This window comes from Micromonospora thermarum (assembly GCF_012034245.1).
Lineage (GTDB): Bacteria > Actinomycetota > Actinomycetes > Mycobacteriales > Micromonosporaceae > Micromonospora > Micromonospora thermarum.
Genome location: NZ_JAATEO010000032.1, coordinates 1 through 57,671 on the forward strand (window position 1 = coordinate 1; position 57,671 = coordinate 57,671).

General features: G+C 73.1%; 49 protein-coding genes (1 of these 49 running past the window's edge). 30 read left to right on the forward strand and 19 right to left on the reverse strand.

Features of this window, described 5'->3' with window-relative positions; genetic code table 11:
- Positions 1–109: 109 nt before the first annotated feature.
- The gene (locus HCJ94_RS24080) at positions 110–1,138 is read right to left on the reverse strand and encodes a phosphatidylinositol-specific phospholipase C domain-containing protein (protein ID WP_168003323.1); all 1,029 of its coding nucleotides are present in this window, start codon (positions 1,136–1,138) and stop codon (positions 110–112) included.
- Positions 1,139–1,256: 118 nt separating this feature from the next.
- Between HCJ94_RS24080 and HCJ94_RS24085 the strand changes: the two genes are divergently transcribed.
- From HCJ94_RS24085 to purE, 3 genes are all read left to right on the forward strand, one after another.
- Positions 1,257–3,302: a thioredoxin domain-containing protein gene (locus tag HCJ94_RS24085; RefSeq protein WP_168003324.1), complete on the forward strand. Its 2,046-nt coding sequence runs from the start codon at positions 1,257–1,259 to the stop codon at positions 3,300–3,302.
- Positions 3,303–3,424: 122 nt separating this feature from the next.
- Positions 3,425–4,606 carry a 5-(carboxyamino)imidazole ribonucleotide synthase gene (locus HCJ94_RS24090; RefSeq protein ID WP_168003325.1) on the forward strand — a complete coding sequence of 394 codons (1,182 nt, stop codon included), beginning with the start codon at positions 3,425–3,427 and terminating at the stop codon, positions 4,604–4,606.
- Entirely contained in the window at positions 4,603–5,094 is a 492-nt protein-coding gene (gene purE / locus HCJ94_RS24095; RefSeq protein ID WP_168003326.1) for a 5-(carboxyamino)imidazole ribonucleotide mutase, read from the forward strand. The genes HCJ94_RS24090 and purE overlap by 4 nt, the downstream gene beginning before the upstream one ends.
- A 167-nt stretch (positions 5,095–5,261) precedes the next feature.
- Here purE and HCJ94_RS24100 read toward each other — a convergent pair whose 3' ends face one another.
- Complete coding sequence (locus HCJ94_RS24100; RefSeq protein WP_168003327.1) at positions 5,262–10,199, reverse strand: SCO7613 C-terminal domain-containing membrane protein; 4,938 nt, start codon at positions 10,197–10,199, stop codon at positions 5,262–5,264.
- Positions 10,200–10,368: 169 nt separating this feature from the next.
- The gene (locus HCJ94_RS24105; protein WP_168003328.1) at positions 10,369–11,796 is read right to left on the reverse strand and encodes a UDP-glucose dehydrogenase family protein; all 1,428 of its coding nucleotides are present in this window, start codon (positions 11,794–11,796) and stop codon (positions 10,369–10,371) included.
- A gap of 254 nt (positions 11,797–12,050) precedes the next feature.
- On the opposite strand from HCJ94_RS24105, the gene HCJ94_RS24110 reads away from it, so the two are divergent.
- Entirely contained in the window at positions 12,051–13,214 is a 1,164-nt protein-coding gene (locus HCJ94_RS24110; protein WP_168003329.1) for an acyl-CoA dehydrogenase family protein, read from the forward strand.
- A 38-nt stretch (positions 13,215–13,252) separates the two neighbouring features.
- Here the strand turns inward: HCJ94_RS24110 and HCJ94_RS24115 are convergent, their stop codons facing one another.
- A complete protein-coding gene (locus HCJ94_RS24115) occupies positions 13,253–13,903 on the reverse strand; it encodes a hypothetical protein (RefSeq protein WP_168003330.1) in 651 nt (216 codons plus the stop codon).
- A 23-nt stretch (positions 13,904–13,926) separates the two neighbouring features.
- Between HCJ94_RS24115 and HCJ94_RS24120 the strand changes: the two genes are divergently transcribed.
- Positions 13,927–14,445, forward strand: a complete 519-nt coding sequence (locus HCJ94_RS24120; protein WP_168003331.1) for an acyl-CoA thioesterase — start codon at positions 13,927–13,929, stop codon at positions 14,443–14,445.
- 162 nt (positions 14,446–14,607) lie between these two features.
- On the forward strand, positions 14,608–16,656 hold the full coding sequence (locus HCJ94_RS24125) for an acetoacetate--CoA ligase (RefSeq protein ID WP_168003332.1): 2,049 nt from the start codon (positions 14,608–14,610) through the stop codon (positions 16,654–16,656).
- Between the two features lie 108 nt (positions 16,657–16,764).
- On the opposite strand, the gene HCJ94_RS24130 is transcribed toward HCJ94_RS24125, so the two are convergent.
- Complete coding sequence (locus tag HCJ94_RS24130; protein WP_168003333.1) at positions 16,765–17,454, reverse strand: TIGR03089 family protein; 690 nt, start codon at positions 17,452–17,454, stop codon at positions 16,765–16,767.
- A 200-nt stretch (positions 17,455–17,654) separates the two neighbouring features.
- Between HCJ94_RS24130 and HCJ94_RS24135 the strand changes: the two genes are divergently transcribed.
- Positions 17,655–18,800 (forward strand): glycosyltransferase family 4 protein, encoded by a 1,146-nt coding sequence (locus HCJ94_RS24135; RefSeq protein WP_168003334.1) that lies wholly within the window; start codon positions 17,655–17,657, stop codon positions 18,798–18,800.
- A gap of 61 nt (positions 18,801–18,861) precedes the next feature.
- Complete coding sequence (locus tag HCJ94_RS24140; RefSeq protein ID WP_168003335.1) at positions 18,862–19,953, forward strand: mannose-1-phosphate guanylyltransferase; 1,092 nt, start codon at positions 18,862–18,864, stop codon at positions 19,951–19,953.
- On the opposite strand, the gene HCJ94_RS24145 is transcribed toward HCJ94_RS24140, so the two are convergent.
- A complete protein-coding gene (locus HCJ94_RS24145) occupies positions 19,922–20,521 on the reverse strand; it encodes an NUDIX hydrolase (protein ID WP_168003336.1) in 600 nt (199 codons plus the stop codon). The genes HCJ94_RS24140 and HCJ94_RS24145 overlap by 32 nt on opposite strands.
- Positions 20,522–20,587: 66 nt before the next feature.
- Here HCJ94_RS24145 and HCJ94_RS24150 point away from each other — a divergent pair, with 66 nt between their 5' ends.
- Together HCJ94_RS24150 and HCJ94_RS30970 are read left to right on the forward strand one after the other, a co-directional pair.
- Positions 20,588–21,622, forward strand: coding sequence for a DUF4185 domain-containing protein (locus HCJ94_RS24150; protein ID WP_168003337.1), 1,035 nt, complete (start codon positions 20,588–20,590; stop codon positions 21,620–21,622).
- Positions 21,623–21,903: 281 nt separating this feature from the next.
- A complete protein-coding gene (locus HCJ94_RS30970; RefSeq protein ID WP_168003338.1) occupies positions 21,904–22,899 on the forward strand; it encodes an ArsR/SmtB family transcription factor in 996 nt (331 codons plus the stop codon).
- Between the two features lie 175 nt (positions 22,900–23,074).
- Here HCJ94_RS30970 and HCJ94_RS24160 read toward each other — a convergent pair whose 3' ends face one another.
- Both HCJ94_RS24160 and cofD read right to left on the reverse strand, forming a co-directional pair.
- Positions 23,075–24,163 carry a coenzyme F420-0:L-glutamate ligase gene (locus tag HCJ94_RS24160; RefSeq protein ID WP_168003339.1) on the reverse strand — a complete coding sequence of 363 codons (1,089 nt, stop codon included), beginning with the start codon at positions 24,161–24,163 and terminating at the stop codon, positions 23,075–23,077.
- Positions 24,160–25,107: a 2-phospho-L-lactate transferase gene (cofD, locus tag HCJ94_RS24165; protein WP_168003340.1), complete on the reverse strand. Its 948-nt coding sequence runs from the start codon at positions 25,105–25,107 to the stop codon at positions 24,160–24,162. Before cofD ends, HCJ94_RS24160 begins: the two co-directional genes overlap by 4 nt.
- 100 nt (positions 25,108–25,207) lie before the next feature.
- Here cofD and HCJ94_RS24170 point away from each other — a divergent pair, with 100 nt between their 5' ends.
- The 6 genes from HCJ94_RS24170 to HCJ94_RS24195 all read left to right on the forward strand — a co-directional run bounded on the left by HCJ94_RS24170 (position 25,208) and on the right by HCJ94_RS24195 (position 31,836).
- Positions 25,208–26,122, forward strand: coding sequence for a hypothetical protein (locus HCJ94_RS24170; RefSeq protein ID WP_168003341.1), 915 nt, complete (start codon positions 25,208–25,210; stop codon positions 26,120–26,122).
- Positions 26,123–26,303: 181 nt separating this feature from the next.
- A complete protein-coding gene (locus HCJ94_RS24175) occupies positions 26,304–28,814 on the forward strand; it encodes a bifunctional FO biosynthesis protein CofGH (RefSeq protein ID WP_168003342.1) in 2,511 nt (836 codons plus the stop codon).
- A gap of 159 nt (positions 28,815–28,973) precedes the next feature.
- Entirely contained in the window at positions 28,974–29,261 is a 288-nt protein-coding gene (locus HCJ94_RS24180; RefSeq protein WP_168003343.1) for a hypothetical protein, read from the forward strand.
- A gap of 118 nt (positions 29,262–29,379) precedes the next feature.
- Entirely contained in the window at positions 29,380–30,780 is a 1,401-nt protein-coding gene (locus HCJ94_RS24185; protein ID WP_168003344.1) for a DUF4331 domain-containing protein, read from the forward strand.
- Between the two features lie 17 nt (positions 30,781–30,797).
- Entirely contained in the window at positions 30,798–31,133 is a 336-nt protein-coding gene (locus HCJ94_RS24190) for a phospholipase (protein WP_168003345.1), read from the forward strand.
- Positions 31,134–31,578: 445 nt separating this feature from the next.
- A complete protein-coding gene (locus HCJ94_RS24195) occupies positions 31,579–31,836 on the forward strand; it encodes a WhiB family transcriptional regulator (RefSeq protein ID WP_013731688.1) in 258 nt (85 codons plus the stop codon).
- A 61-nt stretch (positions 31,837–31,897) separates the two neighbouring features.
- On the opposite strand, the gene HCJ94_RS24200 is transcribed toward HCJ94_RS24195, so the two are convergent.
- Positions 31,898–32,347: a metallopeptidase family protein gene (locus HCJ94_RS24200; RefSeq protein ID WP_168003346.1), complete on the reverse strand. Its 450-nt coding sequence runs from the start codon at positions 32,345–32,347 to the stop codon at positions 31,898–31,900.
- A 153-nt stretch (positions 32,348–32,500) separates the two neighbouring features.
- Here HCJ94_RS24200 and HCJ94_RS24205 point away from each other — a divergent pair, with 153 nt between their 5' ends.
- A complete protein-coding gene (locus HCJ94_RS24205; protein ID WP_168003347.1) occupies positions 32,501–32,872 on the forward strand; it encodes a DUF3499 domain-containing protein in 372 nt (123 codons plus the stop codon).
- 148 nt (positions 32,873–33,020) lie between these two features.
- Here the strand turns inward: HCJ94_RS24205 and HCJ94_RS24210 are convergent, their stop codons facing one another.
- From HCJ94_RS24210 to HCJ94_RS24225, 4 genes are all read right to left on the reverse strand, one after another.
- The gene (locus HCJ94_RS24210) at positions 33,021–34,397 is read right to left on the reverse strand and encodes an NAD(P)/FAD-dependent oxidoreductase (RefSeq protein ID WP_168003348.1); all 1,377 of its coding nucleotides are present in this window, start codon (positions 34,395–34,397) and stop codon (positions 33,021–33,023) included.
- Complete coding sequence (locus HCJ94_RS24215) at positions 34,397–35,059, reverse strand: pyridoxamine 5'-phosphate oxidase family protein (RefSeq protein ID WP_168003349.1); 663 nt, start codon at positions 35,057–35,059, stop codon at positions 34,397–34,399. Before HCJ94_RS24215 ends, HCJ94_RS24210 begins: the two co-directional genes overlap by 1 nt.
- Entirely contained in the window at positions 35,044–36,390 is a 1,347-nt protein-coding gene (locus HCJ94_RS24220; protein ID WP_168003350.1) for an aspartate aminotransferase family protein, read from the reverse strand. Before HCJ94_RS24220 ends, HCJ94_RS24215 begins: the two co-directional genes overlap by 16 nt.
- A gap of 376 nt (positions 36,391–36,766) precedes the next feature.
- Positions 36,767–37,279: an Lrp/AsnC family transcriptional regulator gene (locus tag HCJ94_RS24225; protein ID WP_168003351.1), complete on the reverse strand. Its 513-nt coding sequence runs from the start codon at positions 37,277–37,279 to the stop codon at positions 36,767–36,769.
- A 260-nt stretch (positions 37,280–37,539) separates the two neighbouring features.
- Between HCJ94_RS24225 and HCJ94_RS24230 the strand changes: the two genes are divergently transcribed.
- The 8 genes from HCJ94_RS24230 (at position 37,540) to HCJ94_RS24265 (ending at position 46,509) form a co-directional block, all read left to right on the forward strand.
- Positions 37,540–38,724: a polyamine ABC transporter substrate-binding protein gene (locus HCJ94_RS24230; RefSeq protein WP_168003352.1), complete on the forward strand. Its 1,185-nt coding sequence runs from the start codon at positions 37,540–37,542 to the stop codon at positions 38,722–38,724.
- A 5-nt stretch (positions 38,725–38,729) separates the two neighbouring features.
- Positions 38,730–39,881, forward strand: a complete 1,152-nt coding sequence (locus tag HCJ94_RS24235; protein WP_168003353.1) for an ABC transporter ATP-binding protein — start codon at positions 38,730–38,732, stop codon at positions 39,879–39,881.
- Positions 39,878–40,792 carry an ABC transporter permease gene (locus HCJ94_RS24240; protein WP_168003354.1) on the forward strand — a complete coding sequence of 305 codons (915 nt, stop codon included), beginning with the start codon at positions 39,878–39,880 and terminating at the stop codon, positions 40,790–40,792. Before HCJ94_RS24235 ends, HCJ94_RS24240 begins: the two co-directional genes overlap by 4 nt.
- Positions 40,793–40,901: 109 nt before the next feature.
- Positions 40,902–41,741 carry an ABC transporter permease gene (locus tag HCJ94_RS24245; RefSeq protein ID WP_168003355.1) on the forward strand — a complete coding sequence of 280 codons (840 nt, stop codon included), beginning with the start codon at positions 40,902–40,904 and terminating at the stop codon, positions 41,739–41,741.
- Positions 41,738–43,198 carry an NAD(P)/FAD-dependent oxidoreductase gene (locus HCJ94_RS24250; protein ID WP_168003356.1) on the forward strand — a complete coding sequence of 487 codons (1,461 nt, stop codon included), beginning with the start codon at positions 41,738–41,740 and terminating at the stop codon, positions 43,196–43,198. The genes HCJ94_RS24245 and HCJ94_RS24250 overlap by 4 nt, the downstream gene beginning before the upstream one ends.
- Positions 43,198–44,400: a saccharopine dehydrogenase family protein gene (locus HCJ94_RS24255; RefSeq protein ID WP_168003357.1), complete on the forward strand. Its 1,203-nt coding sequence runs from the start codon at positions 43,198–43,200 to the stop codon at positions 44,398–44,400. Before HCJ94_RS24250 ends, HCJ94_RS24255 begins: the two co-directional genes overlap by 1 nt.
- The gene (speB, locus tag HCJ94_RS24260) at positions 44,397–45,410 is read left to right on the forward strand and encodes an agmatinase (protein ID WP_168003358.1); all 1,014 of its coding nucleotides are present in this window, start codon (positions 44,397–44,399) and stop codon (positions 45,408–45,410) included. The genes HCJ94_RS24255 and speB overlap by 4 nt, the downstream gene beginning before the upstream one ends.
- A gap of 259 nt (positions 45,411–45,669) precedes the next feature.
- Positions 45,670–46,509: a type IV toxin-antitoxin system AbiEi family antitoxin gene (locus HCJ94_RS24265; RefSeq protein WP_168003359.1), complete on the forward strand. Its 840-nt coding sequence runs from the start codon at positions 45,670–45,672 to the stop codon at positions 46,507–46,509.
- A 223-nt stretch (positions 46,510–46,732) separates the two neighbouring features.
- On the opposite strand, the gene HCJ94_RS24270 is transcribed toward HCJ94_RS24265, so the two are convergent.
- From HCJ94_RS24270 to HCJ94_RS24280, 3 genes are read right to left on the reverse strand one after another with little or no spacing between them, the layout of a single operon-like run.
- On the reverse strand, positions 46,733–47,077 hold the full coding sequence (locus HCJ94_RS24270) for a DUF779 domain-containing protein (RefSeq protein ID WP_168003360.1): 345 nt from the start codon (positions 47,075–47,077) through the stop codon (positions 46,733–46,735).
- On the reverse strand, positions 47,077–48,582 hold the full coding sequence (gene adh / locus HCJ94_RS24275; RefSeq protein WP_168003361.1) for an aldehyde dehydrogenase: 1,506 nt from the start codon (positions 48,580–48,582) through the stop codon (positions 47,077–47,079). The genes HCJ94_RS24270 and adh overlap by 1 nt, the downstream gene beginning before the upstream one ends.
- Positions 48,583–48,622: 40 nt before the next feature.
- Positions 48,623–49,906, reverse strand: coding sequence for a GAF domain-containing protein (locus tag HCJ94_RS24280; RefSeq protein ID WP_168003362.1), 1,284 nt, complete (start codon positions 49,904–49,906; stop codon positions 48,623–48,625).
- A gap of 171 nt (positions 49,907–50,077) precedes the next feature.
- Here HCJ94_RS24280 and HCJ94_RS24285 point away from each other — a divergent pair, with 171 nt between their 5' ends.
- Positions 50,078–50,764 (forward strand): RlpA-like double-psi beta-barrel domain-containing protein, encoded by a 687-nt coding sequence (locus tag HCJ94_RS24285; protein WP_168003363.1) that lies wholly within the window; start codon positions 50,078–50,080, stop codon positions 50,762–50,764.
- Between the two features lie 61 nt (positions 50,765–50,825).
- Here the strand turns inward: HCJ94_RS24285 and gabT are convergent, their stop codons facing one another.
- Entirely contained in the window at positions 50,826–52,097 is a 1,272-nt protein-coding gene (gene gabT, locus HCJ94_RS24290; RefSeq protein WP_168003364.1) for a 4-aminobutyrate--2-oxoglutarate transaminase, read from the reverse strand.
- Between the two features lie 5 nt (positions 52,098–52,102).
- Positions 52,103–53,539 (reverse strand): gamma-aminobutyraldehyde dehydrogenase, encoded by a 1,437-nt coding sequence (locus tag HCJ94_RS24295; protein WP_168003365.1) that lies wholly within the window; start codon positions 53,537–53,539, stop codon positions 52,103–52,105.
- 134 nt (positions 53,540–53,673) lie between these two features.
- Between HCJ94_RS24295 and HCJ94_RS24300 the strand changes: the two genes are divergently transcribed.
- Positions 53,674–55,113, forward strand: a complete 1,440-nt coding sequence (locus HCJ94_RS24300) for an aldehyde dehydrogenase family protein (RefSeq protein ID WP_168003366.1) — start codon at positions 53,674–53,676, stop codon at positions 55,111–55,113.
- Positions 55,114–55,130: 17 nt separating this feature from the next.
- On the opposite strand, the gene HCJ94_RS24305 is transcribed toward HCJ94_RS24300, so the two are convergent.
- Positions 55,131–56,363, reverse strand: a complete 1,233-nt coding sequence (locus HCJ94_RS24305; RefSeq protein ID WP_168003367.1) for an SUKH-3 domain-containing protein — start codon at positions 56,361–56,363, stop codon at positions 55,131–55,133.
- A gap of 75 nt (positions 56,364–56,438) precedes the next feature.
- Between HCJ94_RS24305 and HCJ94_RS24310 the strand changes: the two genes are divergently transcribed.
- The 3 genes from HCJ94_RS24310 to HCJ94_RS24320 all read left to right on the forward strand — a co-directional run.
- Positions 56,439–56,858 carry a YbaB/EbfC family nucleoid-associated protein gene (locus tag HCJ94_RS24310; protein ID WP_309227410.1) on the forward strand — a complete coding sequence of 140 codons (420 nt, stop codon included), beginning with the start codon at positions 56,439–56,441 and terminating at the stop codon, positions 56,856–56,858.
- Positions 56,858–57,187 (forward strand): hypothetical protein, encoded by a 330-nt coding sequence (locus HCJ94_RS24315; RefSeq protein WP_205801825.1) that lies wholly within the window; start codon positions 56,858–56,860, stop codon positions 57,185–57,187. Before HCJ94_RS24310 ends, HCJ94_RS24315 begins: the two co-directional genes overlap by 1 nt.
- 17 nt (positions 57,188–57,204) lie before the next feature.
- Positions 57,205–57,671, forward strand: part of the annotated coding region (locus HCJ94_RS24320) for a toxin glutamine deamidase domain-containing protein (protein ID WP_168003370.1) (this coding region is incomplete at its 3' end). The annotated region continues 3,550 nt past the right edge of the window; 467 of its 4,017 annotated nt are in view.

Consider the following 57,671-nt stretch of genomic DNA (forward strand, 5'->3'; position numbering starts at 1 on the left):
CCCCCCCCGCCCCTCCCGCCCGGCGAGCAGCCGGTTGATCATGAAGCTAGCGGGCGGTAGGGAGATCAAACCGCCCGCCAACTCCATGATCGACAGGGTTGGCGGCGGGTCAGGCGCGGGGGAGGACCAGGGGGATCACCGTGGGGAGCCCGGCCCAGTCGGCGCTGGCGATGCTGGCGTGGCGGGCGGCCAGGTCGGCCACCCGGGCGCGGGCGACGTCGGGGTCCGCGCCCACCGCCGGGGGGACGTTCTGGGCGTCGGTCATGATCAGCAGGTAGTTGTTGGTCGAGTACCAGGCGGTGTCGATGCCGCCCGTGACGTACGCCGTCGCGTCCCCGTCGAAGACCACGAACCAGGGGCGCAGCGTGGTGTCGGCGTACCGGCTGCGGGGGTCGCCGGCCTGCGCCCGGTGCACGGCCGGGAAGGCCTGGGCCCGGGCCAGGGTGCCGGCGCTGGCGAGAGCGGCCAGGTGGCGGGCGTACTCGACGTCGGTCCAGAGCACGTCGGTCGGGTTGCCCTCCTCGACCGTGCCGGGGATCAGCTCGACGATCACCTTCCCGGCGAGCTGCGCCCGGGTCGGCCAGGCGTCGGCGCGGGCGGCGGCGTCCAGGGACGGGTACGTCCCGCGCAGCTGGGCGGGGGTGAACACGCGGTCGCCGAGCCGGGCGGCGAGGACCGCGTCGAGCTGGGCCGGACCCTGCCCGGTGCGGCTGCTGAAGCCGGTCTTCAACTCCAGCTTGAGGATCAGCGGCCCGGCGTCCGGGTGGGCGGCCAGCCAGAGCCGGATGTTGTCCAGGCAGTGCTCCAGGTTCCGGTTCCGGTTCCCGGTGTAGAGCTGGGCGGCGCTGGTCGCGGCCACGCAGTTGTTGTCGTTGCCGAGCGGGTTGGAGTGGCTGACCCGCCAATGCCGGGTGAGGATGTCCGGCCAGACGTCCAGCTCGATCATCCCTGGGCGGGCGTCGAGCGCCTGCGCGAGGTAGGTGTACGTCGCCTTCTCGTACGCGTTGTGGGTGCCGACGGCGGTGGCCGCCGAAACGCGCGTGGCCGGGTCGACCGCCGCCTGGGCGGTTGTGGGGGTGAGCAGGGCCGCGGTGAGTGTGGCGGCGGCGAGGGCGGACAGGAGCGGGAGTCTGCGCATCGGCGGTGTCTCCTCGGGTCGGGGATGCCTGCACAGATCCAAATAGATAAATGTGAACGGCGGAAGGCGTGCCGCCGACGGCGGAGCGGGCAGCGCCGGGGCTGGTTATGGTCGTCGGGTGAACCGACTCGCTGACGCCACCAGTCCGTACCTGCTCCAGCACAAGGACAACCCGGTCGACTGGTGGCCGTGGTGCGACGAGGCGTTCGCCGAGGCGAAGCGGCGTGACGTCCCGGTCGTCATCTCGGTCGGCTACGCGGCCTGCCACTGGTGCCACGTCATGGCCCACGAGTCGTTCGAGAACGAGCAGGTCGGCGCCCTGATGAACGAGAACTTCGTGTCCATCAAGGTGGACCGCGAGGAGCGCCCGGACGTCGACGCCGTCTACATGACCGCCACGCAGGCCATGACCGGGCAGGGCGGCTGGCCCATGACGGTCTTCGCCACCCCGGACGGCACCCCGTTCTTCTGCGGCACCTACTTCCCGCGGCCCAACTTCCTCCGCCTGCTCCAGTCGGTCACCACGGCCTGGCGGGAGCAGCGGGACGCCGTACTCCGGCAGGGAGCCGCGGTGGTCGAGGCGATCGGCGGCGCCCAGGCCGTCGGGGGTCCGTCCACCCCACTCACCGCCGGCCTGCTCGACTCCGCCGCCGACCAGCTCGCCAAGGAGTACGACGAGACGCACGGCGGCTTCGGCGGGGCGCCGAAGTTCCCGCCGCACATGAACCTGCTCTTCCTGCTGCGGCACCACCAGCGCACCGGCTCCGACCGGAGCCTGGAGCTGGTCCGGCACACCTGCGAGGCGATGGCCCGCGGCGGCATCCACGACCAGCTCGCCGGGGGCTTCGCCCGCTACTCGGTGGACGCGCACTGGACCGTGCCGCACTTCGAGAAGATGCTCTACGACAACGCGCTGCTGCTGCGTGTCTACACGCACCTGTGGCGGCTCACCGGCGACCCGATGGCCCGGCGGGTCGCCCGGGACACGGCCCGCTTCCTCGCCGACGAGCTGCACCGGCCGGGCGAGGGCTTCGCGTCCGCGCTGGACGCCGACACCGAGGGCGTCGAGGGCCTCACGTACGTCTGGACGCCCGCCCAGTTGGTCGAGGTGCTCGGGGAGGAGGACGGCCGCTGGGCGGCCGACCTGTTCGACGTCACCGAGTCCGGCAACTTCGAGCACGGCACGAGCGTGCTGCGGCTGGCCCGGGACGTCGACGACGCCGCGCCGGAGATCCGGCAGCGCTGGCAGGACGTCCTGAGCCGACTGCTGGTCGCCCGTGACGCGCGCCCGCAACCGGCGCGCGACGACAAGGTGGTGGCCGCGTGGAACGGCCTCGCGATCACCGCCATCGCCGAGTTCCAGCAGGTCGCCGCCGGGTACGCGCAGGACGCCCCGGGCGACGACGCCAACCTGATGGAGGGCGTCACGATCGTCGCCGACGGGGCGATGCGGGACGCGGCCGAGCACCTGGCGCGCGTACACCTCGTGGACGGGCGGCTCCGGCGTACCTCACGGGACGGCCGGGTCGGCGATTCCGCCGGGGTCCTGGAGGACTACGGCTGCGTCGCCGAGGCGTTCTGCGCGATGCACCAGCTCACCGGGGAGGGGCGGTGGCTCACCCTGGCCGGCCAGCTCCTCGACGTGGCGCTGGAGCGGTTCGCCGCGCCCGACGGCGGGTTCTACGACACCGCCGACGACGCGGAGCGCCTCGTCGCCCGGCCGGCCGACCCGACCGACAACGCCACCCCGTCCGGCCGGTCGGCGATCGTCGCGGCGCTGGTCGCGTACACGGCGCTGACCGGGGAGAGCCGGTACCGGGAGGCGGCGGAGGCGGCACTCGCCACCGTGGCGCCGATCGTCGCCCGGCACGCCCGCTTCACCGGGTACGCGGCGACCGTCGGCGAGGCGCTGCTCTCCGGGCCGTACGAGGTGGCCGTGGTCACCGAGGACCCGGCCGGCGACCCGCTGGTCCTGGCGGCGCACCGGCACGCGCCGCCCGGCGCCGTGATCGTGGCGGGCCGGCCGGACCAGCCCGGGGTGCCGCTGCTCGCCGACCGGCCGATGGTCGACGGGCGGCCCACCGCGTACGCCTGCCGGGGTTTCGTCTGCGAACGGCCGGTGACCGAGGTCGGCGACCTGGTGACGCAGCTCACCGGCCGGTAGTCCGTGCCGCGACGGCCGGCCCGCCCGGCGGAGGGGAACCGGGGCCGGGATCCCTCCCGACGGGTGGTCGGGGGCCGGGCGGCGGCGAGGCGGAACCGCAGCCCGGATAGGCTGGCGCCGCTATGGATTCCCGTACCGGTCTGCCCGTTGTCGGCATGGTGGGCGGCGGCCAGCTCGCCCGGATGACCCACCAGGCCGCGATCGCCCTCGGCCAGTCCCTGCGTGTGCTCGCGCTCGCCCCCGACGACGGCGCCGCCCTGGTGGCCGCCGACGTGCAGTACGGCGACCACACCGACCTCGCGGCGCTGCGCACCTTCGCCAAGGGCTGCGAGGTGGTCACCTTCGACCACGAGCACGTGCCCACCGAGCACATCGCCACCCTGGCGGGCGAGGGCGTGAAGCTCTTCCCGCCGGCCGAGGCGTTGGTGCACGCGCAGGACAAGCAGGTCATGCGGGAGCGCCTGGGCTCGCTCGGGGCGCCGAACCCGGCCTGGCGGCCGGTGGCGGCCCCCGCCGACCTGGTGGCCTTCGGAGACGAGGTCGGCTGGCCGGTGGTGCTCAAGGCGGCCCGGGGCGGGTACGACGGGCGCGGCGTGTGGATGGTGGACGACGCGGCGCAGGCCGCCGAGCTGGCCGCCACGCTGCTCGCCGGCGGGACGCGGCTCATCGTCGAGGAGCGGGTGGCGCTGCGCCGCGAACTGGCCGTGCAGGTGGCCCGGTCGCCGTTCGGGCAGGTCGCCGCGTACCCGGTGGTCGAGACCGTCCAGCGGGACGGGATCTGCGTCGAGGTGCTGGCCCCCGCGCCGGACCTGCCGGAGGAGCTGGCGGTCGGCGCGCAGCAGCTCGCCATCGACCTCGCCACGGCGCTCGGCGTGGTGGGCCTGCTGGCGGTGGAGCTGTTCGAGGTGGCCGACGCCGCCGCGCCCACCGGCAGCCGCATCGTCGTCAACGAGCTGGCGATGCGTCCCCACAACTCCGGGCACTGGACGATCGAGGGGGCCCGGACGTCGCAGTTCGAGCAGCACCTGCGTGCGGTGCTCGACTACCCGATGGGCGACACCTCGCTGACCGCGCCGGTCGTGGTGATGGCGAACGTGCTCGGGGGCGAGCCGGGCGGCATGTCGATCGACGAGCGGCTGCACCACCTGTTCGCGGCCGAGCCGGGCGCCAAGGTGCACCTGTACGGCAAGCAGGTACGTCCCGGCCGCAAGATCGGGCACGTGACGGTGCTCGGCGACGACCTGCACGACGTACGGACGCGGGCCGCGCGCGCCGTCCGCTGGCTGCGGGAGGGGCGTTCGTGAGCACGGTCGGTCTGATCATGGGCAGCGACTCGGACTGGCCGACGATGAAGGCCGCCGCCGAGGCGCTGGACGAGTTCGAGGTGCCGTACGAGGTCGGCGTCGTCTCCGCCCACCGCACCCCGGTCAAGATGATCGAGTACGCGCGGACCGCCGCCGACCGGGGCCTCAAGGTGATCATCGCCGGGGCCGGCGGTGCCGCCCACCTTCCCGGCATGGTGGCCTCGGTGACGCCGCTGCCGGTGATCGGCGTCCCGGTGCCGTTGAAGTACCTCGACGGGATGGACTCGCTGCTCTCCATCGTGCAGATGCCGGCCGGCGTGCCGGTGGCCACGGTGTCGATCGGCAACGCCCGCAACGCCGGGCTGCTCGCCGTTCGCATCCTCGCCGCCGCCGACCGCGCGTTGCTCGACCGCATGTCGGCCTACCAGGCCGACCTGGAGCAGCTCGTCGCCGAAAAGGACGCCGCCCTCCGCGCCTCCCTGACCTGACCGGCCCCGCCACCCCGCGTCGATCTTGCACTTTCGGCCCTTGATATGTGACTTATGTGCCATTCGTCGGGGCAGAAACTGCAAGATCGGCGCAGCGATGGGGCGGTCCGGCGCGAGGTGAGGCGGGGTCGGCACGATCTGCTCGCCCACGGCGAGAGCCCTCCGGTTCATCGCATGCCGCGGAGGGCGGTCTGGAGGCGTTCCTGGGCGCGACGGCGGCGTTCGTTGCTGGCGCCGAGGACCAGCAGCAGGATCCCGACCGGGATCAGCGCGAGCCACGGGCCGAGGCTGAACAGCGCGTGGATGGCCGTGATCGCGGTGACCGTCGCGCCCACGATCACCGGCGCCTGCTGCTGGCTCATCGAGCCGAAGATCAGCACGGCCACCGCGCCGAGCAGCAGGAGCACCTGCCGAAGCGTGCTGGTGTCGGTGGCCAGCACGATCGCCAGCGTGGGGACGAAGGCCGCCACCAGCGCCGGCCCGTACGCCACCCAGCTGCTGATCTCGGCGTGCTGGCGCAGCTCCAACACCCCGACGAGCAGGGCCAACGCGGCGAACGGCAGCGTGTACGCCTCGGGCAGCGCGACCTCGGCCACCCGCATGAGGATCCACCAGGCGGTGATCTCGCAGACCACGACCGCCCAGAACAGGATCCGGCGTTCCACCGGCCGGCGGCCGGGCCGGGCCGCCGCCACCCCGAGGACGGCGCCCCAGGCGGCGAGCAGCGCGGCGATGTGCCGGGGTGAGTCGTACGCGAGAGCCAGGGCGATCAGTGCGGCGGCGTGGCCGCTCCACTCCACGGTGGCTGCCTCGCGCTGTGCCTCGGGGCGACGCAGGCGGGGCAGGGTCGCCGCGAACACCTGGAGGGCCGCGCCGACGGCCAGGACGCCGAACGCGGACCACACCGCCGCGAGGCCGGCGACCAGCCCGGCGGTGAGCACGAAGAGCTGCGCCATCAGGGAGGCGAACAGCCAGCCGAGGATGCGGGCCCGCTGGGTGGTGCCGAAGAGCGCCGCCACCGTGCCGACACCCACGGCACCGCCCAGCGTGAAGAGGGTCAGCTCCCGGGTGGCGAGGCTCCCGGCGAGCCCGGCCCCGCCGGCGGCCAGGCCGATCACGAAGACGAGCACGCGGGCCAGGCGGAGCGAGCGGGCCCGCTCGACCAGGGCCGGCGGGGGCGTGAGGGCCAGCCCCAGCATCGAGATGGTGAAGACCGCCAGCCCGGCGAGGGTGGTCGCCCGCCAGCCGATGCCCAGGGCCACGGGCGTGATGAGCAGGGTCACCGCGGCACCCGGCAGCACCACCGGCACCGCCCGGCTCCGCCGGCCGCCGCTGAAGCCGATGGCGGCCAGAGCGGCGGTCACGGTCAGCAGCAGCGCGGTGAGCACGTGCGTCGGGTCCACCGCGTCCGGGGGCGGGGTGAGCAGCTCCGGCGGCGGCCCCTGCCAGATCCGGCTGAGGGTGCGCTGCGGCTCGACCAGGGCCACGTAGAGGGAGGGCGCCAGCGAGACCAGGGCCAGAACCGTCGGCAGCGCGGCCGCGGCGAGGGCTCCGGCGGCCGGGTTGACCCGCCAGCGCCGGGTACCGGTCTCGGGGAAGCGGCGGAGAGCGCCGTCGAGGAGCAACGCCCACCGGCGGACCGGCGCCGCCGCGCCGACGGGCGGCTCGGTGGCGCCGCGAACCAGCTCGGCGAGCACACCGAGCAGGGCCGCGGCGGCGGCGTACACGCCGACCGGCAGACCGGTGGGGACGGCGGCGAGGGCGCTGACCGTCGCGCCGCCGACCACCGCGACGCTCGCCCAGGGCAGATACTGCGGCACCTGCCGGCGAACGGCGGCCACGGCCGCCAGACCGAGACTGGACGCGGCCAGCGCGGCGGTCAGCACCACCTGCGGCGAGCGGCCGAACTCGGCGGCCAGGGCGGCCACCGCGCCGGGCAGCGCGAGGAGGGCGGCACCCATCGCGGCGCCGCCGATCTGGGCCAGGTGCGACGGCATCCCCTCGGTGTCGATGTCGTCCACCTGAGGCGTCGCCAGGGCGCGGGCCAGCGCCGCCACCACGACGCCGATCAGCACGATGCTGCCGAGCGCCAGCGCGGTCGTCCACGGCCGTACCAGACCGGCGCCCGCCGCGTGCAGCGCCACCACACCGGCCACGACCGCGCGGGAGACGGCGGCGCGCGGGTCGACGGAGGCCACGGCCGCCATGCCGTACACGGTGGCGACCGTCGCACCGACCAGCACCGGCGACCACCACGGCAGCGCGAACGCGGCCGGAGCGCCGATGGTGGCCAGGACGACGGCGGCGCCGGAGACGTCGTACCGCCATGGCGGCGGCAGCAGGACCGCCGCGGCGACGGCCAGCAGCACCAGCGCGACCGGTGCCTGCCAGGTGGAGCCACCCGTCGGGGCGGCCGGCCAACCCGTCAGGTCACCGGCCCAGATCGGTCCGGGAGTGGCGAGGACGCCGAGCCCGCCGCGCAGGGCCGACCAGCCGGCCAGCAGCCCGATGAGCACGCCGCCGACGGCGAGACCGAGGGTGGGCCCGCGCCGCCACTCCTCGGGCAGGGCGCGGGCGGCCATGGCGACGACCAGCACCAGCGCGGCCGCCACCGCCAGTTGCCCGCCCGGGGCGATGACGGCGGCGATCCGGAGCAGGGTGGCGATCAGCGCGGCGGTCACCGCCGCGGCGGCCAGGTCGGATCCGTCCAGGGTGAGGTCGGAGCGCCGGCCGGCGTCGATGGACGGCGCGAGGAACAGCAGCACGGCAGCGACCAGCAGCAGCGCGCCGACCCACGCGTCGGCGGCGGTGGTGCCGGGTGCCCCGAAGGCGGCGGCCGCCACCGCCAGGGCACCCAGACCCGTGCCCACCGCCAACGGGACGGGGAGGTGCCGCTGCGACACCTGCACGATGGCGGCGTACCCGAGCGTGACGCAGACGGCGAGGAAACTCGCGGCCAGCACCGGCACGGTCACCTCGCGCATATCGGCCGGCGTGAGGGTCGGGCCGGCCGGCGCGGTGGCGGCGACGAAGGCGGCCACGGCACCCGGCAGCGCGAACGCCGCGCCGCCCGCCGCCCACGCCGACACGGTGTCCGCCGGGGCCGGGGCGAGGCGGACCCGGGGCGCCGCGGCGACCAGCACTCCCGCCGCGAACAGCGTGAGTAGGACGGCGGCGGTCAGCGGGGGCCGGGCCAGCCCGGCCCCCGCGCCGAAGAGCCCCACCCCGGCGGCGGTGGCGGCGTGCGCCAGCGCGGCCCGCTCCGTCCGCGCCGAGAGGCCGAGCACCCCGATGACGATCGCGGCGAGCACCATCGGCCAGGGGGCCGCCGCCCACCCGAGCCCGAACGACGCCGGCACGGCGAGGGCGGTCAGCGCCGCGCCCACCACCGCGAACTCCCGACGGATCTCGGACGGCAGGGCCACCACGGCGGCGACGGTCAACAGCAGGGCGCTCGCGGCGAGTTGTCCGGTGACCGGGCCGGCCGCGGCGGCCAGCTCGGCCGCGTACCGGTCGAGGTCGGCCGCCCACGCCGGTTGCGCGGCGCGGACCGGGGCCACCCCGGCGCGCAGGGCGCCGCCGGCCACCACCACGCCGCTGACCGTCAGCGCGATGGCGGAGGCGAACTGCGGCCCGCGCCGGGCCGCCTCCGGAACCGCGCGTACGGCCACGCCGGTGATCGCGATGACGGCGGAGATCAGCAGCAACGACCGGCCGGGAAACGCCACCGAGACGACCCGGCCCACCGCGCCGATCACGGCGAGGGTGAAGATGCCGGCCCCGACGTCGGGCAGCGGGGGCCTGCCCAGCCCCAGCGTCCCGACGAGGCAGACCGCCGCGGCGAACAGCAGCGCGGCACCCGCGCCGGTCGCGGCCGGCACGGTCGTCGCGCGCAGCAGCGCGGTGACGGCGTACGCGAGGGCGACCGCGACCGCGACGGCGTGCAGCCCCCAGGCCACCTCCCGCAGCCACGGCACGGGGCGCGTGGCCGGGGCGTCGGCGGCACCCGCCACGGGCCCGCCGAGCACCTCGTCCGCCTCCTCGGGGGCGCCCTCGGGCCGCCCGGTGCCCTGCCGCTGCCGGGGCGCGACGGGCGTCGCGTCCGGCCGCCCGGTCGCGGCCTCCGGTGCGGCGGCCGCGGGCGCCTCGGGCAGGTCCCGGCGGACCGGTCGTTCCACGGTGACCGGTGAGCGGGCGAGCCAGAGGTCGAGGATGGAGACCAGGGTGAGCAGCACCGCCCAGCCCGTGGGCCCGGTGACCCGGTCGTAGGCGAGCAGCGGCAGCACGGGTTGGGCGGCCAGCACGGTGGCGAACCGGGGGGCGCGCAGCCCGGTCCAGCCGGCGTACGCGAACGACACCCCGGCGGTCACCGCGAAGATCACTCCCGCGAAGACCGCGCCGGAGGCGCCGCCGTTGCCGATGCGGTCCACGGCCCACAGCGCGTACCCGGCGAGCGGCACCAAAAGCAGCCCCACGGCGGAGATCGTCTCGGCGGTGGAGGTCAGCCCGCGCCGGGCCAGCACCGGTGGGGTGAGCAGCATCAGCACCGTCGCGAGGAGCAGCACGCCCAGCCGGGCGAGCGCGTCCATCGAGCTGGTCGCCACGGCGGCGAAGACCACCGCGGCGACCCCGAGCAGCAGCGCGCCGAGGCCGAGCGGGATGTTCTGCACCTCGCGGCTGGACGCCTCCGGCGGGTGCTCCGGGTCGTCCGCGTCGAGCCAGGTGGCCGGGGGAGGCGGTGGGGGCGCGTCGTCCGACCCCGGGGGTGTGCCCTGGCGGGGCACCCGCGGCGGCGCGCCGGTGGCGGCGGTCGGCGGGCGACGGCCGGGCCGGCGGCGCAGCACCCGGCGTGGCCGCGTGGCCTGCTTGATCCGTTCCTCACCGGCGTGGGCGAGGATGTCCCGCTGGAACAGGGCGGCCTGCATCTTGGCGGCGATCTGCCGCTGCTCGCGGGCGATCTCGGCGTCGCGCGCCTTCATCTCCGCGATGGACCGCTCGATCTCCGCCAGGTGTTCGAGCCACTGTGGCTGCTCCGCGCCGCAGTGGGGGCAGCTGACGGCCGGCTTGATCTCCCGGCCGCACGAGGAGCACTGAAAGCTCGCCACGACACCCCTCCACCCGCACTGTGGACCTCCACTGTCGCAGCATGCCCAAAGCTGGCGCGGATTTCGACAGTTGTCGGCGGGTCCGGGGTGACGACGGTCGGCGTACGCGATGACGGCCGGCCGCGGCGCAGGCCGCGCGACCGGCCGTCAGGCTGAGGTCAGGAGGGCGTCAGGGCCGACCCATCCCGCGGTACTCCCAGCCGGCCTGCGTCCACAGTGTCGGGTCGAGGCAGTTGCGGCCGTCCACCACCTTGCGGCCGGCGACCAGCTCACCGAGGGCGACCGGGTCGGCGTTGCGGAAGTCGGCCCACTCGGTCAGGACGCAGACCAGGTCGGAGCCGGTCACCGCCTCGTTGATGCCCGGCTCGTAGGTCAGCTCGGGCGCCACCGCGCGGGCGCGTTCCATGCCCTGCGGGTCGTACACGTGCACGTCGGCCCCGGCCTTGCGGAGCAGCGACGCCACCGCGAGGGCCGGCGCGTCGCGGACGTCGTCGGTGTTGGGCTTGAAGGTCGCACCGAGCACCGCGATCCTCGTGCCGGACAGGTCGGGGCCGGCGGGGCCGGAGCGGCGGCCGAGCAGGTCGGCGGCGAGCTGGACCACCCGGGTACGGCGGCGCAGGTTGATCAGGTCGACCTCGTGCAGGAAGCGGAGGGCCTCCCCGGCGCCCAGCTCCTGCGCCCGGGCCTGGAAGGCCCGGATGTCCTTGGGCAGGCAGGCGCCGCCGAAGCCGAGCCCGGCCTGGAGGAACCGGTTGCCGATCCGGGGGTCGAAGCCGATCGCCCGGGCGAGGTGGGTCACGTCGCCGCCGGACGCCTCGCAGACCTCGGCCATCGCGTTGATGAAGGAGATCTTGGTGGCGAGGAAGGCGTTAGCGGCGACCTTCACCAGTTCGGCGGTGGCGAAGTCGGTGACGACCAACGGCACCTCGCGGTCCTCGGTCGCGGCCAGGTCGAAGACGCCCTTGTGGGCGGCGTAGAGCATGCCGTTGGCCCACTCGCTCTTGACGCCCACCACGATCCGGTTCGGCCGCAGCACGTCGTCGACGGCGAAGCCCTCCTGGAGGAACTCGGGGCTCCACGCCACCTCGACGCCGAGGTCGGTCGGTGTGTGTTTGCTCACGAGCTGCTCGACCCACTCGGCCGTGCCGACCGGCACGGTCGACTTGCCGACGATCAGCGCCTTGCGGGTGAGGTGCTGGGCCAGGCTGGTGACGGCGGCCTCGACGTACGACAGGTCGGCGCCCATGCCGTCGGCGCGCTGGGGGGTGCCCACGCAGATGAAGTGCACGTCGCCGAAGTCGGCGGTCTCGGCCATGTCGGTGCTGAACCGCAGCCGCCCGGCCGCGAGGTTGCGCTTGAGCAGCTCGTCGAGGCCCGGCTCGTGGATCGGCACCTCGCCCGCGTTGAGCATGGCGATCTTGTCGGCGTCGACGTCGAAGCCGAGGACCTCGTACCCCAGTTCCGCGTAACAGATGGCGTACGTCGCGCCGAGGTAGCCGGTGCCGAGGAAGGTCACCCGGGGACGGGCGGCGCCCGACGGGGGCGTCACCGCGCCGATCGGAGGCATCGGCTGGCTGTTCGGGTACGGGATTGTCACGCCTGTCTTCTCCGCTCGCACTGGCGTCGCTCGTAGCGTCGCATCCTGCTGCGGCGCCTGCCAGGGCACCGGAGGTGGTTAGGGTATTCGTCCTGTCTTGTCATGGTCGCCGGCAGGTCGGAGGTGTGGAAGACCCCAGAACCTACGCGGCGGTAACATCGCCCGAACCGTGGTCGCTATCCTTCAGTCTGCGCTGTCCGCGGCCGTGTGACGCTACAGACTGCGCATGATAGCCGTGAAGGGGAGGGGCCGACATGGCCGCAGAGCAATCGTTCGACGTCTACCGGCTTACCGACGAGCACCAGGCGGTCCGGGAAGCCGTCCGTGACGTCTGTGCGGCCAAGGTGGCTCCGCACGCCGCCGAGGCCGACGAGACAGGCGAGTTCCCGAAGGCGTCGTACGACGCGCTGCGGGCGGCCGACTTCCACGCACCGCACATCCCGGTCGAGTACGGCGGCGCCGGAGCGGACGCCCTGGCGACGGCCATCGTGATCGAGGAGGTGGCCCGCGCCTGCGGCTCGTCCTCGCTCATCCCGGCGGTCAACAAGCTCGGCACCATGCCGCTGATCCTGGCCGGGTCCGAGGAGCTCAAGCGGAAGTACCTGACCCAGGTCGCGTCCGGCGACGCGATGTTCTCGTACTGCCTGTCCGAGCCGGAGGCCGGCAGCGACGCCGCCTCGATGACCACCCGGGCGGTCCGCGACGGCGACCACTGGGTGCTCAACGGCGTGAAGCGGTGGATCACCAACGCCGGGGTGTCCGAGTTCTACACGGTCTTCGCCGTCACCGACCCGTCCGCCCGGTCCCGGGGCATCTCGGCCTTCGTCGTCGAGAAGTCGGACTCCGGTGTCAGCTTCGGCGCGCCCGAGAAGAAGCTCGGCATCAAGGGCTCGCCGACCCGCGAGGTCTACCTGGACAACGTCCGCATCCCGGCCGACCGCATGATCGGCGCGGAGGGCACCGGCTTCGCCACCGCCATGAAGACCCTGGACCACACCCGGGTCACCATCGCCGCCCAGGCCGTCGGCATCGCCCAGGGCGCGCTCGACTACGCCCTGGGGTACGTCAAGGAGCGCAAGCAGTTCGGCAAGCCGGTCGCCGACTTCCAGGGCATCCAGTTCATGATCGCCGACATGGGCATGAAGCTGGAGGCGGCGCGGCAGCTGACGTACACCGCGGCCGGCAAGTCCGAGCGCGGCGACGCCGACCTGACCTACTTCGGCGCGGCGGCCAAGTGCTTCGCCTCCGACGCCGCCATGGAGATCACCACCGACGCCGTCCAGCTGCTGGGCGGGTACGGCTACACCCGGGACTACCCGGTCGAGCGGATGATGCGCGACGCGAAGATCACCCAGATCTACGAGGGCACCAACCAGGTGCAGCGCATCGTGATGGCCCGCCAGCTGCTCAAGGGCTGACGGTCGGGGGCGGGCCGGTCGTCCCGGCCCGCCCGCGGTCAGCGTTCGGTGGTCGTGTCGTCCGGCCGGCTCGTGCCGCGTGGCGGCGCCGACCACGGCGACTCACCGCCCGTCCGGCGGGGCAGCGGCTCCGTCGGAGTGGGGTCGGGGTAGCCGAGCGTCACCGGCGCCGTGTCCCGCTCGGCCTGCGTCGGCCAGTCGCTGAGGGTGAAGTCCGTCTGCTGCGGACCGTCGGCCGGGGTCAGCTCCGCCCCGGCCTCCGGCCGTGGCCACTGCCGCCAGCGCTGCCCGCTGAAGGCGGCCATCATCAGCAGCAGGCCGATGAGGAAGAGGGTTCCGTTCTCCACCGGCAGCCGCAGCGGGAGCGGGTCGCCGAGGACCTTCCATCCGTCGGGGATGCGGTCGCGCACGGTGAACGGCGCGACGAACGTCCCCACGTACGGAGCGGCGAGCAGCAGCCCGGCGACCAGCGGGCCGACCGGCGAGACGCGCAGGGTGCCGAGCAGCCCGAGCAGGACGCCACCCACCGCGAGCCAGACGGCCGGCTCGATGAGGTTGGCCGAGTTGAAACTACCGATCTCCACCCAGCGGGCGACGGTGCGGGCCGAACCGTCCTGCCCGAGGGCGACCAGGACCCAGGTGACGGGGGCCACCACCAACCCGGCGAGGAAGCTCCAGAGATGTCGCATCCGCGCACCGTACCGTTTCCGTCATGACCGAGCACCCCTCCACCACGCCACCAGGGAAGCCCACCTCGTACTCCCGGGTCACGCTGAGCCGGATCATGACCGCCGTCGACGTGAACCTCTACGGCACCGTGCACGGCGGCGTGCTGATGAAGTTCGTGGACGACGTGGCGGGGGCCGCCGCGGCCCGGCACAGCGGCGGGACGGCGGTGACCGCGGCCATCGACGAGATCGTCTTCTCCGAGGCGGTGCGGGTGGGTGACCTCGTGCACGCCTACGCCCAGGTCAACTGGACCGGGCAGACCTCGATGGAGATCGGGGTGCGGGTCACCGCCGAGCGGTGGGACTCGGCCGAGGACCAGCCGGTCCGGGTCGCCACGGCGTACCTGGTGTTCGTCGGTGTCGACGTCGGCGGCACGCCGCGCATGGTCCCGCCGGTGCTGCCGGAGACCGCCGAGGACGAGCGGCGCTTCCGGGAGGCGGAGATCCGCCGCGCCCACCGGCTGGCCCGCCGCCGGGCGATCCAGGCGCACCGCGCCGGCTGACGCGGGCCCTCCGCGCCTCCCACACAGAGTGGCCGGAGGGCATGTGGGTTCCGCACGTGCGCCGGTGGGCGCCGGGTGCGGAGAATGGCGCTGCGAGGTAGGGCAAGATGGCGCCACGGCCCATGCACAGCGTCGTGCCGGGGCCCGAGGGAGGGTGGAGCAGTGGGTGACGTGCTGTGGACGCCGCCGGCGGACGTCCGTGAGCGGTCCCGGATCGGGAACTACCTGCGCTGGCTGCGCGAGCACCGGGGGCTCGACTTCGCCGACTACGACGAGCTGTGGCAGTGGTCGGTCACCGACCTGGACGCCTTCTGGCGGTCGATCTGGGATCACTTCGAGGTGGTGGCACACACCCCGCCGGCGGCCACGCTCGCCGACCGGGGCATGCCCGGCGCCCGCTGGTTCCCCGGCGCCACCCTCAACTACGCCGAGAACGTGCTGCGCATGCCCGGCCGCGCGGACGACGACCCGGTGGTGATCGCGCACGGGCAGACCCGGCCGCCGGTCACCCTCACCGCCGCCGGGCTGCGGGAGCAGGTCCGCCGGGTCGCGGCCGGGCTGCGCCGGCTCGGCGTCGGCACCGGCGACCGGGTGGCCGCGTACGCGCCGAACATCCCCGAGACGTACGTGCTGCTGCTGGCCACGGCCAGCCTCGGCGCCATCTTCTCCTCGTGCGCGCCCGAGTTCGGCACCCGCAGCGTCACCGACCGCTGGCAGCAGATCGAGCCGAAGGTCCTGGTCGCCGTGGACGGCTACCGCTACGGCGACAAGCCGGTGGACCGGCGCGCCGAGGTGGCCGCGATCCGGGCCGCGCTGCCGTCCCTGCGACACACCGTCGGCATCGCGTACCTGGACCCGGCCGGGGCTGACGGCCATAATTCGGCCTCCGCGCCGCTAGGCGGCGCTCCGGACCGAATGAGGGCCGCGCCCGAGGGCGTGATCGCCTGGGCCGACCTGGCCGCGGAGACCGACGAGCCGCTGACCTTCACGCCGGTGCCGTTCGACCACCCGCTCTACGTGCTCTACTCCTCCGGCACCACCGGCCTGCCCAAGCCGATCGTGCACGGCCACGGGGGCATCCTGCTCGAGCACCTGAAGATGCTCGCCCTGCACCACGACCTCGGCCCGGCCGACCGGTTCTTCTGGTTCACCACGACCGGCTGGATGATGTGGAACTTCCTGGTGTCCGGGCCGGCGGTGGGCGCGGCCATCGTGCTCTTCGACGGCAACCCGGGCCACCCGGACCTCGGGGCGCTGTGGCGGCTCGCGGCGGACACCGGCACCACGTACTTCGGCACCTCCGCCCCGTTCCTGCTGGCCTGTCGCAAGGCCGGTCTGGCCCCGAAGGAGATCGCCGACCTGTCCGCGCTGCGCGGCCTCGGCTCGACCGGCGCGCCGCTGCCCGCCGAGGGCTTCACCTGGGTGTACGAGAACGTCGGCGACCACCTCCAGCTCCAGTCGCTCTCCGGCGGAACCGACGTCTGCACCGGCTTCGTCGGCGGCGTGCCGCTGCTGCCGGTGTACGCGGGCGAGATCGCCTGCCGGGCGCTCGGGGCGAAGGTGGAGGCCCGCTCGGCCGACGGCACGCCGGTCATCGGTGAGCTGGGGGAGCTGGTCATCACCGAGCCGATGCCGAGCATGCCGGTCGGCTTCTGGAACGACCCGGACGGCGGCCGCTACCGCGAGGCGTACTTCGACGTCTACCCGGGCGTGTGGCGGCACGGTGACTGGATCACCATCAACGAGCGCGGCGGCTGCGTGATCACCGGCCGCTCCGACGCGACCCTCAACCGCGGCGGGGTCCGCCTCGGCACCGCGGAGTTCTACTCGGTGGTGGAGGGGCTGGACGAGGTCGTCGACTCCGTGGTCGTCCACCTGGAGGACGACGAGGGCGGCGCCGGCGAGCTGCTGCTCTTCGTGGTGCTCGCGGAGGGGCTCGACCTGGACGACGACCTGCGGAAGAAGATCTGCCGCGAGCTGCGTACGGCCCTGTCGCCCCGGCACGTGCCCGACGAGATCCACCAGGTCCGGGCCGTCCCGCGCACCCTCTCGGCGAAGAAGCTGGAGGTGCCGGTCAAGAAGATCCTCACCGGCACCCCGGTCGACAGCGCCGCGGCGAAGGGCGCCCTGGCCAACCCGGAATCCCTGACCGCGTTCGCCACGCTGGCAACCCAACGCCACGCCTCCCACGACCAGTCCACCCCAGCCTGACCCCCCGCCCCACCCCAGCCGTCGATCTTGCACTTTCTGCCCCCGCACAACGGGCAATGCGCCCGAAGCGGGGGCTACAAGTGCAAGATCGACGCGGGTGGGGGTGGGTCAGGGCAGGGTTTGCGTCACGCGCTCGGACGTCGCCCGGGAGGGTAGGCGCGTCGGGTCCGGGTTGGCGCAGAGCACCGTCGACGCATGGGCGGTCAGGGGGGCCAGGAGCCAGTCGACCGGATCGGGCAGCGCGTCCACGTCGATCAGGACGCGGGCGTCGGGGCTGATGCCCAGGTCCTCCGCCCGGGCCGCCGCGCGGGCCAGCAGGTCCGCGTCGTCCGGCCCCGGTCCGGCGTACGGGGTGAAGTGGTCGCCGTGCACGCGTACCTCCGACACGAAGTCGGCGAAGCCCGGCGGGACCTGCCGCATCGGCAGGGCGAACGGGTCCAGGGCGAGGACGTAGCGGTCGCCGGCCGACCACGCGTCCGCCTCGGCCAGCCGGCCGACGGCGACGAAGAGGACGTCCACGTCGCCCGGATCCTCGGCCACGGTCAGGCCGGCCGACCAGGCGCCCAGCAGGACGGCGGCGGTCTGCCAGTGCGGCGGGAGCAGCACCCTGGCCGTGTCGCCGGGCCCGAGGCCCAGCCCGTCGACGAGCAGGTTCGCCGTCTTCGCCACCCAGTTCGCGCAGGTCGCGCCGGAGAGTTCGGTCCGTTCGCCGGTCGCGTCGTCGTACCAGGTCAGCAGCGGGCGGGTCGGGTCGGGCGCGGTCGCGGCGGCGAAGACCCGGGCAATGTTGTCGGCCATCGGCGCGAACGATACGCCCCCGCCGGCCGTAGAAGAGGGCGACGACAGGAGAGTGCCGGCCGCTGCCGCCGTGCCGCTACCCGACAGTCTTCAGGTCGGCGTACCGTCGGGTCGCAGTCACCGCCCACCCGGGGGCCGGGCGTAGGCTTGCCCCCGGAGTGTTGTTCCCCACAGACCCGACAGCTTCAAGGAGTCGCCCCGTGACCGCCGGTCGACCGCCCCGCGTGCTCATCGACGCCACGAGTGTCCCCGCCGACCGCGGCGGCGTCGGTAGATACGTCGACGGCCTGCTCGGTGCGCTCGGCAAGGTGTGCGGGTCGGGCGTGGACCTGGCCGTCGTCAGTCTCCGCACCGATCTCGAGCGCTACACCCGCATGCTGCCCGGCGCGGAGATCATCCCGGCGCCCGCCGCCGTCGCGCACCGGCCCGCCCGGCTCGCCTGGGAGCAGACCGGCCTGCCGCTGCTCGCCCAGCAGGTCGGCGCGCAGGTGCTGCACTCGCCCTTCTACACCTGCCCGCTGCGCGCCGGTTGTCCGGTCACGGTGACCGTGCACGACGCGACCTTCTTCACCGAGCCGGAGCACTACGACAAGTCCCGCCGCACCTTCTTCCGCAGCGCGATCAAGACGTCGCTGCGCCGCGCCGACCGGGTGATCGTGCCGAGCAAGGCCACCCGGGACGAGCTGATCCGGCTGCTGGACGCCGACCCGACCCGCATCGACGTCGCGTACCACGGCGTGGACCACGCCGCGTTCCACGCGCCGGGCGAGGAGGAGAAGGCCCGGGTCCGGGCCCGGCTGGGGCTCGGCAGCCAGAGCTACGTCGCCTTCCTCGGCGCGAAGGAGCCCCGCAAGAACGTCCCCAACCTGATCCGGGGCTGGGCCCGCGCCGTCGCCGACCGGGAGAGCCCGCCCGCCCTGGTGATCGCCGGCGGTCAGGGCCACGACGACGACATCGACCGCGCGGTGGCCGAGGTGCCGTCGCACCTGCGGCTGCTGCGCCCCGGCTACCTGCGGTACGCCGATTTGCCGGGCTTCCTCGGCGGGGCGCTCGTCGCGGCCTACCCGTCGTACGGCGAGGGCTTCGGCCTGCCGATCCTGGAGGCGATGGCGTGCGCCGCGCCGGTGCTCACCACCCCCCGGCTCTCGCTGCCGGAGGTCGGTGGTGACGCGGTCGCGTACACCAGCGAGGCACCGGACCAGATCGCGACCGACCTGGCCGCGCTGCTGGACGACGAGCAGCGCCGGCTGGCGCTCGCGAAGGCCGGCTTCGACCGGGCCAAGGAGTTCACCTGGGAGTCCAGCGCCGAGGTGCACATCGCGGCCTGGTCCCGGGCCCGGGCGTGAGCGCGGCCCCCGCAGGGGTGACCGCCCGGCCCGCGGTTGCGGGGTCGGGCATGATGTCCGGGTGATTTACGCCGTCATCCCGGCGGGAGGCAGCGGCACCAGACTGTGGCCGCTGTCCCGCGCCGGGCACCCGAAGTTCCTCCACCCGCTCACCGGCACCGCCGCGTCGCTGCTCCAGGCGACCGTGGACCGGCTCGGCCCGCTGACCACGCCGGAGCGCACGCTCGTGGTGACGGGGGCGGCGCACGTCACCGCGGTGGCGCGTCAGCTGTCCGTGCTGCCGGAGGAGAACATCCTGGTGGAGCCGTCGCCGCGGGACTCGTGCGCGGCGATCGCCCTGGCGGCCGCGGTGATCGCGCGGCGGGAGCCGACGGCGGTGATGGGGTCGTTCGCGGCCGACCACCTGATCGGCGACCCGGAGCGGTGGCGGGAGACCGTCCGCCAGGCGGTCCGGGGTGCCGAGCAGGGCCTGCTGATGACGGTGGGAATCACCCCTACCCGGGCCGAGACGGGCTACGGCTACCTGGAGACCGGGGAGCCGGCCGGTGACGGGCCGCTGCGGCCGGTGGCCGAGTTCAAGGAGAAGCCGAGCGCCGACGTGGCCGAGGCGTACCTGCGGTCCGGGCGGCACCTCTGGAACGCCAGCATGTTCGTCTGGCGGGTCGACGTCTTCCTCGCCGAGCTGGCCCGCCAGCAGCCGGCGCTGCACGCGGGCATCGTCGCGATCGCCGGGGCGTGGGGCACCGAGGACCAGGACGACGTGCTCGGCACGGTCTGGCCGACGCTGCCGAAGATCTCGGTGGACTACGCGGTGATGGAGGGCGCGGCGACGGCCGGCAAGGTGGCGACCGTGCCCGGCGACTTCGGGTGGAACGATGTCGGCGACTTCCACACGCTCGGCGAGGTGCTGCCGGCGGACCAGGACGGCAACGTCGTGCTCGGCGGTGACGCGAAGCCGGGTGTGCTCCTGCGGGACAGCGCGAACCTGGTGGTCGTCCCGTACTCCGGCCGCCTCGTCGCCACCGTCGGCGTGCGCGACCTGATCGTGGTCGACACCCCGGACGCGCTGCTGGTGTGCCCGCGCGACCGGGCCCAGGACGTCAAGAAGATCGTCGACGAGCTCAAGGAACGGGGCGAAGAGGGGCTCGTCTGAGCGCCGCCAGCGCCGGCGCGATCAACTGGGTGGTCCCGCCGGCCAGCGGCTCCGGCAGCCGGTCCGGCGGGAACCAGCCCAGTTCCTCGGACTCCTCGCTGACCCGGGCCTGGGCGCCGGGCGGCGCGAGGACGGCGAAGCGTACGTCGTGGTGGAACGAGCCGCCCTGGCAGCCGACCGGGTGGATGTCCACGTCGATCGGCACCGGGTCGATCCGCAGGCCGGCCAGTCCGGACTCCTCGGTCGCCTCGCGCAGGGCGGCGGCGGCCAGCGTCCGGTCGCCGGGCTCGCAGTGCCCCCCGAGCTGCACCCACCGGTGGAACTTGCCATGCAGGCAGAGCAGCACCCGCTCGCCGGTGGCGTCCAGCACGAGCGCGCTCGCCGTGACGTGCCCGGCCCGGTGCTCCCGGGTCATCGCGACGGGCCCGGCGGCCAGCAGGTCGAGGGTGCGGTCGCGGGCCTCCGCGGCGGCGGCCGAGGTGGGCGTCCACCCCCGCAGGACGGCCACGGCGTCGGCGTGCAGCTCACCGTCGGTAAGGGACGCTTCCACCACGTCAGGGGTCGACAAGGGGCCCGTCCTCTCCTCCGCGCGCACCTGGACACCCTACGTGCGCGGTCTTCGTACGCTGGCCCGGTGACGTTGCGACTCCTGGAATTCGTGGTGGCCGGTAACGAGGCCAGCGACCTGCTCCCCGTGCACTCCGCGGCCCTGCTGCGGGCGCACGGCGCCCGGCGCGGCTTCTGGACCGTCCTCGACGAGGGGCCGGTCGAGCACTGCCTCGCCCTGCTCCTCGAACTCCACGACGGCACCTGGACCGCGCATCACGTGGCCGTCGACGCCGGGCCCGAGAACGGCCGCACCGAGGACGGCGAGGCCCTCGCCCACCACGACGGCTGGGTGTACGTCTTCGGGTCGCACTTCGGTTCCAAAGCCGGCCCGCTGCGGCCGCGCCGGGCGTTCGTCGCCCGGTTCCGGGAAGACGACGCGGTGGGTGGCCGGCTGCCGGTGCAGGTGGTGCGCAACCGCTTCCGGATCCACCGGGCGGTCAACGACGCCCTGCTCAAGGCGCCGTTCACCCCGCTCCCGCCCGGCGAGCGGGTCCGGTCCCGGTTCATCGGCGAGACCGTGGCGCGGGGCGCCGCCCGGTCCAAGGGCTGGGTCGACCGGCTGGTCCCCGACGACCTGCCGCTGAACGTCGAGGCCGTCGCGTTCACCCCCGCCGGCACGGCGCTGCTCGGGCTGCGGTTCCCGGTCACCGCCGCCGGCGAGCCGATCCTCGTCGAGCTGGCCGGGGTGCCGGCCATGTTCGACGGCCCACCGGTCTGGCCGGAGGCGCTGGGCGCGTACGTCGTCACCGGGGTGACCCCGCCCGGCGCGCTGACCGGCTTCCGGGCGGTAGCGCCCACCGCGGACGGCGGGTACGCGGCGGTGATCGGTTCGATCGACGCGCTCGGCAAGGGATCGGTGCTGCTCGAAGACCACCCGGCCGGCGGTGACGTCACCTCCCGGCACGTCCGCTTCCGGCTGCCCGCCGAGGGTCACCTGGCCGCCGCCGAACTGGTCGCGGACCTCGCCCCGTTCCACCACGTGGAGGGGCTCGCGGAGCTGGACGGGAACTGCTTCTACGTCACCGACGAGGACCACCGGGTCGCCCTCTGGACGACCTGACCGGGCGGCGTCCGCCCTGCGAACGGCGACCGCGTGGCACCTCTGCGGACGCGCGGCCCGCAGACCCTCGTGGTGCCACCCGGTCGCCGATCGGTCCCCCGACCCCGGGATGCCCGGCCGCGCCGTCGTGCGGCGGTGGTTCCCGAGCAGTGGAAGCATGCCCAACGCGCCGGGGAGGCGTCGAGGATTTTCAGCTCAGACTTAAAGGTGGTGATAACTGTCGCCCAGGTAGAGTGCGAGAGGCCGTCGGTGCCCCCTCCGCCGCCGGCACGGGAGCGCCCATGTTGAGGATTTACTTCACCGGAGAGGACATTCTCCGCACCCGGGTGGCGCCGGCACCGGACCCGCTCTGGGAACTGGTCCTGAGCCTGCACCTGCTGCAGGGCCGCAGCCGCGACCCGCTGATGTCGACCTGGCGGCGCAGCGTGGCCCGATGGCTCAGCCAGGACAACGCCTCCGACCAGTTGCGGCTGCTCTTCGCCCTCAACCCGCCGCGCGGCTACTTCCCCGACTTCCTGACCCCCTACGAGAGCATGTCGGGTTTCGACGCCGGGCTCGACGCCGTCCGCAGCACACCCGTGCCCATGCTCCGGCGGGACGTCGGCCTGCTCGCCGGGGCCAACCCCCTGCCGTCCTCGGCGTCCGCGCTGGCCCGGGGCGAGACCGAGGTGCTCGCGCACCTGACCCGGTCCATGGAGCAGTACCGCGACCTGGCGATCAGCCCGTACTGGCCGCGGATCCAGGCCGCCGTGGAGGCCGACCGGAACCGGCGGGCGCGGGCCCTGCTCGACGGTGGTGTGGAGGGGCTGCTCGCCAGCCTGCGCCCCGCGATGCGGTGGGACTCCGGGGTGCTGGAGGTGCGCGACTACCCGGACAGCCGGGAACTGCACCTCGACGGTCGGGGCCTGCTGCTGGTGCCGTCGTTCTTCTGCGCCCGGACCCCGGTGGCGCTGCTCGACCCGGCGCTGCCCCCGGTGCTGGTCTATCCGGTGGACCGGCTGGGTGGGCTGGCGCCCGCCGCCGGTGGGGACGGCGTGCCGGCCGCCGGGCGGGAGGCCCTCGCCGCGCTGCTCGGTCGCACCCGGGCCGCGGTGCTCGAGGCGAGCACCGACGGCTGCACCACCGGGGAGGTGGCCCGCCGTCTGGACATCTCGGCCGCCGCCGCGAGCCAGCACGCGACCGTGCTCCGCAACGCCGGCCTCCTGGTGAGCCACCGCGACCGCAACACCGTCCTGCACACCATCACCCCGCTGGGCCGCGCAGTCCTGAACGCCTGACCGGCGCCACCCCTCCCGCCCCCGGCCCCCTGCCCTCCCGCCGCGATCTTGCACTTTCGGCCCCCAACTTGTCCCTTGTGGGCGGTTCTGTCGGGGCAGGAAGTGCAAGATCGGCGGGAGGGGGGAGCGGGGAGCGGGGAGCGGGGAGCGGGGAGTGGGGAGTGGGGAGCGGGGGTTACAGGGCTAGGAGTGCTGCTGCGGGGGTGCCGGGTGGGGGTGGGAGGAGGGTCGACTGCAGGCCCTCGGCGGCCAGGGCGGCACGGAGGCGGTGCAGGTCCGCTCCGAACCGCACCAGGCCGAACGGGTCGACCGGGGTCGCCGGGGAGCCCAGCACCAGTGTCGTCGCCCCGGCCGGCCAGTCGGGCACGGTCGCGACGAGCCGTTCGCGTACCTCCGGGTCGGTGACGTGGGTGAAGACCGTGCCGGGCGCGACCGCGTCGGCCACCGCGGCGATCGCCCGGTCGACGGCGGCCAGGTCGGCCGGCGCGGTCGCCGTGCCGTCGGTGAGCCTGGCGGCGTCGGCCAGCCCGGCGGCCCGGGCCTCGGCGGTGCCCAGCGAGAACAGGTCGAGCGACGAGTCCCGGACCAGCGCCTTCGCGCCGATGCCGTCGTCCCCACGGGTGGTGGCCAGGTAGCCGCGGACCACCGCCACCGGCACCTGGTCACACTTGCCCTTGATCAGCTCGCCGGCGCCGGCCAGTTCGTCGACCACGGCCATCTCGGTGAGTTCGAGCTCGTTGCCGTACGGGTCGACCTCGCCCCGATGGTCCCGGATGGCGTCCATCCCGGCCACGCCGAGCGCCACGTCGGTGAGCCCGTTGCGCCAGGGCCGCCCCATCGTGTCGCTGATGATGACCGCGACGTCCAGGCCGTACCGCTCGCGGAGCGCGGCGCGCAGCGCCCGGGCCGACGCGTCCGGATCGACCGGCAGCAGCACCAGGCGGGTCTTGTCCACGTTGGAGGCGTCGATGCCGGCCGAGGCCATCACGAAGCCGTGGTGGGTCTGCACGATCCGCGTCGCGCCCCGGGTGGCGACCACCCGCGCGGTCTCCGCGGCTAGGACCTCCGCGCGGGCGGCGAGCCGCTCCGGCCCGTCCGCCGGTACGTCGACGAGCCGCCCCTCCGCCTTGGAGACGATCTTGCTGGTCACCACCAGCACGTCCCCGTCGCGCAGCCAGGGCGCGGCGGCCGTGATCATGGCGGCGAGGTCGTCGCCCTCGGACACGTGGCCGATGCCGAGCACCGGCAGGATCTCCAGCCTCACGTCAACTCCACCGCGGCGCGGACCATGGCCGTCGTCGCCGCCTCGTCGGTCATCCGCAGCGGCACCGCGCGGACCGTCACACCCGGCACCGTCGTCTCCGCGTCCTCCGGCGCGACCAGCCACCCGTCGAGCAGGCCGCCGTCCGGGCGCCCGCCGTAGAGCCCGCCGACGCCGGCCGCGTTGCACTCGACGCCGAGGACGGCCAGGCACCGGTCGGCCATCCCGCGGACCGGGGCGGCGCCGATGATCGGCGACACGCCCACCACCGGGGCGGGGCCGTCGGTGACCGCTTCCCGTAGCCCGGGCACGGCCAGGATCGGCGCGATGCTCACCACCGGGTTGCTGGGCGCGATCAGCACCACGTCGGCGCCGGCGATCGCCTCGGTCACCCCGGGAGCCGGCTTCGCGGTCTCCGCACCGACGAAGACGAACCGGTGGGTGGGCAGGTCCGCCCGGTACCGGATCCACCACTCCTGGAAGTGGATAGCCCGCTGGCCGCCGTCCACGTCGACGACGACGTGGGTCTCCAGGCGGTCGTCGGTGGCCGGCAGCAGGCGTACGCCGGGCTCCCAGCGGCTGGCCAGCGCCTCGGTGACCTGGTGCAGCGGGTACCCACCGTTGATCATGGTGGTGCGGACCAGGTGCGTGGCGACGTCCTTGTCGCCGAGACCGAACCAGGTGGGCTCGGCCCCGTACGCGGCCAGCTCCTCCTTCACCGTCCAGCTCTCGCCGACGCGGCCCCAGCCACGCTCCGGGTCGGCCCCGCCGCCCAGCGTGTACATGACGCTGTCCAGGTCGGGGCAGACCTTGAGCCCGTGCAGATAGAGGTCGTCGCCCACGTTCACCACGGCGGTCACCTCGGCGCCGATCTCCCGGGCGTACGCCCGGACGCCGAGCAGGAACCGGGCGCCGCCGATGCCGCCGGTCAGAACCACGATGCGCATGTCGACCATCCTCGCGTACGCGCCGCCTCCGGGGCCGCGTCCACCCGGGAGACTAGGCTCACGTCGGCATCTGTCCGCTTCCGCCCTGAAGGGGGACTTCGTGAGCAGCCCCGTCGAGCCGGCGTCCACCGATCCGACGCCGGCCAGCCAGCTGACCCGGCCGCTGCGTGAACCGGCCGCGTTCGTGCTCATCGGCGCGAACGCGGTCTTCCTGTTCGTCGGCCTGATCCGGCTGCTGACGCCGACCGGGTACGGCACCTTCACCGGGCGCGCGGGCAGCGCGTTCTTCGCCTTCGCCGGGATCGAGGCGGTGGTCCTGCCCCTGCTGGCGGTGCTGCTCGCCACGCACCTGCGGCCGGTCCTGCCGAAGGCGAAACTGATCACCCAGGTGGCCGTCGGCGAGTACGCGGTCAGCGCCGCCCTCGGCGGGCTGACCTTCCTGATCTGGTCGTTCGGTCGCCTCGCCGAGGGTGAGGTGACGGACGCCTTCCTCGGCGTGCTCACCCGGCTGGCCGGGCTGGCGCTCCTCCTGGCCGCCGGCTACGTCGTGTACAAGGTCTGGCGCACCCTCTACCACGTGCCGAAGCCCAAGCCGCAGCCCGGCGTCTACGGCACCCCCCAGCCCGGCTGGCCCGGCCATCCCGGCGGCCACCCCGGTCAGCCAGGCCACCCCGGTCAGCCAGGCCACCCCGGTCAGCCCGGCGGCCACCCCGGCTGGCCCGGTGCCGGCCAGTCCGGCGGCTGGGCGGCCCCGACGCAGTACGGCGCCCCGTACGGCCAGCCGACCCCGCCGTTCCCGGCCGCCCCGCACGCGGCCCCGCCGGCGAACCCGGCGCCTCACTCGGCCCCGCCGGCCGCCCCCGCTCCGCACCCCGCCCCGCCGGCCGCCCCGCCGTTCGGGCAGCCGCCCTCGGCCGACCCCACCCAGACGATCCCCCGCCAGGCGGCCGAGCCCCCGACGCCGCCGTACGACGAGTCCCACCGCACCCAACGCATCAACCCCTCCGACGAGTGACCAGCCCGGCATTCGAGCGGTGATCAAGAGGTTTTCGTCCTGGTGCGCGTGCCATCGGGACGAAGACCTCTTGATCACGTGGGCGCGGGCGCGGTCGGCGCGGCCGGCAGCGGCGCGTGGGGTATCCCACCGCGCGGATCGGTTCGAGCGAGCCTCCGTGCCGAGCGCCTACGCTGAGCGGATGGTTGATCGCACGGAGCCGGGGCCGACCGACGCGAGCGTGCGGCGGGCAGTGCGCCGGGCCGCGTCCGGGCGGGCGCTCGACGCCGACGAGGCCACCGCGCTGCTCGGCGCGCGGGGTGACGCGCTGGACGAACTGCTGCGGGTCGCCGGCGCGATCCGCGACGCCGGGCTGCGCGAGGCGGGGCGGCCGGGCGTGGTCACGTACTCGAAGAAGGTCTTCATCCCGCTCACCCGGCTCTGCCGGGACCGGTGCCACTACTGCACCTTCGCCACGGTGCCGCACCGGCTCCCGGCGGCGTTCCTCGACCGCGACGAGGTCCTGGCGATCGCCCGGCAGGGTGCGGAGCTGGGCTGCAAGGAGGCGCTGTTCACCCTCGGCGACCGGCCGGAGGAGCGCTGGCCGGCGGCCCGGCGGTGGCTGGACGAGCGCGGCTACGACTCCACGCTCGACTACCTGCGCTCCTGCGCGGTGGCCGTGCTGGAGGAGACCGGCCTGCTGCCGCACCTCAACCCCGGCGTGCTGACCTGGTCGGAGCTGCAACGGCTCAAGCCGGTCGCGCCGAGCATGGGGATGATGCTGGAGACGACGGCCACCCGCCTGTGGGCCGAGCCGGGCGGCCCGCACTACGGCTCACCGGACAAGGAGCCGGCCGTCCGGCTGCGCGTGCTCGACGACGCCGGTCGGGTGAACGTGCCGTTCACCACCGGGCTGCTCATCGGCATCGGCGAGACGCCGGCCGAGCGGGTCGACGCGCTGTTCGCGATCCGCCGCGCGCACCGGGAGTACGGCCACCTCCAGGAGGTGATCGTGCAGAACTTCCGCGCCAAGCCGGACACCGCCATGCGCGGGATGCCGGACGCGGAGCTGCATGACCTCGCCGCCACCGTCGCGGTGGCCCGGGTGCTGCTCGGCCCGAAGGCCCGCATCCAGGCCCCGCCGAACCTCATCGCGGGCGAGTACGACCTGCTGCTGCGCGCCGGCATCGACGACTGGGGCGGGGTGTCCCCGTTGACCCCGGACCACGTGAACCCGGAGCGTCCCTGGCCGCAGATCGACGAGCTGGCCCGGCACACCGAGAAGGCCGGCTTCACCCTGCGGGAGCGGTTGACCATCTACCCGGAGTACGTCCGGGCCGGCGACCCGTGGCTCGACCCGCGCCTGCTGCCGCACGTCGACGCCCTGGCCGACCCGGCCACCGGTCTGGCGGTGGAGGAGGCCCGGCCGGTCGGCCGGCCGTGGCAGGAGCCGGACGAGACGTACGGCGGGCGGATCGACCTGCACGCCACCATCGACACGACCGGCCGGACGACGGACCGGCGCGGCGATTTCGACCAGGTCTACGGCGACTGGTCGGCGGTGGCCGGCAAGGTGAGCGCCGGCGCGACTGCCGGGTCCGGCGACCACGACCTGCGGGCCGGCCTCCGGCTCGCCGCCGCCGACCCGGCCGCACTGCTGGAGCCCCGGCACGCCGACGCGGCCCTGGCCCTGTTCGCCGCGGACGGTCCGGCGCTGGACGAGCTGTGCCGCACCGCCGACGACGTGCGCCGCGACACCGTTGGTGACGACGTGACGTACGTGGTCAACCGCAACATCAACTTCAGCAACGTCTGCTACGTCGGCTGCCGGTTCTGCGCCTTCGCCCAGCGGGAGCGCGACGCCGACGCGTATCGGCTCTCCGTCGACCAGGTCGCCGACCGGGCCGAGGAGGCCTGGGCGGCCGGGGCCAGCGAGGTCTGCCTCCAGGGCGGCATCGACCCGAAGCTGCCGGTGACGGTCTACGCCGACCTGGTGCGCGCGATCAAGGCGCGGGTGCCCGGCATGCACGTGCACGCGTTCTCCCCGATGGAGATCGTCACCGCCGCGGCGAAGGCGGGCGTGTCCGTCCGGGAGTGGCTGACCGGGCTGCGGGAGGCCGGGCTGGACACCATCCCCGGCACCGCCGCCGAGATCCTCGACGACGACGTGCGCTGGGTGCTCACCAAGGGCAAGCTGCCGGCCGCCGCCTGGGTCGACGTGGTCGGCACGGCCCACGAGCTGGGCATCCGGTCCAGCTCCACCATGATGTACGGGCACGTCGACCATCCCGCCCAGTGGCTCGCGCACTTCCGGGTCCTGGCCGGCGTGCAGGACCGTACCGGCGGGTTCACCGAGTTCGTGGCGCTGCCGTTCGTGCACACCAACGCCCCGATCTACCTCGCCGGCATTGCCCGCCCGGGGCCGACCTGGCGGGAGAACCGGGTGGTGCACGCGATGTCCCGCCTGCTCCTGCACGGGCGCATCGACAACATCCAGTGCTCGTGGGTCAAGTTGGGTGACGAGGGCACGGCCGAGATGCTGCGCAGCGGCTGCAACGACCTGGGCGGCACCCTGATGGAGGAGACGATCTCCCGGATGGCCGGTTCCGGCAACGGCTCGGCCCGTACGGAGGAGCAGTTGGTCGCCATCGCGGCGGCTGCCGGGCGACCGGCGCGCAAGCGGACCACCGCGTACGGTCACGTCTCTTCGTAGTTTCGAACCTTTCCCCGCCGCCGGCCGTACCAGAGCGTGCCGGCGGCGGTTACGGCGAGGACCGCCGCCGGCGACCCCCTCCGCGGGGCGGGCACCGCCGGCCGGGCCCCGCGTCCGTCACCGCGGGCGCACCCGCCCCCGCCGCCGGAAAGGTTGCCCATGCCCAGTGCTCAGCCTGATCAGCCGAAGCGGCCCTGGCCGCGACTGACCCGCCGGCAGACGTTGACCGCGGCCGCGAGCGCCACGCTCGGCGCCGCCGCGCTCACCGTGCCGGGTCTGTCCGCCGCGCAGAACGCTCCCGGTGCCGCGGCGAACGCGGACGACCCCATCGTCGTCCACCTGCGCGACGCCGCCACCGGCACGATGGACGTCTTCGTCGGCACGTCCCGTATCGAGGTACGCGACCGCGGCCTGGCGGACCGGCTGCGGCGCGCCGCACGGCGCTGAGCCGTACCCCGCGGCGTTGAGCCGTTCCACGGCCGTTCGGCACGTCCCGGCCCGGCGCGGGCTCTCGGCGCCCGGCCGTCCGCAACTTCCTTCCCCGCACAGTGAGGTTTGGTCCGCCATGTCTTCGCACCGCGAGGCACCGGAGATCGCCAAGGATCCGGTCGCCGACAGCTCCGACCTGTACGCGTTCGTCAGTCCCGACCGTCCGGACTCGGTGACGGTCATCGCGAACTACGTTCCGCTGCAACTGCCGTCCGGCGGCCCGAACTTCTTCGAGTTCGGCGACGACGTGCGGTACGAGATCAACATCGACAACGACGGTGACGGTCAGGCCGACGTCACCTACCGGTTCGAATTCACCACCGAGATCACGAATCCGAACAGCTTTCTCTACAACACCGGGCCGATCGATTCCCTGGACAGCCCGAACTGGAACCGCCGGCAGTTCTACAGCCTGACCCGCATCGCGGACGGCCGGGAGCACCGCCTCGCGCACAAGCTCCCGTGCCCGCCGTGCAACGTGGGACCGCTCTCCACCCCGAAGTACGCCGAGCTCGCGCGCCAGGCCACGTACACGCTCTCCACGGGGGAGCGGGTGTTCGCCGGGCAGCGGGCCGACGGGTTCTTCGTCGACCTCGGCGCCATCTTCGACCTGGGTACGCTGCGCCCGTTCCAGCAGCTCCACGTGGCCGGGAAGAAGATCTTCAAGGCCGAGGGGGATCCGGTCAACGCCACGGACCGGATGAACGTGCACAGCATCGCCCTCCAGATTCCCTGCACCAAGGTGCGCCGGCGCGCCAACCGGTACGGCGTCACCGACCGCGCCTCGGTCATCGGGGTGTGGACGGCGGCGTCCCGCCGGCAGGTCCGGGTGCTCGGCGACCGGGGCGCGGCGGACACCCCCGCCGGCCCCTTCACGCAGGTCTCCCGCCTCGGCAACCCGTTGTTCAACGAGGTGATCGTGCCGATGGCCCAGAAGGACGTCTGGAACTCGCTGCCGCCCACCGAGGACAAGCGGTTCGCGAAGTTCGTCGAGCGACCCGAGTTGGCGGCCCTGCTGCCGGCGCTGTACCCGGACGTCTTCCCGAACCTCGACCGGCTCAACAAGGCGAAGAAGGCCCGCGCCGACCTGGTGGCGATCCTGCTGACCGGCATCCCGGAGGGACTGATCGACGGCTTCACCAACAACACCGGCGAGATCCAGGCCGACATGCTGCGGCTGAACACGGCGATTCCGCCGAGCCGCAAGCCGGACCGCTTCGGTGTCCTGGGTGGCGACCTCGCCGGCTTCCCGAACGGCCGCCGGGTCACCGACGACGTGGTGAGCATCTCGCTGCGGGCCATCGCCGGCCTGACCGTGCCGCTGGTCGACCGGGCGTTCCAGCCGGACGCGGCGGCCGCGGCGGTGACGCCGGGGCTCAGCGCCGCCGACGTGACCGCCCCGTTCCTCGGGAACTTCCCCTACCTGGGTACGCCGTACGACGGCTTCAACAATCCGCCGGCCGACTCGGCCGCCTGAGCAGACCGGGAGCGCTGATGCACACGCACGAGCACGCGTACGGGCCGTCGGAGCGGGGGAGCGTCGTCCTCGACCTGGGCGGCGACACCGGAGTGCTGATCATCTACACCGGACAGGACCTGCGCGGCCGGGAGATCGAGGTCAGCCGGCAGGACGCGCCCCGCACGCACTCGGCGGTGCGGGAACGCCGGGTCCAGGACGGCACGTTCCACAGTGCTGTCTACCCGGATCTGCCGGCCGGTCGCTATACCGTCTGGTGGGACGAACGTACGCCCGCCGGCACGGTCGACGTCCTGGGTGGATCGATCGCCGAATTCCTCTGGCCGACCAGCGCTCCGCGGGCGGTGGGCTGACCCTCCGCCCCGTTCCGGCCGCTGCGCCCTGTCCACGATGTGGGCAGGGCGCTCGCGGCGTTCGACGGCTCGACGGGCGGCCGGCGCGCAGTCGCGTTAACCTGAGCCACACCAAGATCAACCATCCTGGGCGGAGGGCGGCCCACCGCGCCGGCGGGACGCCACGGGAGAAAACTCCGGCAACTCGCCGGAGAGGGCGTTACTCGGCCGGGGTCTGAATCGATAGGGCAGGTTGCGAGGCCGGGTGGTCGGATGGCCGTCCGGAGGGTGTCGGGAGGGCGACTCCATTATCAAGTTCGGCTTGACGGCGCACGCATTACACGCGTGTAATTTGAATGGGGTTGTTCGCACGGAACGCTACAAATCGGTACCGGACGGACAAGCACGCCTTTCGCGTGGGGGGTTGCAGCGGCGATGACGCCGGTGCGCGACAAGGAGGCAATTGATGGACGGCCAGCTTGAGGCGGCCGACCTGCTCGGAAACGCGCCGGAGTGGCAGGAGCGGGCGCTGTGCTCGCAGACCGACCCGGAGGCGTTCTTTCCCGAGAAGGGCGGCTCGACCCGCGAGGCGAAGCGGATCTGCTCGCGTTGCGAGGTCAAGACCGAGTGCCTCGAATACGCTCTCGGCCACGACGAGCGGTTCGGCATCTGGGGCGGCCTCTCCGAGCGTGAGCGCCGCAAGCTCAAGCGGCGCGCGGCCTGACGCAGCGACGGATCCGGGGCGGTGGGGGCCGCTCCGGATCCCGGTCCGCGCATCGACGGCCTCAGGCCAGCTCGTCCGGGTCGACGCCGAGCAGGTTCGCCACCTGCTCGATGATGACGTCGTGGACGAGGTCCGCGAGGTCCTCCCGGTCCATGGCCCGGAACTCCAGCGGCCGCCGGTAGAGCACGATCCGCGGGGGCACCTCCTGCCGGCCGGGTCGGCCGGGCAGCAGCCGGGCGAGCGGCACCTCGCCGTCCTCCAGCACGTCGGAGTCGTAGACGTTCAGCTCCGGGGGCACGTCCTCGACGGCGAACTCGACGCCCGCCAACTCCTTGGCGAACCGCCGTTCGAGGGTCTCCACGGTGTCCAGCACCAGGTCGTCGAAGATCTCCGCCTTCGTGCGTGCCAGCGGCACGGTAGCCGGTACCAGACGCCCGCGCAGGCCGCGTCCGTGCCGGTCGCGGCGGGTGCGCCGGCCGGAGCCGGGGCGACGGTGTTCCGGGCTTCCCATGACGCACAGGGTAGCCCCCTACCAGGGCCGGCCTGCGGCAGCGCCGTCCCGCAGGCGCGGCGGGACCCGGCCGGCCGAATTGTGATCACCAAGACGGGCGTGTCGTAACGCGAACCGGTGCGCCGGAGCCGGTAATGGAGATACCCTGCCGCCGTGAGGTCACCACGGCGCTGCTCCCGAAACGGCTGCCCCCGGCAAGCGGTCGCCACATTGACCTATGTCTACAACGAGTCCACCGCTGTGGTGGGCCCGCTGGCCGCCTTCGCCGAGCCGCACACGTACGACCTCTGCGAGCCGCACGCCCGGAGCCTGACCGCCCCGCGCGGCTGGGACGTGGTCCGGCACGAGGGCGAGTTCGAGCCGCCGCCGCCCACCACGGACGACCTGGTCGCCCTGGCCGAAGCGGTCCGCGAGGCCGCCCGGCCGGTCGCCCCCCGCCCCCCGGAGGACGACCACGACCCGGCCACGACCGCACCCCCAACCGGCCGCCGCGGCCACCTCCGGGTCATCCCCCCAACCCACTGACCCGCCCCCTCCCCCCTCCACCCTGCCCCCTGCGGACCCCCCGGGGATCTCCGCGTTGATCATGGGGTTGGCGGGTGGTTTGATCTCCAAATCGCCCGCTAACTCCATGATCAACGGGGGTGAGGCGGGGCGGGGCGGGCGGGTTCGGTCAGTGGCCCAGGAGGCGGTTGAACAGGGCGGCGCGGCGGGAGGGGCGGGCGGAGCGCAGCTCCGCCTGGTCGGCGCTGAACATGATCTTCAGGCCGGCGTTCACCGCCAGCCAGCGGAGGGGTTCCGGTTCCCAGTTCGGGGAGCGGTGGTTGACCCAGGGGAGCCGGGTCAGGTCGGTGGCCTCGCCCCGGATCAGGTCCGCGAGGCTGCGGCCGGCCAGGTTGCTGGTGCCGACGCCGTCGCCGACGTAGCCGCCGGCCCAGGCCAGCCCGCTGGCCCGGTCCAGGCCGACCGACGCCGCCCAGTCGCGGGCCACCCCCAGGGGTCCGCCCCACGTGTGGGTCACCGGCACGTCCGGGCCGAGCACCGGGAACAGCTCCGAGAGGGTACGCCGCAGCGCCGCGAAGACCTGCGGCTCCCGGTCGTACACGGGGTGGACGCGGGAACCGAAGTGGTACGGCGCGCCCCGCCCGCCGAACGCCAGCCGCCCGTCGCCGGTGCGCTGCCCGTAGATGATCACGTGGCGGTGGTCGGAGAACGTCTCCCGCTCGGCGAGCCCGATCTCGGCCCACGTCGACGCGGGCAGCGGCTCGGTGGCGATCATCAGCGAGTACACCGGCGCAACCGCGCGCCGCTGGCCGGGCAGCCGTGGCGTGTACCCCTCGGTCGCGCGCACCACCACCGGCGCCCGTACCGTCCCGGCCGGGGTCACCGCGGCGCCGGGCCGGATGGCGGTGACCGGTGTGCGCTCGTGGATGGTCACCCCGCGACGTTCGACCGCCCGGGCGAGCCCGCGTACCAGGCGGGCCGGATGCACGGCGGCGCAGTGCGGCGTGTACGTCCCACCGCGTACCCCCTCGGCGGCGCAGCGGGCGGCGGCCTCAGCGGCGTCGAGCAGCGCCAGGTCACCGTCGTCGAGCCCGTACTCCCGGGCCTCCGCGACGGCCGCGCGCGCCCGGTCCAGTTGCGGCCCGCTGCGGGCGAGCACGACCGTCCCGCCGTACGCCCAGTCGCAGTCGATGCCCTCGGCCGCGACGACCCGGCCGACCTCGGCGACGGTGGCGTGCATCGCGCGCTGCATGGCGATCGCCGCGTCCCGGCCGTGGCGGCGGGCCAGCGCGGGCAGTGCGGTGGGGAAGAGCGCCGAGCACCAGCCGCCGTTGCGCCCCGACGCGCCGTACCCGGCGATCTCGGCCTCCAGCACGGTGATCCGCAGCGTCGGGTCGGCAATGGCCAGGTAGTACGCCGTCCACAGGCCGGTGTAGCCGGCACCCACGATCACCACGTCGGCGTCGGTGTCGCCGGGCAGTGACGGGCGCGGTGCCAGCGGTTCGTCCACCGTGGACATCCAGTACGACAGGTCGTGGTAGCGCATCACCACTCCGGAGGTGCCAGGTCGAAGCGGAGCGCCGGGTCGGGCTCCGGGGTGCCGAGGGACTCGACCACCGGCACGACGCCCGCCCAGACCGCACGGTCCAGGTCCTCGGCCGGGTCCTCCGGCGGCCCGGCGCTGATCTTCACGGAGCACTCGGTCAGCGGCAGCGCCAGCACGAGCGTGGCGGCCAGCTCCTTCGCCGACGGCGGCCGGATCACCGACCAGCGACCGGGCAGCAGGTGCTCGGAGAGTTGTTCCAACCCGCGCAGCTTGTCGTCACCGTCGAGGGCGGCGAGCGTGCCGAGCACCATGGCGCAGCGGTAGTTCATCGAGGACTCGAACGCGCTGCGGGCCAGCACGAGGCCGTCGAGCAGGGTGACGGTGAGGCAGGCCGGCGCGCCGGCCGCCAGGTGGCGGAAGAGCCGGCTGCCGGTCGACCCGTGCACCAGCACCCGGTCACCGTCGCGGGCGTAGGCGACCGGGAGGGCGTACGGCTGGCCGCCGTCGACGATGGCCAGGTGGGCGACGCGGCCGGCGTCGAGCACCGCGTGCAGGGTGGCCCGCTCGTGCACGGCGAGGTCGGGGAACCGGCGTACGCGGGTACGCGCCGTCCGCCCGACCTCGCCGCCGTCGTCGCCGCCCTGGCTCAGAGCCGGGACCATGCCTCGGTGAGGACGGCCCGCAGGATCTGCTCGATCTCGTCGAACTGCTGCTGCGCGGCGATCAGCGGCGGTGCGAGCTGCACCACGGGGTCACCCCGGTCGTCGGCGCGGCAGTAGAGGCCGGCCTGGAACAGGGCGGTGGAGAGGAAGCCGCGCAGCAGCCGCTCGGACTCCGCGTCGTCGAACGTCTCCCTGGTCGTCTTGTCCTTGACCAGCTCGATGCCGTAGAAGTAGCCGTCGCCGCGGACGTCGCCGACGATCGGCAGGTCGTGCAGCTTTTCCAGGGTGGAGCGGAAGGCCGCCTCGTTGGCCCGTACGTGCCCGACCAGGTCCTCCCGGGCGAAGACCTCCAGGTTGGCCAGGGCCACCGCGCAGGAGACCGGGTGCCCGCCGAAGGTCACCCCGTGGGCGAACATGCCCGTCTCGGTGAGGAACGGCTCCATCAGCCGGTCGCTGGCGATCATCGCGCCGAGCGGGGCGTACCCGGAGGTGATGCCCTTGGCGGTGGTGATGATGTCGGGCTGGTAGCCGTAGCGGACCGCGCCGAAGTACTCGCCCAGCCGGCCCCACGAGCAGATCACCTCGTCGGAGACGAGCAGCACGTCGTACGCGTCGCAGATCTCGCGGACCCGCTCGAAGTAGCCGGGCGGTGGCGGGAAGCAGCCGCCCGAGTTCTGCACGGGCTCCAGGAAGACGGCGGCGACGGTGTCCGGCCCCTCCCGCTCGATGGCGCGGCCGATCTCCTCGGCGGCCCAGCGGCCGAACGCCTCGGGGGAGTCGCCGTGCTCCGGCGCCCGGTAGAAGTTGGTGTTCGGCACCTTGATGCCGCCGGGCACCAGCGGCTCGAAGTCGCTCTTGATGCCGGGCAGCCCGGTGATCGACAGGGCGCCCATCGAGGTGCCGTGGTACGCGATGTAGCGGCTGACCACCTTGTGCTTGTTCGGCTTGCCGGTGCGCTTGAAGTACGCCCGGGCCAGCTTCCACGCCGCCTCGACGGCCTCCGAGCCGCCGGTGGTGAAGAAGACCCGGTTGAGGTCGCCGGGGGTGAGCGCGGAGATCTTCTCGGCCAGCTCGACGGCCTTCGGGTGCGCGTACGACCACAGGGGGAAGTACGCCAGTTCGCCCGCCTGCTTCGAGGCGGCCTCGGCCAGTTCGGCTCGGCCGTGGCCGGCGTTGACGACGAAGAGCCCCGCGAGCCCGTCCAGGTAGCGGCGACCCTGTGCGTCCCAGACGTACGCGCCCTCGCCGCGCACGATGGTCGGCACCTCGCCGGCGGAGTAGCTCGCCATCCGGGTGAAGTGCATCCAGAGGTGGTCGGTGGCGTTGGCCATGTCAGCCCCATCGGGTCTCGGGCCGGTCAGGGGTGACACCGGCCGCTCTGCCCACGGTTATCCCACAGCCTCAGGCCGTCTGGCAAGTGGGATCGGTTGTCCCGACGCGATGATGCAACGGATTCAGCGAGTGGCGATCGGGTGGGCAACGGAATCCGCAGCCGGATGTCGTGGCCGGGCAGCGGCAGGTCGGGGCTGGTGCGGGCACTGTCGAGATGCCCCATCTGTGCGGCCACGCCTGACACCGCTTGATCGACTCGGCTTCATGGAAGTCGGGGTGTCGCAGTGACCGGGATGCCGCGACTTCCCGGATGTCGAGTGGATCAAGAACGGCGGACACGTCCAGCTCCGCACCGCCTGACGCGACGCACGAACGTCAGGCGGTGCCCCACGTGTACGTCTGCTTGCGCAGCTTGAGGTAGACGAACGCCTCGGTGCTCAGGACGCCCTCGACCGCCCGCAGCCGTTGCAGGATCTCCAGCAGGTGGTCGTCGTTGCGGCAGACCACCTCGGTGAGCAGGTCGAACGAGCCCGCGGTGATGACCACGTAGTCGACCTCCTCCAGCTCGGCGAGCCGGTCGGCGACCGCCTCGAGGTCTCCGTTCGTCCGCAGGCCGATCATGGCCTGGCGGGGGAAGCCGAGCTGGAGCGGATCCGTCACCGCCACGATCTGCATCACGCCGGCGTCGAGCAGTCGCTGTACGCGCTGGCGGACGGCCGCCTCGGAGAGCCCGACCGCCTTGCCGATCGTCGCGTACGGCCGCCGGCCGTCCTCCTGGAGCTGCTCGATGATCTGTTTGGCCACGTCGTCGAGCAGAGCGTGGCTGGCGCCCTCGCGGACGGTGACGCGTCGCCCGCCGTTGCCGCTGTCGTGGTTCCGGTTCGTCATCGACCGCTCCCCATGTCTGATCCCGGGATGAGCCTAGGGCCTGTGCCGGCGTCGCGGTCCGACCGCGCCGGGATGTCGGCGCAGTCCCCTGGTGCCACCGGGCAGTCTGGCGTATTTCGTTGCAGGATGCTAATCCCGCAACGGAATCCCTTGTAAGGAAGGTCACCTCATGTCAGGATCAGTCGTCCACCGCACCTGACCCTCCCGCCGGCGCGCCACCCCCGTCCCGCCGCCGACGATGACCCCTTAGGAGTCGTCACATGCGTACTCCCCTCCGGCCCCTCTCCCGGCGTGGACTCCTGACCGGCACCCTCGGTTCGGCGGCGCTGCTCGCCGCGGGCGGCTCGCTCGCCGGCTGCGGCACGAAGGCCGCCACCCAGACCGAGGCCGGCTGTGTCAGCGACGACGTGTCGGGAACCGAGAAGACCCTGGCCTTCTCGAACTGGCCGCAGTACATGGACGTCGACGAGAAGGACGAGTCGAAGCGTCCCACCCTGGACGAGTTCGTCCAGAAGAGCGGCATCAAGGTCACCTACACCGAGGACGTCAACGACAACAACGAGTTCTTCGGCAAGGTCCAGAACCAGCTCGCCGCCTGTCAGGGCACCGGGCGGGACATCTTCGTCGTCACCGACTGGATGGCGGCGCGGATGATCCGGCTCGGCTGGATCCAGAAGCTCGACAAGTCGAAGCTGCCCAACGTCGAGGCGAACCTGCTGGGCTCGCTGCGCAACCGACCCTTCGACCCGGACAGCCAGCTCGCCATCCCGTGGCAGTCGGGCCTGGCCGGCATCGCCTACAACGGCAACGTCACCAAGGAACTCCGCACGGTCGACGAGCTGCTCACCCGCCCCGACCTCAAGGGCAAGGTGACGGCGTTGTCCGAGATGCGCGACACGATGGGCCTGCTGCTCCAGTCGAACGGCCACGACCCGGCCAACTTCACCGGTGCCCAGTTCGACGACGCGCTGAACAAGCTGAAGAAGGCCGTCGACTCCGGCCAGATCCGCAAGTTCACCGGCAACGACTACGCGCCGGACCTGGCCAAGGGCGACATCGCGGCGTGCATCGGCTGGTCCGGTGACGTGATCCAGCTCGGCTTCGAGGACGAGAAGATCAAGTTCGTGGTGCCGGAGTCCGGCGTGATGCTCTGGTCGGACAACATGATGGTGCCGAACAAAGCCACCCACAGGGCGAACGCCGAGCAGCTCATCAACTACTACTACGACCCGGCGGTCGCCGCGAAACTCGCCGCGTACGTCAACTACATCTGCCCGGTCAAGGGCGCCCAGGCCGAGATGGAGAAGATCGACCCGGAGCTCGCGACCAACCCGCTGATCTTCCCGGACGAGGCCATGCTCTCGAGGTCCAAGGTGTTCATGGCCCTGGACGAGAAGCAGGAGCGCGAGTACGAGGCGAAGTTCCAGCAGGTAATCGGGGCGTGACGGCAATGGGACACGATGCACCGGCCGGCGATCTGCGGCTGGCCGACCTCACCAAGCGGTTCGGCGCCTTCACCGCGGTGGACGACCTCAGCCTGACCATCCCGCAGGGCTCGTTCTTCGCCCTGCTCGGGGCGTCCGGCTGCGGAAAGACCACCACCCTGCGGATGATCGCCGGGCTGGAGGAGCCCACGAGTGGCCAGGTGCTGCTCGGCGACCGGGACATCGCCCGGCTGCGCCCGTACAAGCGGCCGGTGAACACCGTGTTCCAGTCGTACGCGCTCTTCCCGCACCTCGACATCGCCGAGAACGTGGCCTTCGGGCTGCGCCGGCGCGGCATCCGCAAGGTGGACGACCAGGTCCAGCGGATGCTGTCGCTGGTGCAGCTCGACGGCTACGGCCGGCGCCGCCCGGCCCAGCTCTCCGGCGGGCAGCAGCAGCGGGTCGCGCTGGCCCGGGCGCTCATCAACCACCCGCAGGTGCTGCTCCTGGACGAGCCGCTCGGCGCGCTCGACCTGAAGCTGCGCCGGCAGATGCAGATCGAGCTGAAGCGCATCCAGACCGAGGTCGGCATCACCTTCGTGCACGTCACCCACGACCAGGAGGAGGCCATGACGATGGCCGACACGGTCGCGGTGATGAACGCCGGCCGCATCGAGCAGCTCGGCGCCCCGGCCGACATCTACGAGTTCCCGGCGACCGCCTTCGTCGCGAACTTCCTCGGCCAGTCCAACCTGCTCGCCGGCGAGGCCGCCGGGTCCGCCGGGCGCGAGGTGCCGGTCTCGGCGCACGGTGGTCGCTTCTCGGTGCCCGCCGGCCGCGCGCGCGCCGACCGCGGTCCGGTCTACCTGGGGGTACGCCCGGAGAAGCTGCACCTGGCCGGCTCCGCCGACCAGGTTCCCAGTGGGCACCAGCACGTCGACGGTGTGGTCACCGACGCCTCCTACGTGGGCGTCAGCACCCAGTACCTGCTGCGCACGAGCTGGGGGAGCGAGCTGTCGGTGTTCGTGGCGAACAGCGGCACGCACGGGCAGGTGCCGGTGGGCACCCGGGCGGTGGCGTACTGGGACCCGCGGCACGCGTTCCTGCTGCGTCGGGAACCCGGCGAGGACGACCGCACCACCCCGGTGCTCGACGAGCCGGTGGGTGCCAGCTCATGACCGCCCTGGCTCACGTGCCGACCGGGCAGTCGACGGCGTCCTCCCCGCCGCCGGCCGCCCGCTCGGGGCGGTACCGGTTCCTGCCGTACCTCCTGCTGCTGCCCGGCGCGGCCTGGCTGTTCCTGTTCTTCGCGCTGCCGTTGCTCCAGCTCGCCGCCGCCAGCCTGTACGACCCGACCGGCTCGCTCGCCACCGGCTACGCGATGACCTGGGCGTTCAGCAACTACCCGGAGGCGTTGCAGGCGTACTGGCCGCAGTTCAGCCGCTCGTTCCTGTACGCGGGCATCGCCCTGGTGCTGGCGCTGCTGATGGGCTACCCGCTCGCCTACGCGATCGCCCAGAAGGCCGGCCGCTGGAAGAACCTGCTGTTGGTCTGCGTGGTCGCGCCGATGTTCACCAGCTTCCTGGTGCGCACCCTGGCCTGGAAGACGATCCTGTCCGACAACGGCTGGGTGGTGGGCCTGCTGCGCGACATCCACCTGCTCGGCCCGGACGGCCGGCTGCTGGCCACCCCCGTCGCGGTGATCCTCGGGCTCACGTACAACTTCCTGCCGTTCCTGGTGCTGCCGCTGTACGCGAGTCTGGAGCGGCTGGACTACCGGCTGCTGGAGGCGGCGAGCGACCTGTACGCGAGCCCGGTGCAGACGTTCCGCAAGGTCACGCTGCCGCTGTCCATGCCCGGCCTGATCGCCGGCACGCTGCTGTTCTTCATCCCGGCCACCGGCGACTACATCAACGCCGAACTGCTGGGCACGCCGAACGAGTACATGATCGGCAACGTCATCGACTCGGCGTTCCTGGTCCGGCTGGACTACCCGCAGGGCGCGGCCCTGTCGTTCCTGCTGATGGCGGCGATCCTCGCGGTGGTGTTCGTGTACCTCCGCAAGGCCGGCACGGACGAGGTCCTGTGAGCGCGAGGAGCGAGCGTTCGTGGGCGGCTCGCGTGGGACGCGGTCGCGCACGAATGCGAGGAGCAGCGGAGCGGAGCCCCGCAGTCGCGAACGAAAGGCAGGCTCAGTGATGCGGTTCTCCCGCTGGCTGGCCGACCGCTGGGTGATGGGCGTGGCGCTGCTGGTGCTCGGCTACCTCTTCCTGCCGATCGCCGTCGTGGCCGCCCTGTCCTTCAACCGCCCGTCGAGCCGCCTGTCGTACGACTTCAACGAGTTCACGCTCGACAACTGGCGCAACCCGTGCGCCACCTCCGACATGTGCGACGCGGTGGTGCGCAGCGTCCAGATCGGGTTCATCTCGACCGTGGTCGCCACGGTCCTCGGCACGCTTATGGCGTTCGCGCTGGCCCGGCACGCCTTCCGGGGCCGGTCCGGGATCAACGTGCTGATCTTCCTGCCGATGGCGACGCCGGAGCTGGTGATGGGCACGTCGCTGCTCGCGCTCTTCGTCGCCGGCGGGGTGCAGCTCGGCTTCTGGACCGTGGTCATCGCGCACGTCATGTTCTGCGTGTCGTTCGTGGTGGTGACCGTGAAGGCGCGGCTGTCCGGCATGGACCGGCGGCTGGAGGAGGCCGCCATGGACCTCTACGCCAGCGAGTGGCAGACGTTCCGCCGGGTCACCCTGCCGCTGGTGCTGCCCGGCATCGTCGCCGCCGCGCTGCTGGCGTTCTCCCTGTCGTTCGACGACTTCATCATCACGAACTTCAACTCCGGCACCACCGTCACGTTCCCGATGTACGTGTGGGGTGCCGCCCAGCGGGGCATCCCCCCGCAGGTCAACGTCATCGGCACCGCGATGTTCGCGGTCGCGTTGCTGCTGGTGCTGGCCACCACGCTGCGGGGGCGGCGCGCACGCCGCGCGGCCGTGGCCGCGCCCGTGGCCGCCGGGCAGGCGGGCGGCCGGTCATGACCGGCTCCCATACCGGCCGGGGGCCGGTCTTCCGGACCCCGACGGGAATCGGCAGCCAGGCCCTCGCCGACGCGGCGCCCGTGCCGTACTGGCTCGACCGGCCGGAACGCCCCGACCCGCTCCCGCCGCTGGTCGGCCCCACCGACACCGATCTGCTCGTGATCGGCGGCGGGTACTCCGGGCTGTGGACCGCGCTGCTCGCCAAGCAGGACGACCCGGACCGGGACGTGCTGCTGGTCGAGGCGGGCACCTGCGGCTGGGCGGCGTCCGGGCGCAACGGCGGCTTCTGCGCCGCCTCGCTGACGCACGGGCTGGCCAACGGCGTCGAGCGCTTCCCCAGGGAGGTCGCCGAGCTGGAACGGCTCGGCCGGGAGAACCTCGACGCGATCGCGGCGACCGTCGACGCGTACGGCATCGACTGCGACTTCGAGCGGACCGGCGAGCTGTCCGTGGCGGTCGAGCCGTACCAGCTCGCCGGGCTCGCCGAGGACGCGGAGCTGGCCCGGCGGTACGGCCACGACGTCACCCTGCTCGACGCCGACGAGGTGCGGGCCGAGGTGGACTCGCCGACGTACCTCGGTGGGGTCTGGCACCGCGACCGGGTGGCGATGGTGGACCCGGCGAAGCTGGCCTGGGGACTGCGCCGCGCCGCCGCCGACCTCGGCGTCCGCGTCCACGAGCACACCCGGGTCACCGGGCTGCGCCGCGACGGCGCCGCGCTGCGCGCCACCACCGTCGGTGGCGCGGACGCCGCGCCGGGGGCGGTGCGCGCCCGGCAGGTGGTGCTCGCCACCAACGCGTTCCCGCCGCTGCTGCGCCGCCTGCGGGCCTGGATCGTCCCGGTGTACGACTACGCGCTGACGACCGAGCCGCTGACCGAGGCCCAGCGGAAGTCGATCGGCTGGGCGAACCGGCAGGGGCTCGCGGACACCGGCAACCAGTTCCACTACTACCGGATCACCGGCGACGGGCGGATCCTCTTCGGCGGGTACGACGCGGTCTACCACTACGGCAACCGCGTGGCGCCGGCGCTGGAGCAGCGGCACGCGACCCTCGACGCCCTCGCGCAGCATTTCTTCACCACGTTCCCGCAGCTCGACGGGCTGCGGTTCAGCCACCGCTGGGGCGGGGTCATCGACACCTGCACCCGGTTCTGCCCCTTCTTCGGCATCGCGTACGAGGGGCGGCTGGCGTACGCGGCCGGCTACACCGGTCTCGGTGTCGGCGCGACCCGCTTCGGCGCCCGCGTGATGCTCGACCTGCTCGGCGGCACGGACACCCCGCTGACCCGGCTCGACCTCGTCCGCACCAGGCCGCTGCCGTTCCCGCCGGAGCCCGTCCGGGCCGCCGGCATCCACCTCACCCGTTGGTCCCTCGCCCGCGCCGACGCGCACGAGGGGCGGCGCAACCTCTGGCTCCGTACTCTCGACCGCCTTGGACTGGGGTTCGATTCCTGATGCGCATCCTCCTCGTCGGCGCCGGTGGCGTCGGCTCCGCCGCCGTATCCATCGCCGCCCGCCGTACCTTCTTCGAGACCATGGTCGTCGCCGACCACGACCTCGCCCGCGCGCAGCGGGCGGTGGCCGACCGGGACGAGCGCTTCGTCGCCGCGACGGTCGACGCCTCCTCGGCCGACGCGGTGGCCGCGCTCTGCCGTGAACACCGCGTCACGCACGTGCTCAACGCGGTCGACCCGCGCTTCGTCATGCCGATCTTCGACGGGGCGTTCGCCGCCGGGGCCGACTACCTCGACATGGCGATGTCGCTGTCCCACCCGCACCCGTCGCGGCCCCATGAGGAGCCGGGGGTGAAGCTCGGCGACGAGCAGTTCGCCTCGTCCGATGCGTGGTCGGCGGCCGGTCGGCTGGCGCTCTGCGGCATCGGCGTCGAGCCGGGGCTGTCCGACGTGTTCGCCCGGTACGCCGCCGACGAGCTGTTCGCCGAGATCGATGAGATCGGCGTCCGCGACGGCGCGAACCTCACCGTCGACGGGTACGACTTCGCGCCCTCGTTCTCGATCTGGACCACGATCGAGGAGTGCCTGAACCCGCCGGTGATCTGGGAGGCGGGCCGGGGCTGGTTCACCACACCGCCCTTCTCCGAGCCCGAGGTCTTCCACTTCCCCGAGGGCATCGGCCCGGTCGAGTGCGTCAACGTCGAGCACGAGGAGGTGCTGCTGATCCCGCGCTGGGTGAAGGCGAAACGGGTCACCTTCAAGTACGGCCTCGGCAACGAGTTCATCGAGGTGCTGAAGACGCTGCACAAGCTGGGCCTTTCCGCGACGTCGCCGGTGCGGGTGGGCGGTGTGTCGGTTTCGCCCCGCGACGTGGTGGCCGCCTGCCTGCCCGACCCGGCCACGTTGGGCGACCGGATGCGCGGCAAGACCTGCGCCGGCACCTGGGTCCGTGGTGTCGGGGCCGACGGTCAGCCGCGCGAGGTCTACCTCTACCACGTGGTCGACAACGAGTGGTCCATGCGCGAGTACGGGCACCAGGCGGTCGTCTGGCAGACCGCGGTGAACCCGGTCGTCGCCCTGGAACTGCTCGCCACCGGCGCCTGGTCCGGTGTCGGCGTGCTCGGCCCGGAGGCGCAGCCCCCGGTACCCTTCCTCGACCTGCTCACCGAGTACGGCTCGCCCTGGGGAATGGAGGAGCGGTGACCCGCTACGGACCCATGTACGGCCCCGACATCACGTTCCTCGGGGTGCCGCCGTGCACCATCTCGGAACCGGTCACGTACGCCGACGCCGACGTGGTCATCATCGGGGCGCCGTTCGACGGCGGCACCTCGCACCGGCCCGGCACCCGGTTCGGCCCGTCCGCCATCCGCCAGGCCTGCTACCTGCCGCACGACGGCTCCCGCCCGTCGCTGGCGTTCCGCGTCGACGCGCTGCGGGATCTCCGCGTCTACGACGCCGGCGACGTCGAGATGTTCTCCGGTGACATCGAACGGTCCCTGTCCGCCCTCGAAACCGCCGTGTTCGCGGTGGCGTCCGCCGGGGCGATCCCGGTCGTGCTCGGTGGTGACCACTCCATCGCCCTGCCCGACGCCACCGGCGTCGCCCGGCACCACGGGCTGGGCCGGGTGTCGCTGGTGCACTTCGACGCGCACGCCGACACCGGGGACGTCGAGTTCGGTTCCCTGCACGGGCACGGCCAGCCGATGCGACGGCTCATCGAGTCCGGCGCGGTCCGCGGCGACCGGTTCCTCCAGATCGGCCTTCGCGGCTACTGGCCGGGGCCTTCGGTGCTGGAGTGGATGGCGCAGCAGCGGATGCGGTCGTACGAGATGACCGAGCTGGTGGCGCGCGGCCTGGACACCTGTCTGTCGGAGGCCTTCGAGATCGCCGTGGACGAGTGCGAGGCTGTCTTCCTCTCCGTCGACATCGACGTGGTCGACCCGGGCATGGCCCCCGGCACCGGCACTCCGGAGCCGGGCGGCTTCACGTCGCGGCAGCTCCTCGACGCGGTCCGCCGCGTCTGCTACGAACTGCCCGTCGTCGGCGTCGACGTGGTCGAGGTGGCCCCGCCGTACGACCACGCCGACATCACCGCGTACCTCGGCAACCGGGTAGTCCTGGAAGCCCTCTCCGCAATAGCCCGCCGCCGCCGCGACGCCGTCGGCAACCCCCCATGGAACCCGAGCCAGCCCTTACTAGACGCCCGCTAACCCCGCGTTGGTTTCTCCGCGATCTTGCACTTAGTGCCCCGGTATTCCGGACATATGTCGTGTATGGAGGGCCGCAAGTGCAAGATCGCGGCGGAAGGGGTGCGGGGCGTGGAGGTGGGGCTAGCACATCGGGGCTTCGAATGGGGGTTGTCCACAGAACCGTCTTTTGTCCACAGGGGGCGGTCGAGGGTTCGACGGTCAGGCCGTCGGGCGGGATGCTGCGGCCGTGGCTACTCAGGTGTGGCGAGTCGACGAGCTGATGCGCATCCTCACCGTGCGACAGCTCCGGACTCGCGTCAGCCGGGACGAACTGCGGCGCGTGCGGCGGGGCGTATACGCCGACCAGCCGTGCGGCGGCGAGGACGAACTGCGTGCACTCATGCTGTGCCTGCCCGACGGCGCGATACTGGCGCGGCAGAGCGCGGCCCGGCGTCACGGGTTCGGTGTGCTGCGCGAAGACGTCGTGCACGTCCAGGTGCCGGTCACGATGGCGAAACCTCGGCTGCCCGGCTTGATCGTGCACCATTCGGTGCTCCCGGTGGAGCCCGTCCTGGTGCGCGGCCTGCCCTGCGTACCGGCGGCCCGGTGTGCCGTGGACCTCGCGCGCACGGTACGTCGCATGGATGCCCTGCCCGTGCTCGACGCGGCCATCCGTTCCGGCGCGGTCGCGAAGGAGGATCTGGCGGCCGAGGTTCCGCTCCACCGGGCACTTCGAGGAGTGCGCCAGGCCCGTGAGTTGGTGCCGCTCGCGGACGGCCGAGCGGAGTGCCGGCAGGAGAGCCAGCTGCGGCTGGTGCTGATCGACGGGCGACTGCCGTGGCCGGAACCCCAGCTGTGGGTGTTCGATGGCGACGGCTTCCCTCGGTACCGGCTCGACCTGGGATACCGCGAACACCGTATCGGCGTCGAGTACGACGGCGCGTCCCATCTCGACCGCGATCGACTCCGGTACGACCGCACTCGCGTCAATTGGCTCGACGCGAGCGGCTGGCGGATGCGCTACTTCACCGACCGGGACCTCTACCACCGGCCGTCGCACATCATCGCCACCGTGCGCACCGCCCTCTCGACGAGCCGGTCCTCGCACTTTGCGCTCTGACGACCGGACGATCCGCCGAGGCGGCGGGGAGCTGCATGCGTCGTCGGCCGGACGACGGGCCAAGGCGGACACGACGTGTACGACCTCGACCGCGATGGTGACGGCTACGGCTGCGACGACTGACCCCTACCCGCGTCGATCATGCATTTGTTGCCTCCACATTCTGGGCCAAAGCCGCCTATCGGGGTCCACAAGTGTAAGATCGGGGAAGCAGGGGGCGGGGTTAGGCGAGGGTGGAGCGGATGAGGAAGCGGAGGCCTTCGGGGGCTTCCAGGCTGAAGCCGCTGCCTCGGCCGGGGACCACGTCGACCGTGAGCCTCGTGTGCTTCCACAAGTCCCACTGGGAGCGGGACATCCAGAAGCCGACGGGCTCCGGGACGCCGTCCACCACCAGCGACGCGAGCAGGATGTCGGACCCACCGGTCCGGAATTCGCCGGCCGGGTAGCACATCGGGGCGCTGCCGTCGCAGCAGCCGCCGGACTGGTGGAACATCAGTGGCCCGTGCCGCTCCCGCAGCGACCGGATCAGCTCGGCCGCCGCGGGAGTCACGGTCACCAGGTCACCCATCAGAAGAAGCCCAGCTTCTTCGGGGAGTAGCTGACCAGCAGGTTCTTGGTCTGCTGGTAGTGCTCCAGCATCATCTTGTGGTTCTCCCGGCCGATGCCGGACTGCTTGTACCCGCCGAACGCGGCGTGCGCCGGGTACGCGTGGTAGCAGTTCGTCCAGACGCGGCCGGCCTGGATGGCCCGCCCGGCCCGGTACGCGGTGTTGATGTCCCGCGTCCACACGCCGGCGCCCAGCCCGTACAGGGTGTCGTTGGCGATCTTCACGGCGTCGTCGAGGTCGGCGAAGGAGGTCACCGACACGACCGGCCCGAAGATCTCCTCCTGGAAGATCCGCATCGAGTTGTCGCCCTCGAAGATGGTCGGCTCGACGTAGTACCCGCCGGACAGTTCGCCACCCAGGTCGGCACGGGAACCGCCGGTCAGGACGCGAGCGCCCTCCTGCCGGCCGATGTCCAGGTAGGACAGGATCTTCTCGAGCTGGTCGTTGGACGCCTGCGCGCCGATCATCGTCTCGGTGTCCAGCGGGTGGCCCTGCTTGACCTGACGGGTCCGGTCCACGGCCGCGGCCAGGAAGTCGCTGTAGTGCCCTTGCTGGATCAGCGCCCGCGACGGGCAGGTGCACACCTCGCCCTGGTTGAGGGCGAACATGGTGAAGCCTTCGAGGGCCTTGTCGAAGAAGTCGTCGCGGGAGGCGCTGACGTCGTCGAAGAAGATGTTCGGGCTCTTGCCGCCCAGCTCCAGCGTGACCGGCTTGATGTTCTCGCTGGCGTACTGCATGATCAGCCGCCCGGTGGTGGTCTCACCGGTGAAGGCGACCTTGGCGACCCGGGGCGAGGAGGCGAGGGGCTTGCCGGCCTCGACGCCGAAGCCGTTGACGATGTTGACCACGCCCGGGGGCAGCAGGTCGGCCACCAGGGACATCCAGTAGTGGATCGACGCGGGCGTCTGCTCGGCGGGCTTGAGCACCACCGCGTTGCCGGCGGCGAGCGCCGGGGCGAGCTTCCAGGTGGCCATGAGCAGCGGGAAGTTCCACGGGATGATCTGCCCGACCACGCCGAGCGGCTCGTGGAAGTGGTACGCGACGGTGTCGTCGTCCAGTTCGCCGAGGGAGCCCTCCTGGGCCCGGATCGCCCCGGCGAAGTACCGGAAGTGGTCGATGGCGAGGGGGATGTCGGCAGCGAGGGTCTCGCGTACCGGCTTGCCGTTCTCCCAGGTCTCGGCGATCGCCAGGGATTCCAGGTTCTTCTGCATGCGGTCGGCGATCCGGTTGAGGATCAGCGACCGCTCGGCGACCGGCGTGCGGCCCCACGCGTCGGCGGCACCGTGCGCGGCGTCGAGGGCCTTCTCGACGTCCTCGGCGGTGCCCCGGGCCACCTCGGTGAAGGTCTGCCCGGTGACCGGGGTCGGGTTCTCGAAGTACTGCCCGCCGTGCGGCTTCACGTACTCGCCGCCGATGAAGTGGTCGTAGCGGGACTGCCAGTGGGTGGGCGCGTCGTAGCGCGTCATGGGGACCTCCGCCGTCGACAGGTGGTGGACGGCGGAGACGCTAGTTCTGGGTACGTTGCAGCGACGTTGCGCGGCCCACGTCGTACTCGTCGAGCAGCTGGCGGATGCGCGTGACCGCGAGCGGCCGGCGGGGCGCTCCCGGCGGTAGCGCCCGCGCCAGGGCCTCCCAGGCGGCCAGGTCGTCGGCGCCGGCGGGCGTCGCGGTCCAGGCCGCGAGCAGCGCCGGGTCCGCGGTGGCCAGCACGGCCGCGCGCAGCTGGCCGTCGACCAGCCGGCGCACCCGCGTCACACCCGGTGCGTCGGAGCCGGGCAGCAGACTTCCGGGGTACGCGTCGAGCGCGCCCGCCGGGTCGCCGTGCTCCAGCAGGTCGGTGACGGTACGGAAGTCGGCCCGCACCCGCCCGCGAAGCCGGTACGGGCGGGAGTCGAGCAGTTCGGGGCCGAGCACCCGGCGCAGGCGGGAGAGTTCGGCGCGCAGCGTGACGGGGTGCAGCCGGTCGTCGCCGTAGAGGTCCAGGCCGAGCTGCTCGCCGGTGCGGCCTTCGGGACGGTCGACCAGGAGGACCAGCAGTTCGCTGTGCCGGCGGCCGAGCCGGATCCGGCGTCCGCCGACGCGCAGCTCCGCCTCGTCGCGGCCGAGCGCGGACACGTGGACCACGTCCGGCTCGACGGGCGCCGCGCCGGCCAGGAACGCCTCGGCGGCCCGGGCGGTGGCCCGGACCAGCGCCAGGCTCTGCGGGTTGGCCAGGTGGTCGCCGCCGGTGATGTCGACCGCGCCGAGCAGCCGGCCGGTCGCCGGGTCGTGGATCGGGGCGGCGGCGCAGGTCCACCGTTGCACCCGGCGGCTGAAGTGTTCGGTGGCGAAGATCTGCACGCTGTGGTCGACGGCGAGGGCGGTGCCGGGGGCGTTCGTGCCGGCGTGCGGCTCGTCCCAGCGGGCGCCGGGCACGAAGTTCATCCGTTCGGCGTGGCGCAGCACCCCGGGGTGCCCCTCCACCCAGAGCAGCCGCCCGTACGCGTCGCAGACCGCCATCAGGTGCGCGCCGTCCTGCGCGATGCCGCCGAGCAGGTCGCGGAAGAGCGGCAGCACCCGGGACAGCGGGTGGGCGGCCCGGTACCGCTCCAGCGCGTCGTCGGCCAGCTCGACCGGGGGTGTGGTCTCCGGGTCGAGCAGCGCCGACCGCTCCCACGACCGGCGGACCACCTCGCGTACGCGGTGCGGCGCGGCCCCGTCGGTGAGGAACGCCTCGTGGGCGGCACCGACCTGCGCGATCCGCTCCGCGGGATCCGCGCCGAACTCCAGAGCGAGCCACGGGTCAGCCATCGGCGACCTCCTCCGGCCCCATCGTGACGCAGCTCACCCCGGATCGCCAAGGCGGGTCGTGGTCGGTTCATTCGCAGGTTTGTTTTCGATAGATGTCACAGCGCTGAACTGAACCGCGCTCCCACGCCGTACCCGCCCGCGACACGGCACCACCGGACGAGGAGGAACGACGTGAAGGTGCAGCGGAAGCACGTACTGGCGGCGGGCGTGGCGGTGGTCGCCGCAGCAGCGGTGGCGGTGGGAACCGGGCTCGGTTTCGCGGACACCAACTCCACCCGCGCGTCGGTCTGCCAGGGGTCGGTGACCTTCTCGGCCGAGGGCGGCGCGCCCGCCGCGACCAGCAACCGGTTCCCGGTCGGCACGCGGCTGCGGGTGACCAACCTGGACAACAACCGGTCGGCCGAGGTGACCGTGACCGGGCCGTCGGGCAGCTGTGTCCTGCTGAACGCGGCGGCGATGGAGCTCGTACGCGAGCCGGGCAAGAACCTGATCCGGCGCAACGTGGTCGAGGTGGTCGGTGGCGGTGCGGCGCAGCCGGGGGCGGGTGCGACGCCCTCGGACGCCGGCACGATACGGCCCGGGGCGGCCTCGCCCGGGGCGTCCGGCCCGGCCCCGGTGTCGGCCTGCCAGGGGGCGCTCACCTTCTCCGGTGAGGCCGGTGCGCCGGCGGCGACCAGCAACCGGTTCCCGGTCGGGACGCGGCTGCGGGTGACGAACCTGGACAACGGCAAGGCGGTGACGGTGAGCGTCACCGGCCCGTCGGGCAGTTGCGCGTTGCTGAACCTGTCGGCGATGGACGCGATCCGCGAGCCCGGCAAGAACCTGGTCCGCCGCAACACCGTCGAGGTGCTCCGCTGACCTACTGCGGTCGAGGGCGGGTGTCGCGTGGTGCGGACGCGACACCCACCCTCGAGTCCATTCAGCCGAAGGCGGCGTCGAGGATGTCCAGGCCCCGGCTCAGCTCGGCGTCCCCGATCACCAGCGGGGGCAGGAAGCGCAGCACGTTGCCGTACGTGCCGCAGGTGAGGGTGAGCAGGCCGGCGGCGTGACAGGCCGCCGACACCGCGGCCGTCGCGGCGGGGTCCGGCGTGCGGGTGCCCGGCTGGACGATCTCCACGGCGAGCATCGCGCCGCGGCCGCGTACCTCGGCGACGCGCGGGTCGCGGGCGGCGATCGCGCGCAGCCGGTCACCCATGACCTGCCCGATGCGCCGGGCGGCGGCGGCAAGGTCCAGCTCGTGCATCGTCTCGATGCTGGCCAACGCCGCCGCGCAGGCGATCGGGTTGCCCCCGTACGTGCCGCCGAGGCCGCCGACGTGCACCGCGTCCATCAGGTCCGCCCGCCCGGTGACGGCCGCCAGCGGCAGGCCGCCGGCGATGCCCTTGGCGAGTGTGACCAGGTCCGGCTCGACGCCCTCGTGCTCGCAGGCGAACCAGTCGCCGGTCCGGCAGAACCCGGTCTGGATCTCGTCGGCGATGAAGACCGCCCCCGCTGCCGTCGCCCACTCGCGCAGCGCCGGCAGGAACCCCTCGGCCGGTACGACGAAGCCGCCCTCACCCTGGATCGGCTCGATCAGCAGCGCGGCCACGTTCTCGGCGCCGACCTGCTTCTCGATGGTCTCGATCGCCCGGGCCGCCGCGGTGGGCCCGTCGAGGCCGCCGTCGCGCAGCGGGTACGACATCGGCACCCGGTAGATCTCCCCGGCGAACGGCCCGAACCGGTGCTTGTACGGCATGTTCTTCGCGGTCAGCGCCAGGGTGAGGTTGGTCCGACCGTGGTACGCGTGGTCGAACACCACGACCGCCGGCCGTCCGGTGGCGTGCCGGGCGACCTTCACCGCGTTCTCCACCGCCTCGGCGCCGGAGTTGAACAGCGCCGACCGCTTCTCGAACGCGCCCGGGGTGAGCGCGTTGAGCTGCTCGCACACCGCCACGTACGACTCGTACGGCGCGACCATGAAGCAGGTGTGCGTGAACCGTTCGACCTGCGCTTTCACCGCCTCGACCACACGCGGGGCGGAGTTGCCCACGTTGGTGACCGCGATGCCGGCGGCGAAGTCGATCCACTCCCGTCCGTCGACGTCGGTGATCGTGCCGCCGCCGGCCCGGTCCACGTACGACGGGATCACGCTGCCGACACCCCGCGCGACGGCGGCGCCGCGCCGCTTGTGCAGCTCTTCCGAGGAGGTCACAGCGATCAGCCCTCGATGTTGTGCATGACGTGCTTGATCCGGGTGTAGTCCTCCAGGCTGTAGACCGAGAGGTCCTTGCCGTGCCCGGAGTGCTTGAAGCCGCCGTGCGGCATCTCGGAGACGAACGGGATGTGGGTGTTCACCCAGACGCAGCCGAAGTCGAGCCGGCGGGTCATCCGCATCGCCCGGCCGTGGTCCTTCGTCCAGACCGAGGCCGACAGGCCGTACTCGACGCCGTTGGCCCAGCGCACCGCCTCGTCCTCGTCGGAGAAACGCTGCACGGTGATGACCGGGCCGAACACCTCGTCCTGGATGATCTCGTCGGCCTGCCGCACACCGGAGACGACGGTGGGCGAGTAGAAGTAGCCGCGCTCGCCGACCTGCGCACCGCCGGTCTCGACGTTCGCGTGGTCGGGGAGCCGGTCCACGAAGCCCCGCACCCGGGCGAGCTGGTTGGCGTTGTTCAGCGGGCCGTAGAGCACGTCCTCGTCGTCCGGCGCGCCGGTCTTCGTGTTGCGGGCCTGCTCGGCGAGGGCGGCCACGAAGTCGTCGTGGATGCCCGGGCCGGCGAGGACGCGGGTGGCGGCGGTGCAGTCCTGCCCGGCGTTGAAGTAGCCGCCGACCGCGATCGCCTCGGCCGCCGCCTCGACGTCCGCGTCGTCGAAGATCACTACCGGCGCCTTGCCGCCCAGCTCCAGGTGGGTGCGCTTGAGGTCCGGGGCGGCCGCCGAGGCGACCTCCTTGCCGGCGCGGGTCGAGCCGGTGATCGACACCAGCTGCGGGGTCGGGTGGGCCACCAGGGCGCGGCCGGTGTCGCGGTCGCCGCAGACCACGTTGAAGACGCCCGGCGGGAAGAACTCGGAGGCGATCTCGGCGAGCAGCAGCGTCGAGACCGGCGTGGTGTCCGACGGCTTGAGCACCACCGTGTTGCCGGCGGCGAGGGCCGGGGCGATCTTCCAGACCGCCATCATCAGGGGGTAGTTCCAGGGCGTGACCTGGGCGCAGACGCCGATCGGCTCGCGCCGCACGTACGACGTGTGCCCCGCCATGTACTCGCCGGCCGAGCGCCCTTCGAGGAGCCGGGCGGCGCCGGCGAAGAAGCGGAACTGGTCCACCGACGGCGGCAGCTCCTCGTCGGCGGTGAGCTGGCGCGGCTTGCCGGTGTTGCGTACCTCGGCGTCGACCAGCTCCGCCGCGCGGGCCTCGACCGCGTCGGCGAGCTTGAGCAGCGCCTTCTGCCGCTCGCCGGGGGTGGTGTCCCGCCAGGTCTCGAAGGCGGTGGCGGCGGCCTTCATCGCGGCGTCCACGTCGGCGGTGCCGGAGACGGGCGCCTGCGCGAACACCTCGCCGGTACAGGGGTCGATCAGATCGGCGTAGCCGCCGTCGGCCGGCTCGACGTACTCGCCGTTGACGAAGTTGCGCAGCTTGTGCTGGTCACTCATGACGGGATCACTCCGAGGGGATGCGGTCTGCGCGGTTATCGCAATGCTTCTGCCATCTTCGCCACTGAATTCGCGGCAGACAAGGCCTGCGGCGACTGTTTCCGTCGGCAGGTCGGTCGTCTACGCTGCTCAACGTGGAGTCCGTAGCGTTCTATGTCGCCTCCCGTCCCGCCCACGGCGGGGACGAGCTGACCGTCCACCACCCGTACGACGGCCGCGCCGTCGGGCGTACCACCCTCGCCACGCCGGACCAGGTCGAAGCCGCCGTCGCGGCCGCCGCCGGGGTGGCCGCGGAGGCCGCGGCCCTGCCCGCGCACGTGCGTGCGGCGGCCCTGGACCACGTCTCCCGGCGACTCGCCGAGCGGGCCGACGAGATCGCGGCGTTGATCACCGCCGAGAACGGCAAGCCGGTCAAATGGGCACGCGCCGAGGTCGGACGAGCGGTCTCCACGTTCCGCTGGGCGGCGGAGGAGGCGCGGCGCTTCTCCGGCGAGTTGCAGCGCCTCGACACCGACCCGGCCGCCACCGGCCGGATCGCGCTGGTCCGCCGGGTGCCCAAGGGGCCGGTCCTGGGGATCGCGCCGTTCAACTTCCCGCTCAACCTGGTCGCCCACAAGGTCGCGCCGGCCATCGCGGTCGGCGCCCCCATCATCGTCAAGCCAGCCCCGGCCACCCCGCTGTCGGCGCTGCTGCTCGGCGAACTCCTCGCGGAGACCGACCTGCCGGCGGGCATGTTCTCGGTGCTGCCGCTTCCCAACGAGCGCGCCGCCGACCTGGTGGCCGACCCACGGCTGCCGGTGGTGTCGTTCACCGGCTCCGGGCCGGTCGGGGCGGCCATCCGCCGGTCCGCGCCGGAGAAGCACGTGACCCTGGAGCTGGGCGGCAACGCGGCGGCGGTGGTCTGCGAGGACTGGAACTCCGACGACGACCTGACCTTCGCGGCGCAGCGGATCGCGCTGTTCTCCAACTACCAGGCCGGGCAGTCGTGCATCGCGGTGCAGCGGGTGTACGTGCACGAGTGGATCTACGACGGTTTCCTGCCCCGGCTGGTCGCCGCCGTGCAGGAGCTGCGGACCGGCGACCCGGCCGACCCGGCCACCGATGTCGGGCCGCTGGTCTCCGAGGGCGCGGCGCTCCGGGTCGAGTCGTGGGTGGACGAGGCTGTCGCGGCCGGCGCCACCATCGAGGTCGGCGGCCGGCGCGAGGGCGCCACCTACCCGCCCACCGTGCTCAGCGGAGTGCCGAAGGACGCCAGGGTCAGCGCGGAGGAGGTCTTCGGGCCGGTGCTGGTGGTCGCCCGGGTGGAGACCGACGACGCGGCGTTCGCGGCGGTCAACGACTCGGCGTACGGGTTGCAGGCGGGCGTCTTCACCCACCGCCTGGACACGGCCTTCCGCGCCGGCCGGGTCCTGGAGGTCGGCGGGGTGATCGTGGGGGACGTGCCGTCGTACCGGGCCGACCAGATGCCGTACGGGGGGATGAAGGGCAGCGGCGTCGGCCGCGAGGGCGTACGCAGCGCGATGGACGACTACACCGACCCGCGCGTCGTGGTCCTCACCGGGGTGCCGCTGTAGCTCCCGGCGCGGTCACCTCACCAGGTGCCGTCGTCGCGGACGCGGGCCGGAGCGCGGCCGAGGACGAGCGTCGTCAGGGCGGCGTCCACGTTTTCGCCGAGGAACCACTCGCCGGCCTGGTCGAGTGCGAAGACCCGGCCGTGCTCGTCGACGGCGAAGATGCTCTCGCCGAACTCGGAGCCGAACGGGAACAGGCGCGCCCGGATCACCGCGCCGAGGTCGGCCAGGATGTCGGCCGAGTGGGCGCCGTGCAGCGGGTTGGTGGTGAACCGGCTGATCCACACCGCCTCGCCGGGACCGCGGCGGCTGCTCACCACGGCGGGGAAGGCGGTGAGGGCCTCCCGGGCGGCGGGAAACGGCTCGTGGCGGTGCGTCCGGCCCGGCACCTCGCACGTCTCCCGGATCGCGCCGTTCGCGAGAGCGGGATTGAACTCGCTGTCCTCCCAGCCGCCCTCCATCAGCGCGTCGGCGACCTCGGTCGGGAACCGGCCCGGGTGGTGCGGCGGTTGCGGGTCGGGCCGCCACTCGGCGGTGAAGGCCAGCTCCGACCAGGGCAGGACGTTGAAGTGGACGAGGAAGTTCAGGCAGGAGTCGCAGCTGCGCTCGGCCCGCCCCGCGTAGCGGTCGCCCGGCTCGCGGACCCGGAACACCTCGAAGCGGGCGCGCGCCAGCAGCGTCTCCGCGTCCGGCATGGCCATCGGCTCGATGCCCTCGGCGGCGCGGCGGTGGTCGTACTCGTGCAGGACGTCCGAGACGACGACCAGTTCGGCGTGCCGCTCCCCGCCGCGCACGAGATGCCCCGGGGGCAGCTCGTCCACATAGGCCTGCACGAGGGGGTGATGGTTCAGCTCGACGTCACCCTTGGCGCCCTGCGCGCGGAACAGTTGCCCGTCCACGCTGAGGTGCGCGGCGGTGGCCGGGGTGGGGATCCGCCGGATCTCGCGGAGCAGCTGACCCGCCGGGTCGACCGTGCGCGGCGCGGGCGACCCCGCGGGCCGGCTCCGCCGGTACATCCGCTCGACCTGCTCGACCGGCACCCGGGGCCACGTGGTGACCTCGCCGGTCCGCTTGTCGACCACGGTGGTCGGCAGATCGCCCGGAACGGTGCGGACCTCGGTGGCCAGAGTGGACTGGATCACGAACCCGAGGTCGAACTCGTCGACGATCGGATGGCACTCGTGGCCGAGACGCTGTGAGTCGCGCCGGGCCCACACGGCGGCGAGCTGCTCGGCCTGCTGGCGGTCGATCACGCCCCTGAAACTACCGGACCCCACGGTTTCGTGGCACCCGGTATGGTTCGCCCTACCGACGGTGACCGGGGGAGGGTGACGTTGGGCGAGAACGCGGACCGGGACGCCAACCGCGCGCTGCGGGCGCGGTTCGACGAGGTGTACGGCCAGTACCAGCGCTTACGGTCCGGTGTGGACGAGTTGCAGCGGAAGCTGGCCGAGCTGCGAGTCACCGAACGCTCGGACGACGGGCGGGTGACCGTGGTGGTCGGGGCCCGGGGCGAGCTGATCTCGGTGGACCTCGATTCCGCGATCTACCGGGACCGGGACGCGCGGGGGCTCGGCCGGTCGATCACCGAGACGGCGCAGCGGGCCGCCGCGTCGGCCGCGAAGGCCACCCGCGACCTGGCCGCCGGCTACCTCCCGGAAGGCACCGGCGCGGCGGACTTCCTGCGTACCGGTGATCTGTCGGCCCTGCTCGGGCGGGCCGACGCCGCACTGCACCGGGACGCGTGATGGGCGACCAGCTCTGGCTCGACCCGCAGCGGGCCCGGCGTGGCGGCGCGGACCTGGCGCACGCCGGAGCGGAGGTCACCGACCGGCGCCGGCAGGTCGGCGGCGAGATCGCGGCGGCGAGCGCGGGGCGGCCCTGGGGCCGCGACGACATCGGTGCGGCGTTCGAGCGCACCTACCGGGGGTTCGAGCAGACGGTGCTCCGCGTCTGGGAGGGCGTGGGTCGCCACCTGGAGGGTCTCGGCGCGGACGTGGTCCGTTCCGTCGACGCCACGGTGCGGACGGACACCGCGAACGCGGGCCGGATCGACCGCGTGGCCGACGGGCGCTGACCGGCGAGGAGGTCCGGATGACCCTGTTGCCGAGTCCGATCCCGCACCCGCTCGACTACTCGCCCTGGGACCTGCCGGGCTGGATGTACGACGCCCTGGACTGGGTCGTGGGTGTGGAGTGGCCGGACGGCGACGAGCGCGCGGTGTGGGACCTGGCCGACCAGTGGTACGCGGTCGCCGCCGTCCTCGCCGGTCCGCACGCCGACGCGGTCGCCGCCACCGCCGAGGTGCGCACCGGGTACGGCGGGATCGGCGCGGTCGCCGAGGCCTTCGACGGTGCCTGGCGACGCGTCGCCGAGGGCGACGACGCCCCGCTGCCGCTGCTCCTGACGGTCAGCACCGACCTGGCACGTCTCGTCGAGGAGTGCGGGTGCGACATCGAGGCGGCCAAGCTGGAGGTCTGGATCGAGCTGGGCATCCTCGTCATCGAACTGGTCGGCCTCGCGGTCGCCACCGTGCTGACCGCCGGCGCGGCCTCACCCGC

Coding starts and splice junctions, on each gene's coding strand:
- HCJ94_RS24250 (WP_168003356.1), top strand. CDS start 41,738: ATGACCGGCTCCCATACCGGCCGGGGGCCGGTCTTCCGGACCCCGACG.
- HCJ94_RS24240 (WP_168003354.1), top strand. CDS start 39,878: ATGACCGCCCTGGCTCACGTGCCGACCGGGCAGTCGACGGCGTCCTCC.
- HCJ94_RS24295 (WP_168003365.1), bottom strand. CDS start 53,539: ATGAGTGACCAGCACAAGCTGCGCAACTTCGTCAACGGCGAGTACGTC.
- HCJ94_RS24130 (WP_168003333.1), bottom strand. CDS start 17,454: ATGGCCGACAACATTGCCCGGGTCTTCGCCGCCGCGACCGCGCCCGAC.
- HCJ94_RS24090 (WP_168003325.1), top strand. CDS start 3,425: ATGGATTCCCGTACCGGTCTGCCCGTTGTCGGCATGGTGGGCGGCGGC.
- HCJ94_RS24200 (WP_168003346.1), bottom strand. CDS start 32,347: ATGGGAAGCCCGGAACACCGTCGCCCCGGCTCCGGCCGGCGCACCCGC.
- HCJ94_RS24220 (WP_168003350.1), bottom strand. CDS start 36,390: ATGGCCAACGCCACCGACCACCTCTGGATGCACTTCACCCGGATGGCG.
- HCJ94_RS24265 (WP_168003359.1), top strand. CDS start 45,670: ATGCGCATCCTCACCGTGCGACAGCTCCGGACTCGCGTCAGCCGGGAC.
- HCJ94_RS24190 (WP_168003345.1), top strand. CDS start 30,798: ATGCACACGCACGAGCACGCGTACGGGCCGTCGGAGCGGGGGAGCGTC.
- HCJ94_RS30970 (WP_168003338.1), top strand. CDS start 21,904: ATGTTGAGGATTTACTTCACCGGAGAGGACATTCTCCGCACCCGGGTG.
- HCJ94_RS24185 (WP_168003344.1), top strand. CDS start 29,380: ATGTCTTCGCACCGCGAGGCACCGGAGATCGCCAAGGATCCGGTCGCC.
- cofD (WP_168003340.1), bottom strand. CDS start 25,107: ATGCGCATCGTGGTTCTGACCGGCGGCATCGGCGGCGCCCGGTTCCTG.
- HCJ94_RS24235 (WP_168003353.1), top strand. CDS start 38,730: ATGGGACACGATGCACCGGCCGGCGATCTGCGGCTGGCCGACCTCACC.
- HCJ94_RS24210 (WP_168003348.1), bottom strand. CDS start 34,397: ATGCGCTACCACGACCTGTCGTACTGGATGTCCACGGTGGACGAACCG.
- HCJ94_RS24280 (WP_168003362.1), bottom strand. CDS start 49,906: ATGGCTGACCCGTGGCTCGCTCTGGAGTTCGGCGCGGATCCCGCGGAG.
- HCJ94_RS24315 (WP_205801825.1), top strand. CDS start 56,858: ATGGGCGACCAGCTCTGGCTCGACCCGCAGCGGGCCCGGCGTGGCGGC.
- HCJ94_RS24115 (WP_168003330.1), bottom strand. CDS start 13,903: ATGCGACATCTCTGGAGCTTCCTCGCCGGGTTGGTGGTGGCCCCCGTC.
- HCJ94_RS24195 (WP_013731688.1), top strand. CDS start 31,579: ATGGACGGCCAGCTTGAGGCGGCCGACCTGCTCGGAAACGCGCCGGAG.
- HCJ94_RS24080 (WP_168003323.1), bottom strand. CDS start 1,138: ATGCGCAGACTCCCGCTCCTGTCCGCCCTCGCCGCCGCCACACTCACC.
- HCJ94_RS24180 (WP_168003343.1), top strand. CDS start 28,974: ATGCCCAGTGCTCAGCCTGATCAGCCGAAGCGGCCCTGGCCGCGACTG.
- HCJ94_RS24175 (WP_168003342.1), top strand. CDS start 26,304: ATGGTTGATCGCACGGAGCCGGGGCCGACCGACGCGAGCGTGCGGCGG.
- HCJ94_RS24215 (WP_168003349.1), bottom strand. CDS start 35,059: ATGGTCCCGGCTCTGAGCCAGGGCGGCGACGACGGCGGCGAGGTCGGG.
- HCJ94_RS24245 (WP_168003355.1), top strand. CDS start 40,902: ATGCGGTTCTCCCGCTGGCTGGCCGACCGCTGGGTGATGGGCGTGGCG.
- HCJ94_RS24270 (WP_168003360.1), bottom strand. CDS start 47,077: ATGGGTGACCTGGTGACCGTGACTCCCGCGGCGGCCGAGCTGATCCGG.
- HCJ94_RS24225 (WP_168003351.1), bottom strand. CDS start 37,279: ATGACGAACCGGAACCACGACAGCGGCAACGGCGGGCGACGCGTCACC.
- adh (WP_168003361.1), bottom strand. CDS start 48,582: ATGACGCGCTACGACGCGCCCACCCACTGGCAGTCCCGCTACGACCAC.
- HCJ94_RS24110 (WP_168003329.1), top strand. CDS start 12,051: ATGGCCGCAGAGCAATCGTTCGACGTCTACCGGCTTACCGACGAGCAC.
- HCJ94_RS24120 (WP_168003331.1), top strand. CDS start 13,927: ATGACCGAGCACCCCTCCACCACGCCACCAGGGAAGCCCACCTCGTAC.
- HCJ94_RS24230 (WP_168003352.1), top strand. CDS start 37,540: ATGCGTACTCCCCTCCGGCCCCTCTCCCGGCGTGGACTCCTGACCGGC.
- HCJ94_RS24255 (WP_168003357.1), top strand. CDS start 43,198: ATGCGCATCCTCCTCGTCGGCGCCGGTGGCGTCGGCTCCGCCGCCGTA.